55 protein-coding genes and 1 tRNA gene (1 of these 56 cut by a window edge) are annotated in these 57,671 nt (G+C 42.5%); 25 read left to right on the plus strand and 31 right to left on the minus strand.

The features are described from left to right. Positions 1 to 414: 414 nt before the first annotated feature. Positions 415 to 2,202 (plus strand): ABC transporter ATP-binding protein, encoded by a 1,788-nt coding sequence (locus tag ACFGVS_RS29110; RefSeq protein ID WP_439696632.1) that lies wholly within the window; start codon positions 415 to 417, stop codon positions 2,200 to 2,202. 166 nt (positions 2,203 to 2,368) lie between these two features. Then, positions 2,369 to 2,701: a DUF3276 family protein gene (locus ACFGVS_RS29115; RefSeq protein ID WP_274213831.1), complete on the plus strand. Its 333-nt coding sequence runs from the start codon at positions 2,369 to 2,371 to the stop codon at positions 2,699 to 2,701. 78 nt (positions 2,702 to 2,779) lie between these two features. Here ACFGVS_RS29115 and ACFGVS_RS29120 read toward each other — a convergent pair whose 3' ends face one another. Next, positions 2,780 to 3,277, minus strand: a complete 498-nt coding sequence (locus ACFGVS_RS29120; RefSeq protein ID WP_439696633.1) for a DUF5362 family protein — start codon at positions 3,275 to 3,277, stop codon at positions 2,780 to 2,782. Between the two features lie 82 nt (positions 3,278 to 3,359). Continuing rightward, positions 3,360 to 4,730 (minus strand): magnesium transporter, encoded by a 1,371-nt coding sequence (gene mgtE / locus ACFGVS_RS29125; protein WP_090646157.1) that lies wholly within the window; start codon positions 4,728 to 4,730, stop codon positions 3,360 to 3,362. 234 nt (positions 4,731 to 4,964) lie between these two features. Between mgtE and ychF the strand changes: the two genes are divergently transcribed. Then, positions 4,965 to 6,068 carry a redox-regulated ATPase YchF gene (gene ychF, locus ACFGVS_RS29130; protein ID WP_090644633.1) on the plus strand — a complete coding sequence of 368 codons (1,104 nt, stop codon included), beginning with the start codon at positions 4,965 to 4,967 and terminating at the stop codon, positions 6,066 to 6,068. 166 nt (positions 6,069 to 6,234) lie between these two features. On the opposite strand, the gene ACFGVS_RS29135 is transcribed toward ychF, so the two are convergent. The 3 genes from ACFGVS_RS29135 to ACFGVS_RS29145 all read right to left on the minus strand — a co-directional run bounded on the left by ACFGVS_RS29135 (position 6,235) and on the right by ACFGVS_RS29145 (position 9,043). Next, positions 6,235 to 6,993, minus strand: a complete 759-nt coding sequence (locus ACFGVS_RS29135; RefSeq protein WP_439696634.1) for a hypothetical protein — start codon at positions 6,991 to 6,993, stop codon at positions 6,235 to 6,237. A 122-nt stretch (positions 6,994 to 7,115) separates the two neighbouring features. Continuing rightward, positions 7,116 to 8,369, minus strand: coding sequence for a sensor histidine kinase (locus ACFGVS_RS29140; RefSeq protein ID WP_439696635.1), 1,254 nt, complete (start codon positions 8,367 to 8,369; stop codon positions 7,116 to 7,118). Further along, entirely contained in the window at positions 8,366 to 9,043 is a 678-nt protein-coding gene (locus ACFGVS_RS29145; protein WP_439696636.1) for a response regulator transcription factor, read from the minus strand. Before ACFGVS_RS29145 ends, ACFGVS_RS29140 begins: the two co-directional genes overlap by 4 nt. Before the next feature lie 270 nt (positions 9,044 to 9,313). Here ACFGVS_RS29145 and ACFGVS_RS29150 point away from each other — a divergent pair, with 270 nt between their 5' ends. After that, positions 9,314 to 9,988, plus strand: coding sequence for a cytochrome b/b6 domain-containing protein (locus ACFGVS_RS29150; RefSeq protein ID WP_439696637.1), 675 nt, complete (start codon positions 9,314 to 9,316; stop codon positions 9,986 to 9,988). Positions 9,989 to 10,083: 95 nt separating this feature from the next. Here the strand turns inward: ACFGVS_RS29150 and ACFGVS_RS29155 are convergent, their stop codons facing one another. The 4 genes from ACFGVS_RS29155 to ACFGVS_RS29170 form a co-directional block, all read right to left on the minus strand. Further along, on the minus strand, positions 10,084 to 10,773 hold the full coding sequence (locus ACFGVS_RS29155) for a VIT1/CCC1 transporter family protein (protein ID WP_439696638.1): 690 nt from the start codon (positions 10,771 to 10,773) through the stop codon (positions 10,084 to 10,086). Positions 10,774 to 11,005: 232 nt separating this feature from the next. Further along, a tRNA-Arg gene (locus ACFGVS_RS29160) sits at positions 11,006 to 11,077 on the minus strand. A 127-nt stretch (positions 11,078 to 11,204) separates the two neighbouring features. Further along, on the minus strand, positions 11,205 to 11,906 hold the full coding sequence (locus ACFGVS_RS29165; protein WP_439696639.1) for a LytR/AlgR family response regulator transcription factor: 702 nt from the start codon (positions 11,904 to 11,906) through the stop codon (positions 11,205 to 11,207). 2 nt (positions 11,907 to 11,908) lie between these two features. Then, on the minus strand, positions 11,909 to 13,051 hold the full coding sequence (locus ACFGVS_RS29170) for a sensor histidine kinase (RefSeq protein WP_439696640.1): 1,143 nt from the start codon (positions 13,049 to 13,051) through the stop codon (positions 11,909 to 11,911). Between the two features lie 284 nt (positions 13,052 to 13,335). Between ACFGVS_RS29170 and ACFGVS_RS29175 the strand changes: the two genes are divergently transcribed. Genes ACFGVS_RS29175 through ACFGVS_RS29185 form a run of 3 tightly spaced genes read left to right on the plus strand, consistent with a single transcriptional unit; the run spans position 13,336 to position 18,383 of the window. Continuing rightward, positions 13,336 to 14,751: a DUF3500 domain-containing protein gene (locus tag ACFGVS_RS29175; protein WP_090644662.1), complete on the plus strand. Its 1,416-nt coding sequence runs from the start codon at positions 13,336 to 13,338 to the stop codon at positions 14,749 to 14,751. 14 nt (positions 14,752 to 14,765) lie between these two features. After that, positions 14,766 to 16,103, plus strand: coding sequence for a HupE/UreJ family protein (locus tag ACFGVS_RS29180; RefSeq protein ID WP_439696641.1), 1,338 nt, complete (start codon positions 14,766 to 14,768; stop codon positions 16,101 to 16,103). Between the two features lie 15 nt (positions 16,104 to 16,118). Further along, complete coding sequence (locus ACFGVS_RS29185) at positions 16,119 to 18,383, plus strand: TonB-dependent receptor (protein WP_439696642.1); 2,265 nt, start codon at positions 16,119 to 16,121, stop codon at positions 18,381 to 18,383. 86 nt (positions 18,384 to 18,469) lie between these two features. Here the strand turns inward: ACFGVS_RS29185 and ACFGVS_RS29190 are convergent, their stop codons facing one another. The 8 genes from ACFGVS_RS29190 to ACFGVS_RS29225 all read right to left on the minus strand — a co-directional run bounded on the left by ACFGVS_RS29190 (position 18,470) and on the right by ACFGVS_RS29225 (position 23,430). Further along, positions 18,470 to 19,198 carry an esterase family protein gene (locus tag ACFGVS_RS29190; protein WP_439696643.1) on the minus strand — a complete coding sequence of 243 codons (729 nt, stop codon included), beginning with the start codon at positions 19,196 to 19,198 and terminating at the stop codon, positions 18,470 to 18,472. 69 nt (positions 19,199 to 19,267) lie between these two features. Continuing rightward, positions 19,268 to 19,858 (minus strand): GDSL-type esterase/lipase family protein, encoded by a 591-nt coding sequence (locus tag ACFGVS_RS29195; protein WP_274209075.1) that lies wholly within the window; start codon positions 19,856 to 19,858, stop codon positions 19,268 to 19,270. Between the two features lie 98 nt (positions 19,859 to 19,956). Continuing rightward, positions 19,957 to 20,457: a DUF3859 domain-containing protein gene (locus ACFGVS_RS29200; RefSeq protein ID WP_090644683.1), complete on the minus strand. Its 501-nt coding sequence runs from the start codon at positions 20,455 to 20,457 to the stop codon at positions 19,957 to 19,959. 178 nt (positions 20,458 to 20,635) lie between these two features. Beyond that, complete coding sequence (locus ACFGVS_RS29205; protein ID WP_274209074.1) at positions 20,636 to 21,376, minus strand: hypothetical protein; 741 nt, start codon at positions 21,374 to 21,376, stop codon at positions 20,636 to 20,638. A 26-nt stretch (positions 21,377 to 21,402) separates the two neighbouring features. Further along, entirely contained in the window at positions 21,403 to 21,771 is a 369-nt protein-coding gene (locus ACFGVS_RS29210) for a DUF1801 domain-containing protein (protein ID WP_439696644.1), read from the minus strand. A 3-nt stretch (positions 21,772 to 21,774) separates the two neighbouring features. Next, positions 21,775 to 22,335: an NADAR family protein gene (locus ACFGVS_RS29215; protein ID WP_439696645.1), complete on the minus strand. Its 561-nt coding sequence runs from the start codon at positions 22,333 to 22,335 to the stop codon at positions 21,775 to 21,777. A gap of 1 nt (position 22,336) precedes the next feature. Further along, a complete protein-coding gene (locus tag ACFGVS_RS29220; RefSeq protein ID WP_439696646.1) occupies positions 22,337 to 22,693 on the minus strand; it encodes a DUF1801 domain-containing protein in 357 nt (118 codons plus the stop codon). Between the two features lie 80 nt (positions 22,694 to 22,773). Further along, on the minus strand, positions 22,774 to 23,430 hold the full coding sequence (locus ACFGVS_RS29225; protein WP_439696647.1) for a hypothetical protein: 657 nt from the start codon (positions 23,428 to 23,430) through the stop codon (positions 22,774 to 22,776). Between the two features lie 131 nt (positions 23,431 to 23,561). Between ACFGVS_RS29225 and ACFGVS_RS29230 the strand changes: the two genes are divergently transcribed. From ACFGVS_RS29230 to ACFGVS_RS29240, 3 genes are read left to right on the plus strand one after another with little or no spacing between them, the layout of a single operon-like run. Continuing rightward, positions 23,562 to 24,863, plus strand: coding sequence for a DEAD/DEAH box helicase (locus ACFGVS_RS29230; RefSeq protein WP_439696648.1), 1,302 nt, complete (start codon positions 23,562 to 23,564; stop codon positions 24,861 to 24,863). A 15-nt stretch (positions 24,864 to 24,878) separates the two neighbouring features. Further along, positions 24,879 to 25,145: a DUF1456 family protein gene (locus ACFGVS_RS29235; RefSeq protein WP_439696649.1), complete on the plus strand. Its 267-nt coding sequence runs from the start codon at positions 24,879 to 24,881 to the stop codon at positions 25,143 to 25,145. After that, positions 25,145 to 25,705, plus strand: coding sequence for an AAA family ATPase (locus tag ACFGVS_RS29240; protein WP_439699272.1), 561 nt, complete (start codon positions 25,145 to 25,147; stop codon positions 25,703 to 25,705). The genes ACFGVS_RS29235 and ACFGVS_RS29240 overlap by 1 nt, the downstream gene beginning before the upstream one ends. Before the next feature lie 309 nt (positions 25,706 to 26,014). Here ACFGVS_RS29240 and ACFGVS_RS29245 read toward each other — a convergent pair whose 3' ends face one another. Both ACFGVS_RS29245 and ACFGVS_RS29250 read right to left on the minus strand, forming a co-directional pair. Continuing rightward, on the minus strand, positions 26,015 to 26,692 hold the full coding sequence (locus ACFGVS_RS29245; RefSeq protein ID WP_439696650.1) for a LolA family protein: 678 nt from the start codon (positions 26,690 to 26,692) through the stop codon (positions 26,015 to 26,017). A gap of 69 nt (positions 26,693 to 26,761) precedes the next feature. Beyond that, a complete protein-coding gene (locus ACFGVS_RS29250) occupies positions 26,762 to 29,332 on the minus strand; it encodes a DNA translocase FtsK 4TM domain-containing protein (protein ID WP_439696651.1) in 2,571 nt (856 codons plus the stop codon). Positions 29,333 to 29,684: 352 nt separating this feature from the next. Here ACFGVS_RS29250 and ACFGVS_RS29255 point away from each other — a divergent pair, with 352 nt between their 5' ends. Continuing rightward, entirely contained in the window at positions 29,685 to 30,332 is a 648-nt protein-coding gene (locus ACFGVS_RS29255) for an ankyrin repeat domain-containing protein (protein WP_439696652.1), read from the plus strand. A gap of 333 nt (positions 30,333 to 30,665) precedes the next feature. Here ACFGVS_RS29255 and ACFGVS_RS29260 read toward each other — a convergent pair whose 3' ends face one another. Together ACFGVS_RS29260 and ACFGVS_RS29265 are read right to left on the minus strand one after the other, a co-directional pair. Next, on the minus strand, positions 30,666 to 31,709 hold the full coding sequence (locus ACFGVS_RS29260) for a sterol desaturase family protein (RefSeq protein ID WP_439696653.1): 1,044 nt from the start codon (positions 31,707 to 31,709) through the stop codon (positions 30,666 to 30,668). A gap of 126 nt (positions 31,710 to 31,835) precedes the next feature. Then, the gene (locus tag ACFGVS_RS29265) at positions 31,836 to 32,147 is read right to left on the minus strand and encodes a hypothetical protein (RefSeq protein ID WP_439696654.1); all 312 of its coding nucleotides are present in this window, start codon (positions 32,145 to 32,147) and stop codon (positions 31,836 to 31,838) included. A gap of 147 nt (positions 32,148 to 32,294) precedes the next feature. Between ACFGVS_RS29265 and ACFGVS_RS29270 the strand changes: the two genes are divergently transcribed. Then, positions 32,295 to 32,555 carry a hypothetical protein gene (locus ACFGVS_RS29270; protein ID WP_439696655.1) on the plus strand — a complete coding sequence of 87 codons (261 nt, stop codon included), beginning with the start codon at positions 32,295 to 32,297 and terminating at the stop codon, positions 32,553 to 32,555. A 506-nt stretch (positions 32,556 to 33,061) separates the two neighbouring features. Here ACFGVS_RS29270 and ACFGVS_RS29275 read toward each other — a convergent pair. The 4 genes from ACFGVS_RS29275 to ACFGVS_RS29290 form a co-directional block, all read right to left on the minus strand. Beyond that, positions 33,062 to 36,736 (minus strand): ABC transporter permease, encoded by a 3,675-nt coding sequence (locus ACFGVS_RS29275; protein ID WP_439696656.1) that lies wholly within the window; start codon positions 36,734 to 36,736, stop codon positions 33,062 to 33,064. A 247-nt stretch (positions 36,737 to 36,983) separates the two neighbouring features. Then, entirely contained in the window at positions 36,984 to 38,141 is a 1,158-nt protein-coding gene (locus ACFGVS_RS29280) for an MFS transporter (RefSeq protein WP_274209054.1), read from the minus strand. Between the two features lie 179 nt (positions 38,142 to 38,320). After that, positions 38,321 to 38,881: a hypothetical protein gene (locus tag ACFGVS_RS29285; protein WP_439696657.1), complete on the minus strand. Its 561-nt coding sequence runs from the start codon at positions 38,879 to 38,881 to the stop codon at positions 38,321 to 38,323. Positions 38,882 to 39,111: 230 nt separating this feature from the next. Continuing rightward, positions 39,112 to 39,822: a DsbA family oxidoreductase gene (locus ACFGVS_RS29290; RefSeq protein WP_439696658.1), complete on the minus strand. Its 711-nt coding sequence runs from the start codon at positions 39,820 to 39,822 to the stop codon at positions 39,112 to 39,114. A 303-nt stretch (positions 39,823 to 40,125) separates the two neighbouring features. On the opposite strand from ACFGVS_RS29290, the gene budA reads away from it, so the two are divergent. The 3 genes from budA to ACFGVS_RS29305 all read left to right on the plus strand — a co-directional run bounded on the left by budA (position 40,126) and on the right by ACFGVS_RS29305 (position 42,971). After that, complete coding sequence (gene budA, locus ACFGVS_RS29295; protein WP_439696659.1) at positions 40,126 to 40,935, plus strand: acetolactate decarboxylase; 810 nt, start codon at positions 40,126 to 40,128, stop codon at positions 40,933 to 40,935. 230 nt (positions 40,936 to 41,165) lie between these two features. Next, entirely contained in the window at positions 41,166 to 41,729 is a 564-nt protein-coding gene (locus ACFGVS_RS29300) for a carboxymuconolactone decarboxylase family protein (protein ID WP_090644767.1), read from the plus strand. Beyond that, entirely contained in the window at positions 41,730 to 42,971 is a 1,242-nt protein-coding gene (locus ACFGVS_RS29305) for a DUF3179 domain-containing (seleno)protein (RefSeq protein ID WP_439696660.1), read from the plus strand. Positions 42,972 to 42,981: 10 nt separating this feature from the next. Here ACFGVS_RS29305 and ACFGVS_RS29310 read toward each other — a convergent pair whose 3' ends face one another. Then, positions 42,982 to 43,275 (minus strand): hypothetical protein, encoded by a 294-nt coding sequence (locus ACFGVS_RS29310; protein ID WP_439696661.1) that lies wholly within the window; start codon positions 43,273 to 43,275, stop codon positions 42,982 to 42,984. Between the two features lie 175 nt (positions 43,276 to 43,450). On the opposite strand from ACFGVS_RS29310, the gene ACFGVS_RS29315 reads away from it, so the two are divergent. From ACFGVS_RS29315 to ACFGVS_RS29325, 3 genes are all read left to right on the plus strand, one after another. Beyond that, complete coding sequence (locus ACFGVS_RS29315; RefSeq protein WP_439696662.1) at positions 43,451 to 44,263, plus strand: helix-turn-helix domain-containing protein; 813 nt, start codon at positions 43,451 to 43,453, stop codon at positions 44,261 to 44,263. 57 nt (positions 44,264 to 44,320) lie between these two features. Continuing rightward, entirely contained in the window at positions 44,321 to 46,057 is a 1,737-nt protein-coding gene (locus ACFGVS_RS29320; protein ID WP_439696663.1) for a serine hydrolase domain-containing protein, read from the plus strand. 90 nt (positions 46,058 to 46,147) lie between these two features. Further along, positions 46,148 to 46,510 (plus strand): hypothetical protein, encoded by a 363-nt coding sequence (locus ACFGVS_RS29325; RefSeq protein WP_090644786.1) that lies wholly within the window; start codon positions 46,148 to 46,150, stop codon positions 46,508 to 46,510. Positions 46,511 to 46,593: 83 nt separating this feature from the next. On the opposite strand, the gene ACFGVS_RS29330 is transcribed toward ACFGVS_RS29325, so the two are convergent. Next, positions 46,594 to 47,556, minus strand: coding sequence for a hypothetical protein (locus ACFGVS_RS29330; protein WP_439696664.1), 963 nt, complete (start codon positions 47,554 to 47,556; stop codon positions 46,594 to 46,596). Between the two features lie 85 nt (positions 47,557 to 47,641). Here ACFGVS_RS29330 and ACFGVS_RS29335 point away from each other — a divergent pair, with 85 nt between their 5' ends. Further along, positions 47,642 to 48,934: a DUF885 domain-containing protein gene (locus ACFGVS_RS29335; RefSeq protein WP_439696665.1), complete on the plus strand. Its 1,293-nt coding sequence runs from the start codon at positions 47,642 to 47,644 to the stop codon at positions 48,932 to 48,934. 49 nt (positions 48,935 to 48,983) lie between these two features. On the opposite strand, the gene ACFGVS_RS29340 is transcribed toward ACFGVS_RS29335, so the two are convergent. Continuing rightward, entirely contained in the window at positions 48,984 to 49,931 is a 948-nt protein-coding gene (locus ACFGVS_RS29340; RefSeq protein WP_439696666.1) for a Smr/MutS family protein, read from the minus strand. Positions 49,932 to 50,025: 94 nt separating this feature from the next. Here ACFGVS_RS29340 and ACFGVS_RS29345 point away from each other — a divergent pair, with 94 nt between their 5' ends. Together ACFGVS_RS29345 and ACFGVS_RS29350 are read left to right on the plus strand one after the other, a co-directional pair. Further along, positions 50,026 to 50,532 (plus strand): DUF892 family protein, encoded by a 507-nt coding sequence (locus ACFGVS_RS29345; protein WP_274209044.1) that lies wholly within the window; start codon positions 50,026 to 50,028, stop codon positions 50,530 to 50,532. A gap of 274 nt (positions 50,533 to 50,806) precedes the next feature. Beyond that, positions 50,807 to 52,687: a M1 family metallopeptidase gene (locus tag ACFGVS_RS29350; RefSeq protein ID WP_274209043.1), complete on the plus strand. Its 1,881-nt coding sequence runs from the start codon at positions 50,807 to 50,809 to the stop codon at positions 52,685 to 52,687. An 82-nt stretch (positions 52,688 to 52,769) separates the two neighbouring features. Here the strand turns inward: ACFGVS_RS29350 and ACFGVS_RS29355 are convergent, their stop codons facing one another. Then, positions 52,770 to 53,168: a YtxH domain-containing protein gene (locus ACFGVS_RS29355; RefSeq protein WP_274209042.1), complete on the minus strand. Its 399-nt coding sequence runs from the start codon at positions 53,166 to 53,168 to the stop codon at positions 52,770 to 52,772. A 270-nt stretch (positions 53,169 to 53,438) separates the two neighbouring features. Then, complete coding sequence (locus tag ACFGVS_RS29360; RefSeq protein WP_090644815.1) at positions 53,439 to 53,633, minus strand: cold-shock protein; 195 nt, start codon at positions 53,631 to 53,633, stop codon at positions 53,439 to 53,441. A 390-nt stretch (positions 53,634 to 54,023) separates the two neighbouring features. On the opposite strand from ACFGVS_RS29360, the gene ACFGVS_RS29365 reads away from it, so the two are divergent. The 4 genes from ACFGVS_RS29365 (at position 54,024) to ACFGVS_RS29380 (ending at position 57,303) form a co-directional block, all read left to right on the plus strand. Next, positions 54,024 to 54,452, plus strand: coding sequence for a hypothetical protein (locus tag ACFGVS_RS29365; protein ID WP_090644818.1), 429 nt, complete (start codon positions 54,024 to 54,026; stop codon positions 54,450 to 54,452). A 191-nt stretch (positions 54,453 to 54,643) separates the two neighbouring features. Further along, a complete protein-coding gene (locus tag ACFGVS_RS29370; RefSeq protein WP_439696667.1) occupies positions 54,644 to 55,531 on the plus strand; it encodes a hypothetical protein in 888 nt (295 codons plus the stop codon). 253 nt (positions 55,532 to 55,784) lie between these two features. Continuing rightward, positions 55,785 to 56,438: an HAD family hydrolase gene (locus tag ACFGVS_RS29375; RefSeq protein ID WP_274209040.1), complete on the plus strand. Its 654-nt coding sequence runs from the start codon at positions 55,785 to 55,787 to the stop codon at positions 56,436 to 56,438. Between the two features lie 100 nt (positions 56,439 to 56,538). Beyond that, positions 56,539 to 57,303, plus strand: coding sequence for a hypothetical protein (locus ACFGVS_RS29380; RefSeq protein ID WP_090644830.1), 765 nt, complete (start codon positions 56,539 to 56,541; stop codon positions 57,301 to 57,303). A gap of 79 nt (positions 57,304 to 57,382) precedes the next feature. On the opposite strand, the gene lysA is transcribed toward ACFGVS_RS29380, so the two are convergent. Beyond that, positions 57,383 to 57,671, minus strand: partial view of a diaminopimelate decarboxylase gene (lysA, locus tag ACFGVS_RS29385; protein ID WP_439696668.1) — the 3' portion only. The gene runs 911 nt beyond the window's last position; only the last 289 of its 1,200 coding nucleotides appear in the window; its start codon lies beyond the right edge, outside the window; its stop codon occupies positions 57,383 to 57,385.

The raw sequence follows: 57,671 nt of genomic DNA on the forward strand, positions 1-57,671 counted from the left end.
TTTTTACTTTTCGCCCAGGGCAAATCATCAAAATAGCTAATGGAATGAGCTTATGTCGTCGGGACGATATAAACATCAAACGACATCTTTTTTTACTGGCTGATTGTGGTTAAATGATCAAGCTGCCGAAGGGACTTATATTGGCCAACAACAGGCACAAGTATCTGGATGCGCCTAAATTGTGCTATCAGTTTAGTGTTAACTATGTTAAAATATAAAATATTGATTATAAAATACTTATAAATGTTTTACCTGAAATGTGTTAAGTTATGTTAACCCAATAAGATGCGTCTGACCCGACCTTTCGCCTTTTACTTTTTACCTTTCGCCTTTACGCTTGTTGTTTTCTTACATCAATGTTACTTTTCGGCCGACAACAATCCCCTCAAATTTTAATACTTTTGGTCAGCATAAATGAAAGACCTCGCATACCTCAATAAGTTTTTTTACAAATACCGCTGGCGGCTAATCCCGGGAGTGCTGTTTGTAATTATATCCAATATTTTTGGTGTATTGCCTGCACAGGTTATCCGCGTAGCCTTCGACCTGGTTACCGAGAATATTGGCGCCTACCACCTTTTTGCCGGCTTTAACCGGCAGAGTATGATCTATGATATTTTTGGCAGCAGCCTGATGCTGTTCGGCGTGCTGGTACTGGTGCTGGCCTTGCTGAGGGGCCTGTTCCTTTTTTTTATGCGCCAAACCATTATCCTGATGTCCAGGCATATAGAGTATGATTTAAAGAACGAAATTTATAGCCATTACCAGCGCCTGTCGCTGGCATTCTACCGGCGCCACAACACCGGCGACCTGATGAACCGCGTTACCGAAGATGTAAGCCGGGTGCGCATGTACCTTGGGCCGGGCATTATGTATACCATCAATACCGTGGTGCTGTTTGTAATGGTAATTTATGCCATGCTTACCGTAAATGTGCGGCTGGCAGTATGGTCGGTATTGCCGCTGCCTGTATTAGCGGGCATCATTTACTATGTGAATAATGTAATTAACTACCGGAGCGAACAGATCCAGGAACGGCTGTCGGGATTGTCGAGTTTTGTGCAGGAAAATTTTTCTGGCATCAGGGTAATCAAATCCTATGTCAGGGAAGCCTTTGTACGGGAGAAATTTGCAGCCGAAAGTGAAAATTATAAAATGCATTCGATGGCCCTTGCCAAAGTGCAGGCAATGTTTTACCCCATTATGTTGTTGCTGGTTGGCCTGAGTAACGTAATTACCATGTATGTGGGTGGGGTAGAGGTAATGAAGGGCAATATTACATCGGGCAATATTGCCGAGTTTATTGTATACCTGAATATGCTCAATTTTCCGGTGATTGCCCTGGGTTGGGTAACTTCGCTGGTGCAGCGGGCGGCTGCCTCGCAAAAACGGATCAATGAGTTTTTGCATCAGCAGCCCGAGATCATTTCGTCAAAGGCGCCAGTACATGCTATTAAAGGGGCGCTTGAATTTGATAACGTATCGTTCACTTATCCTGATACCGGCATCCGGGCTTTAAAAAACGTTTCATTTAAGGTTGATCCGGGGCAAATGGTTGCCATTATTGGGCGCACAGGCTCGGGCAAATCAACCATTGCCAACCTGGTTATGCGCATGTATGATACTACCGGCGGACAGGTTTTGGCAGATAATATTCCCCTGCAACAACTTAACCTGGAAGGGTATCGGTCGCAAATTGGCTTTGTGCCGCAGGAGGTTTTCCTGTTTAGCGATACGATTGCCAACAATATCGCTTTCAGCGCCGATGTGCTTGATTTGCCGGTGGTAGAACAGGCCGCCCGGGATGCAGCTGTTTACAATAACATTATGGAGCTGGAGCACGGCTTTACCACCTTAATTGGCGAGCGCGGCGTAACCCTGTCGGGCGGGCAAAAACAACGAGTATCTATTGCCAGGGCCATTTTTAAGCACCCCCAGGTGTTGATATTTGATGATTGCCTTTCGGCTGTTGATACCCGTACCGAAGAGGAAATATTGAATAACCTTGGCCGTGTTATGCAGGGTAAAACCAGCATCATTATAGCGCACCGCATATCAACCATAAAAAATGCCGATAAGATACTGGTGATGGATAATGGCGAAATTGTTGAACATGGTAACCACGAATACCTGATGCAGCTTAAAGGAACCTATTTTGAACTGTATGAAAAGCAGCTGTTAGAAGAAGAGCAGAACGCCTAACTCCTCTGGTTGACTAACATCTAAGTTTCGCAGCAATAATAAATTTAACTTGCGCACAAAAAAATCATTGTTTTGTTTTAAAAGTTGCAATAAAAACGAATAAAATACTTGCACTTTGAATTTTTATTTATATTTATGCCAACCAAAACTAATTTCAGGGATATTTATGGGAGATTTTGACAATAGAGAACGTGAAGAGGTATTTTCTAAAAAGGTGAGAGCCGGGAAAAGAACGTATTTTTTTGATGTAAAAGCAACCCGCTCAAACGACTATTATGTTACAATTACAGAGAGCAAAAAGCGTTTGGAAGACGGCGTTTTTATTAAACACAAGATTTTTTTATACAAAGAAGATTTTGAAAAATTTGCCGAAGGTTTGAAAGATACTGTTGACTACATCAGGGCTAACCAGGATGTAGTGGAAAAGCGCTATGAATATAATGAAAATCCTGAAGTTGCCAAAGCTTCTGCCGATGAGGATTTTTCGTTTGAGATTTAACAACAAAAAGAATTAACGCTAAACTAATATAATTGAACCCTGCCCATAAGGCAGGGTTTTTATTTTAATGAAGCACTATTACATTCCGGCAGACATATCTTTTGCCATAGTTGCAGCAAATACTACAAAACATACTATTGCTAATACGTAAACGCAAATGAAAACTATGGTTACAATTCCCCATAGCTTAAAAAACGATTTTAGCTTGCCCAGCCCGGCTGTTATGTGGGCTGTATCCTTAAAGTTTACCCCTGCCTTTATTTTCACCGCAAACTGGTAAATATAAAGCGCGAAGAAAAAGTATAGCAGATCAATTAACAGGTAAAAAATAGTAACGCCGCCGCCAAAACCTGCCATCATTTTCAGGCCGGGATTGTATGGCATCGTTTCGGCCATTTTTGAAAAAATGGTACCTATTGATAAGGCTAATAAAGCAAATAAGCCACAAAAAATAAAGCCCAGGATACCTAAAAAGGTAGCCCATTTACCTGCCGATAGTAAATAGCTTTGCGCTTCGGCTGTCAGAATGATTTCGGTTGAACCAGGAGGGGTGATGTAGCTTTCGTCAGTTTCCATTATTAGTGTTTTAAGTTTAAGTATTTATTGTACTAAAGGTATATAAATATTTAAGCAAACAATAATTTTGACAGCAACGAAACTACAGCATTGTCCCCTTCATGAAAATTATGGCAACTGTAAAATAGATGATCAGGCCGGTAACATCTACCAATGTGGCCACAAACGGGGCAGAAGAGGTTGCAGGGTCGGCGCCGCATTTTTTGAGTATTAGTGGCAGCATTGAGCCAGCTAATGATCCCCATAAAACTACCCCTACAAGGGCGCTGCCAACGGTAAAACCTACCAGGATCCAATGAGGGCCATAGACAGGCGAAAACAGGTGCCAGATGTAGATTCGGGCAAAACCAATAACGCCTAAGGTTGCGCCCAGCATCAGGCCCGACATGATTTCGCGGCGCATCACCAACCACCAGTCGGCAACGGTAACTTCGCCCAGGGCCATGGCCTGTATAATAAGCGTTGATGCCTGCGAGCCGCCGTTCCCACCGCTTGATATGATGAGGGGAATAAACAGGGCCAGTACCACCGCTTTTTCAATCGAGCCCTCAAAATAGCCCATAGCTGTAGCGGTAAGCATTTCGCCAAGAAACAGGATGATAAGCCAGCCAACGCGTTTTTTTACCAGCCGGAATAAGTTGATATCAAGGTACGGCTCATCAAGAGCTTCGGTACCACCTATTTTTTGAATATCTTCTGTGTATTCTTCATTAGCTATCCATAAAATATCATCTACAGTTACTATGCCCAACAAAATATTCTCTTTATCAACAACCGGCAAAGCTGTGCGGTTATTCATTCTAAAAATATTGATAGCTTCTTCTTGCGGGTCGCTGGCGCTTAGGGCTATCAGGCGGCCGTCCATCAGGTCAGATACCTTGGTTTCGGGTTTTACCAATAGTATTTCGCGGATACGAATATCATCCAGTAAAATTCCATTTTCGTCAATAACATAAATTACATCGATGGTTTCGGAGTTTTTACCGTACCGGCGGATGTGCGACAATACCCTTGTAACATCCCAGTTTTTTTTTACGGCGATATAATCGGGCGTCATCAAACGGCCAACGCTATCTTCTTCGTAACCTAAAAGCGACAATGCCTCTTTACGGTTTTCTGGTGATAAGTGAAGGATCAGTTTTTTAACAGCGTCGCCATGCAATTCGGCAAAAAGGGCGGTACGGTCATCCGGGGGGAGCTCGTTAACTAATTCGGCAACCCTTGGGCCCGATAGCTTTTTAATGATGCGCTCCTGCGTAGGGAAATCCAGGATACGGAATACATTAACGGCGCGGTTAAGCGAAAGTATTTCGATAAATAAAGGGCCGTGTTCAGGAAGTTCATCAATCAGTTCTTCAACATCCGATATATTAAGGCTGTTCAAATATTCCTGTAATTGGGTATTGTCTTCCTGTTCCAGTAACAATTCTATTTGCTCAACCATCTCTTCCATATAATTGCCCTCGTTTTTACATCGTATTATTAATGTGATCCTGTTTTTTAACGATGGCAAAAGTCGTTTATTTTTTCAAATAATCGGGCAAAAAATTCTGTTATCTTTGCAGCCTTTTGGTTCATGGTTGATAGTTCATGGTTCATAGTCTTTGATGCTGTTTCAGACTGTTTATTTGGCCATGATCTATGAACCATCAACCATGAACAATTTTAGAAATTAGAATTTAAAACAATGGGTTTACAATGTGGGATAGTAGGTTTGCCAAATGTGGGGAAATCAACACTTTTTAATTGCTTATCAAATGCCAAGGCGCAGGCGGCTAACTTTCCGTTTTGCACCATCGAGCCAAACGTGGGCGTAATTACGGTGCCGGATGAGCGCTTAACAAAGCTTACCGAAATAGTTCAGCCCAAAAACATAGTGCCAAACGTTATCGAGATTGTAGATATTGCCGGCCTGGTAAAAGGTGCCAGCAAAGGCGAGGGCTTGGGTAACCAGTTTTTGGCCAACATTCGTGCTACTAATGCTATTATCCACGTATTGCGCTGCTTTGATAACGATAACGTGATTCATGTTGACGGCTCGGTTGACCCAATACGCGATAAAGAGATTATCGATACCGAATTGCAGCTAAAGGATTTAGACTCAATAGAGAAAAAGATTCAGAAAGTTGAAAAAATGGCCAAAACAGGTGGCGACAAAGAGGCTAAAAAAACCTTTGATGTTTTAACCGTTTATAAAAACCATTTGCTTCAAGGCAAGTCGGCCCGTACAGCACCGGTTGCCGAAGAAGACAAAGAATATATTGCCGACATATGGCTTCTTACCGCCAAACCGGTAATGTACGTTTGTAATGTTGACGAGGGATCTGTAAGTACAGGTAATGCTTATGTTGAACAGGTAAAAGCCGCCGTAGCTGAGGAAAAAGCCGAAGTGTTGATCATATCGGCACAAATTGAAGCCGAAATTGCTGAATTGGAATCATACGAAGAACGCCAGATGTTTTTAAACGATTTGGGTTTAACAGAATCGGGCGTTAACAAACTGATAAAAGCTGCTTACCGTTTGCTAAACCTGGCCACCTATTTTACAGCCGGTGTACAGGAAGTACGTGCCTGGACAATTACCCAGGGCTTTACAGCACCGCAGGCAGCCGGCGTTATCCATACCGATTTTGAAAAAGGCTTTATCCGCGCCGAAGTTATTAAATACGACGACTTTGTGAAATTTAACGGTGTTGAAGCTACGATAAAAGAGAACGGTAAATTGGGCATCGAGGGTAAAACCTACATTGTGCAGGATGGCGATATTATGCACTTCAGGTTTAATGTTTAACTAAACCGGTAGCTATTGAACACCATAGAGCAGGAAATTAAAGGCGTTATCAAAAATAATTAATTCGTCTTTACGGCCGTGCTACAACAAAAAAGGGAAATGTGTCGAAAAGCATTTCCCTTTTTTTGTGCTGAATTACGCATACAATAACCTCACCGCTGTGCTGTCAAAACCTCCTGCCGATAATGATTTTAACAATTGCTTTATCCGTATTTGAAGTAAATCCATAGCCTATGCCACCGTTAACCTCCCATTTGGGGTCGAAGTTGAGGTCGGTTGCTACAAATAGCTGGTGGTCCTGTTGTTTAAATGCATCATAATGAAAAAATGGCCCGGTACTTCCATAATATTCTAATCCAAGCGCCACAATTTTGGTTACATCGTAACTACCTTTTACATTGGGCGAGAAGGTAAACCCACGGTTAACATCGGGGCCGGCGAAGCTTTTCTCTAATGTAGGGTTTACAGAAATATATAATTTGTTCCATTTTTTATCCACAATAGGCCTTATTTCCAGTGTGCTTGTATTGGCAGAGAACGCGCTTTTTTGAAACCCAAATTCGGTTGAGATACTGACGCCCACCGGCCAGTTCCAGCTTTGTGGGGCTGCTACCCTTGGCCTGATGTGCGAGCCTACGTACGCAGTCCGCCCCCCATCACCTATTGAGTTAAAAAAATAAAAGCCGGTTTCAAACCATGGGGTCCAGCCGTGGGTTATCTCGATAGTTTCATGTACAACATGGTTGGTTGGTAATTCGCCATTGGTAGCTGTGTTACTTCCGTTAATGGTATAATTACTATGAAGCTCTACCATGGTATTTCCTTTTTCTACCGTTTCTGAACCATATACCTGGATTTCGTAATTGTCCTGCGCTTTAAGTTGCAGGGTGATAAAGGCAAAGGCCAGTAAGCATAAATATTTCATTGATTTTGTACTTTTATAATGTACGCCAACGGCATACACGATAAAACTATAATGACAATCTGAAGCAAAACTGTAGTTAGCTGCTAAATGCTTATTGTATCACTAAGGTGACAAAACACCATCTAAAACGTAATTACAAAAGCGTGTAAACCCATTTCGTGATAATAATGGATGGTGTAGCCGTAATGCTGGCAAATGTTTTTTACCAACGTTAACCCCAGGCCGGTGCCTTGCGATTCTTTACCTTTTTGAAATCGCTCAAAAATCAGGTCGGTGTTTAAAGGATTAGCACCCCCGCTGTTTTTTATCGATAACAAATGCGCTGTTAATTGGATAATAACTATCCCCCCGGTAATGTTATGCCTGATAGCGTTGCTGAACAGGTTGTTTAACAAAATATCAACCAGGTATTTGCTGGCCAATATCTGCTTAGGTTCAAGTTGGTGCCGAAACAAAAGATTTTTGCTTTGCATCAATTCCTGAAATTGCTGCATCTTTTCGGCCAGCATAATGTCAAGCTCAATGGGTTCTTCCTCGGTTATGAGTTTGTTTTCCAACTTGGCAAGCAGCAACAATGAATTGTTAAGCCGGCTTGATTTATTAATTGAGCTATAAATATCTGTTATTTGTGCCAGCTGATCGGCACCCAAAGTTTCGTCCTGGATCAGTGTATCCAGTTTGGTTGTTACAACGGCCAGCGGTGTCATCATTTCATGCGATGCATTCTCTGTAAACTGTTTCAGTTTCAGGTAATCGTGCGTTACCCTTAACGACATTTCCCTGATCGCTTCATTTAGTTCGGTAAATTCATCCACCAGGCTTGGTTTTCCGGTAAATTGGTCAACATCAGCAATATTAAATTGCTTTATTTCCTTTAAAGTTAGCCGGAAAGGTTTCCAAAGGTCGTTAAGCAGGTATTTATTTGTTATAAAGAGCACAGCCAGCAGGCCGGCAAGCAGGGTAAGGGTAATAATAGTTATAACCTCAATAAGATACTTTTGGCCGGCCCTGGAAATGGTGATAACCACCTTGTAGTAGTTGTTATTGTTTACTTTAACCAGGTCTTCCACCGCGCGGCCGGGCTCTGCCCGTTGTTCCTTAGGGTTAAAATAAGTGGTATCAAAAAAACGCTTTTGCAATTGCTGCCGGTTTGTTTTTACAAATATGGCATGATCCCTGTCCAGGTCATACAATTGCGGGTTCTGGTCATTACTCCTGGCGTATTCTTCCGCTTCAGTTAATTGTTGCTGGAGGCCCCGGTCAAGCTGTTGCTGCGCTATATAGTTAATTGCAAAATAATAAATAACCGCCCCAAACAGTAAAACCGTTAGGGTGATATATACACTTGTCCGGGTGTAATGCTCAGATAGTTTCATGTACTCACAAATTTGTAACCAAGGCCGTATATCGATGTCAGATAATCTTTACCACCGGCATCCAACAATTTCCTGCGCAGGTTTTTGATATGGGTGTAAATGAAATCGAAGTTATCGTGCATGTCCATCTCATCTCCCCAAAGGTGCTCGGCAATGGCATTTTTGGATATTACTTTGCCCTTATTAGCAATAAAATAAAGCAGCATTTCATACTCCTTACGTGTAAGTATGATGGCGTTATCGTTAACTTCAACCGTTCTGCCCGGTATGTCAATTGATATTTCATTAAATACCACTTTGTTATTGGTATTTAATGCTTTCCGGCGGTATACAGCTATTAAGCGCGCTTTTAACTCGGCAAGATGAAATGGTTTGGTCAGGTAGTCATCGGCACCCAGGTTTAGCCCCTTCAGTTTATCATCTAATGAGTTTCGGGCCGAAATGATCAGCACAGCCTCGTTTTTGTGGTGGGCTCTTAAAAATTCAAGCACATCTAAACCTTGCCCGTCGGGTAAGCCTATATCCAAAAGCACGCAATCATAGTCATAGTCTGCTAATCTTTGCAGTGCCGTAGTCAGTCCGCCACAGCTTTCGCATATATTGCCGTCAACATTCAGGTAGCTGGTGATGTTTTCACGTAAGCTTTGCTCGTCTTCTATTACCAGGATTTTCAATTCGGTTTTTGTTCAAAGATAAAATGCGAAATTGAAGATAAACTGAAGTACGCATACCCATTTGCGGATAAAGATGTAGTAACTACAGATTTGCTTCATATTCTTGTGGTAATTTACAAAAAAAACAGCCTCAAAACGTCACTATACTGTTATCATCCAAAAAGATAAATCCTCCTTTATAACAATGCAGAAGGTACGGGCAGATCAAATTGGTTTGATAAATGGAATTGATTATCTTTTGGGCAAAACAGGCAGCTAAATAAAATTAACATGGCAATTATCGAACCTATCCGTGAAGATGTTACCCATCCGGGACATATCAAAAAATATTCGGCACCCCTTCGCCTCTGGCATTGGGTTAATGCCATTGTCATCAGTGGTTCGCTGCTTACCGTACTAATCAATGCGACTATTACCGACAGAAGGCCGGTAACAGCCTTGGTTAAAGATGAACTGAAGCAGGTGGGTGCCGTAGTAACCAACGACCAGGCCGGCTCTGTTGCCCATGCACTTGGCGATAGCGTATGGAGTATTCATACCTATTTTGGATATGGCTTGGCTGTTTTATTATTATTTAGGCTGGTGCTGGAGTTTTTTCAGTTGGCCGATCAAAAATTCATTGGCAAAATAAAAGGCGCTTACCGGCAATTTCAAACTATCAAAAAGGAAAGAGAGTTGACGAGGCACGAGCTTGCCGTGAAAAGTATTTACGCTGTGTTTTATTTGCTGCTTATTATTATGGCAGTAACAGGTTTATTCCTGGCTTTTGAAGACCTGCTGGCGCCATATAAATCTATCAGGCACAGCGTTAAAGAGGTTCACAGTTTTTGTATGTACCTTATTATTGCATTTATTGTAGTTCATATTGCAGGCGTTTTCCTGGCCGAACGAAAGCATGATGGCAAAGGCATTGTTTCGGATATGATCAACGGAGGTAAATCATAGTGTCGTGACGGATAGTCTTTAGCCCAAAGTCTTGAGTTCTAAGTCAAAAATGAAAATTCAGACTTAGGACTTCAGACTTAACAATAGTACGTTTGTTATTTCCCGGTAATCAATTTGGCCATCAGGAAAGCGGCCCCGGCGGCAAGCGCGCCAATTATTACTACTTTAAAAGCGCCGCTTAATGCCGGCTGGCCTGTCATTTTACTTTTAAAATAACCAAATATGAACAGGCATATCAGCGTGACACCGCAAGAGTAATATAAAGCCTCCTGGGCATGGTCGATAATGATATAGGGAGATAGAGGAATAATGCCGCCAACAATGTAGGATAAGCCAATGGTAATGGCGCTTTTGGCCGCGCGGTTTGCATTGGGTTCTTCAAGGCCAAGTTCATAACGCATCATGAATTCCACCCATTGCTTTTTGTCTTTGGCAAGTTCATCGGCAATTTGCCGTTGCAATGGTTCAGATAGACCGAACCCCGCGAATACTTCCATTACTTCGGCTTTTTCCTGCTCGGGTAGTTTCTCTACTTCCTCATACTCCCGTTTTAATTCAGATTGGTAATGGTCTACTTCCGTGCGCCCGGCAAGGTAACCGCCTAAGCCCATGGCAATTGATCCGGCAACAATCTCGGCAATACCCGCAGTTACTACAAGGGTTGACGAACTGATGGCTCCGCTTAAACCTGCCGCCAAAGCGAAAGGAACCGTTAAACCATCGGACATACCGATAACAATGTCCCTGATGGTTTCCGAACTGGTTACATGGTGTTCATGATGCATTTGCGCTGGTTTTTTAATAACGAATATACTATTGTTAAATAATAGTAGTAAGGCTGAATTATAAGTTAGAATTATTCTTGATTTAGAACCTAAAGGTTTCGACCAATTCTGTTCATGTTTTGAGGGTGGCAAACTAAACCGTGTTAGCTTGTCATTTTGCTGTTACTATGGAAATAACAAAGGACTAGTCTTTTTTGAATAGTCCTTTGTTTAAATATCAAACGATAATTAGTGCTCCCGACGAGATTCGAACTCATATCGATGGTACCGGAAACCATAATTCTATCCGTTGAACTACGGGAGCAGCGGCGCAAATATATAAAATTGATTTAATCCTTTTATCGTATTCCGTTTTCTTTTAACAACAGGGAAGAGCCAAATGAATTATGAAGCGGGAATTACGATTCTTTAAGGTTGGTGCATACGAAAAGCTAATTAACCAAACCGCGGATACTTTCATAATACGCATCGCTCACCGGCAATTCAATATCCGTTAGTTGCGCCTTACGATTTTGGATGGATTTTATTTTACTTACAGGTACAATGTAGCTGCGATGAATACGCTGAAATTTATCAGCGGGCAGCTTTTTCAACACTTCCTTTAATGTCATTAAAGTAAATACCGGTTTGTCGTTAGTTAAGTGAATCCGGATGTAGTTTTCCATACTTTCAATGTACTCAATGGCACTCAGGTCAATCTTCACAATCCGGTATTCAGAATGGACGTACAGGCTTTCGTCTGTAGTATTCAATTTTTCATTTGCCCGGTTTTTATATTGATAAAACGCCAGGGCTTTTTCTATAGCCCTGGTAAAACGTTCAAATTCTATTGGTTTTTCAACAAAATCTACCGCCTCCAGTTGAAAGCCTTCATAGGCATAGTTGCGGTAGGAGGTGGTGAAAATAACCATGGGTTTTACAGGCAGCGACCTTAAGAGGTCGATACCCGAGATATCGGGCATGTTGATATCCAAAAAAAGGAGGTCGACCGCCGTGTTTTTTAAGAATTCGGCCGCCGAAATTGCGTCTTCGAATGTTTTGATGAGTTGCAGTTTGGGAAACCGCGATACATATTCGCCAATAAGCCGTAACGCTAAAGGTTCATCATCAATGGCTATGCATTTAAGGATCATGGTTAAGTTGGTAAAGTTAGCTGAACAATGTACTCCTGGTTATCGTTGCTGATATTTAATAAATACCTGCCGGTATATAAATGTTCTAAACGTTTTCGGGTGTTTCTGATGCCTATGCCGGTGCTGTGGTTATCGCCGTTACTTAAACCGAATATCCGGTTTTTACAATAAAAGTACAGGGTAGTTTCGCTGATAACCAATTTGATTTGGATAGTTGTGCTTTCATGTTTGCTAACACCGTATTTGAAAACATTTTCAATAAAAGTCATTAGCAGCAGGGGGGCTATTTGTTTTCCATCTATGTCGCCGTCTACCTCAAAATTAACAGCCGTAAGGCTACCTGTGCGTAAACGCTGTAGTTCAATATAGCTGCCTATACAATCAACCTCGCGCTGCAGGGGTGCAAAATTCCCGGTTACATCTTCGGTAACGTAACGCATGATTTTTGAAAGTCGCAAAACGCTGTCGGCTGCATGATCGTCCTTTGTTAAAACCAGCGTATAAATATTGTTCATGGTATTGAACAAAAAATGCGGATTGATTTGTGCTTTCAAAAAAGAGAGCTCGGCGGTCGCTTTATCCGCTTCGGCGCGGGCGGCCCTTTGCTCGGTAAGCAGCCATTCCCGGATAGTTTTAATGGCCGTACTAAAGGCTATTACCGTAAAAAAAATAAAGAAACTGGTAATATCCAACGGCTGCCCAAACGGCGACCGGCTTAAAGGTCTATCGCGATAGGATGGCAAGTTGGGGTTTCGTCCCGGAGGCTCCACGGGCTGATAATTCACGTTGCCGGGCCCATTGAAAGGCGGCCGGTTATTAGGCCGCCGGCTGTCGTCCTCTTTTTCCCTGATATGCAGCAAGCGGTCAAATGGCCTGATGCAGTAAACACCGAAGAACAGGGAAAAAACAGCAATTCCAAAGAAAATATGTTTTTTACGGAGCAGCAGCCGCGGAACAAAAAAGTAGGCGTTGCTGTAAAAAACCACCATAAAAGTAAGTCCGAATAACCAATAGTCGGGGCTTTGCAAAAGGACGATGTCACCGTCAAAGCTGCCGCCTCTATGCAGAAATATGAGCGGGATGGCCATGAGCATAACCCAGCCGGCAAAATGCAGGATGATGGAAATAGCTTTAATTTTTGACATAGAGGTAAAGTAACACAATCAGTCCGGCATGAAAATAAAAACATCGGTGATTGACTTGAATGTATAGATGAAATGGCAAATATACAGTTTAACAGTTGTTTCCCCCCTTATTGACCCCGGCAACATGACTTGAAATTATACAGGGTTTGAGCAACAATAGCCCACTCACCACTAAAAAAAGGCCATTCATCTATACACCCTGTTTTAAATTATGGTTTGCCGCTACGTTTACGCTGGGTTTAAAAAACACCTGTGTATTTATCAATTTAACAAATAGTTAACTCATGAAAACTAAATTATTTATCTTATTACCGGCCATCAGCCTAAGCGTATTGCTGGTGATCCAGGCCTGCAAAAAAAGCAGCAGCGATTCCGGCACCACTACAACTACGGCATCTGTAAGTGCTTTAACTTGTGCCAGCGCAACAATTTCAGGAACGGCTTATGCCTCAACTGCATTTACCGGAACAGCAACGGTTCCGTATACGGGCGGAAACGGGAAAACTTATGCCGCGGGTACCGCTATCTCATCAACAGGGGTTACCGGGCTAACAGCAACTTTAGCCGCGGGTACATTAGCCAGCGGGGCGGGCAACATTACGTATGCTATTGCAGGTACACCAGCGTCGAGCGGTACTGCTTCTTTTGCTATTACCTTCGGCGGGCAAACGTGCAGTTTTGCAGTTACTGTAAATGCCGCAAGTACAACAACCACAGGGTGCTCTACGTCGGCCACCACCGCATCAAAAGTAGTATGTTTAGCCAATGCTTTTTTAGCAACGCTTACCACTGCGCAGCAGTCAACTGTTGTACTTACGCTGAACCTTACCAATGCCAAAAGATGGTCGAATCTGCCATGTGGGGTTTCGTGCAGAAACGGATTAGCATTTAGCAGCTTAACCGCCACACAATTGGCGGCTGCAAAAGCAGTTGCAGCGGCAGCCTTCGGTACAAGTAGCGGTGAAGGTTATGACGAGTTTTCACAAATTATGGCTGCCGATGATTACCTGGGGCAAACTGCTTCCGGCTATTCTTCAGGTAACTATATTATCGCATTTTTGGGAACCCCAAGTACAACCGGAAAGTGGATGCTACAGATTGGTGGCCACCATTACGCGCAAAATATTACTTATGACGCAGGCAGTGTTACCAGTATTACACCTTTGCACCAGGGAGTAGAACCAAAAGGATCATTTACTTTAAGCGGAACTACTTATAGCGGCCCGCTGGAATCAGAGCATACGGCAATGCAGGAAATGCTGGGCTCTTTCACAAGTACAGAGCTGGCTTCGGCAAAAATATCCAGTACTTTTTCCGACTGTTTGATGGTACCCGGTTCAACCACCAATACATTCCCAACCACTAAACAGGGAATTAAAGTAAGTGCGTTGAGCAGTGCGGCACAGGCAAAAGTGCTGGCAGCCATGATGCCATGGATCAACGATGTGGACGCTACTGCCGCCGCCGCCTTTACTACAATTTATCAAAATGAGCTTGCAGATACATATGTTACATATGCCAGCAATACCTCTGCCGTTGCCGGTACGGCCAGCTCATTTTTAACAACCAATACCGATTACGTCAGGATAGATGGGCCAAGTGTTTGGATAGAGTTTATTTGCCAAACAGGTGTGGTGCTTTCGGGAATTCACTACCATACTGTTATGAGGGACCATACCCGTGATTACATAGGTTTATAAAAAAAATAGAAATTATGTGTAACATTTTTTCAATAAACAGTCGCCATAAAAACAGTTGGCGGCTGTTTATTTTTGCAACTATTTTTGCCGTTACAGCATTAAGGCCAACAATTGCTGCTGCGCATCAAACGCCAAATACGCTTGTTTTTTTAGATGCAAGTCCTCATAGGGTTGCACTTGAGCTGCAAATGCCGCTATCAGAACTGGAACTTGCTTTTGGCAACAATATATCTAAAAATCCGGAAACGCTTATCGAAAAATTCGGGCCTCAATTAACAGAATACCTCAAAGCCCACATTCATGCCTACACAAAAAAAGCTACTCCATGGAATGTTGAAGTAGAAGCTTTGAGGATGGACAAAGGAAAATACATCGAGAACGGCATCGATTATTGGGAAGTAGTTGCCAGGGTAGTTATCATACCGCTGCCGGGCGAGAGTACCCGGAAGTTTATGCTCGATTATGATGTGATTATGCACCAGGTTGTTAACCATGCAGCCCTTGTTTCTATCCGCAGCGATTGGGAGACAGGAAATTTAAATACATCGTCGGCAGATGCAATGGTAATCAGCTGGAATACCAAAGATAACGTGATATATCCTTTGGAAATAAATTTACAGCAGGGAAGCTGGTTTAAAGGTTTCAATAGCATGCTTGCTTTAGGCATGCAGCACATCAAGGAGGGAACCGATCACCTGTTGTTCCTGATTGTGCTATTGCTGCCATCTATGCTTTTACCTGTTAAAAAGCATTGGGGTGGTTTTGGCGGCGTTAAATGCAGCCTCAGGAACTTGCTGAAAATTGTAACGGCGTTTACCATCGGTCATTCTGTTACCTTGCTATTGGGAGCTTTAGGTTGGCTCAGCCTCCCCGCGCAACTGGTAGAAGTATTGATCGCCGTTTCTATCCTGGTTTCGGCGGTACATGCCATCTATCCTATATTTCCTGGCAGGGAGGCCCTGGTAGCAGCAGGTTTCGGGCTTATACACGGATTGGCATTTGCTTCGGTTTTGTCTAATCTTAATTTGACTGCCCTCACATTGACGCTAAGCATCCTTGGCTTTAATATTGGTATCGAAGTGATGCAGTTGTTTGTAATCGCCATTATCGTTCCATGGCTGATGCTGATGAGCAGGACGTTGGTTTATCCTTTTTTCAGAACCGGCGCCGCCATACTGGCTGGTGTAGCGGCTTTGGCCTGGATGGCCGAAAGGGTTTTCAATCAGCCTAACCTGATTACCCAGGTGATACTAAAATTTACCAGCTACGAATTGTGGTTAGTATTTGCTGTCGCAATATTTTCTGTTACCGCATTTCTATCGGCCCGATTTAAAAAAGCGCTGTTTGTTTAATAACCCTTTCATTTTATGCGTAGTTGCCTGCTTATCGCTGTTCTGTTAATTTGTAGCCGTCACTCGTTTTCGCAAACAAGTCATTTAACAGGCAGGGTAATTGACAGTGCCACACAAGTTCCGTTAAAAGGTGTAACTATTATGCTGCAACCGGGGAACAAAACCGGTATTACTGATGAAACAGGCCGATTCTTTTATCAAAGCATACCTGTATCAGTTAAAACTATTTCTATAACTGCAATTGGCTATCAAAAAGAAACCTTGCCGCTAAGTGATTTCAGGAACGGACAGGTAATTGTTATTAGCCAGCAGCAAACACAGCTGAGCGATGTGATTATAACGGCCAATGCGGCCAACCCTTATAAAGTAATCAGCGAGACGGACATTAAAATGAGGGGAGTAGCTAATTCGCAGGAGATGCTGCGTATAGTGCCAGGCCTGTTCATAGGCCAGCACCAGGGCGGCGGTAAAGCCGAACAGATTTTTCTGCGCGGTTTTGATAATGACCATGGTACCGATATCAATTTGAGCGTTGATTATATGCCGGTAAATATGGTTTCGCAGGCACATGGCCAGGGTTATGCCGACAGTCATTTTATTATCCCCGAAACGATAGAAAGCACCAACTATCAAAAAGGGATGTATAATGTGGATAAAGGCGACCTGGCCCTGACCGGCTTTGTGAACTTTAACACTGCCAACGCGATTGACGCTAACCAGGTTAAAATAGAAGGCGGACAGTTTAATACCTACAGGGTGTTCGGCATGGTTAACCTACTTGGCCAAAAAGCTAAAGCCAATAACCAGTCCTGGTACGCCGCTTCGGAATACCGGTACAGCGACAGTTATTTTGATAACCCGCAGCATTTTAAACGCTTTAACTTTTTTACCAAATATCATGGCCGGCTAAACGCCAACAACTGGCTAACCGTTAGTGCTTCCACTTTCTACAGCGCATGGAAAGCATCCGGGCAGATCCCGGAAAGCGCGGTAAGCGATGGCGCCATCGGGTTTTACGGCGCACTTGACCCCAACGAGGGCGGAGTAACCTCGCGTACCAACTTGAACGCACAGCTTTTAACCCGGCTGTCGAATCATGACATCGTCAAAAACCAACTCTACTATTCGCGCTATAAATTTGACCTGCATACCAATTTTACATTTTACCTGGTAGATACAGTTAACGGTGACGAGATCCGTCAGCGGGAAACACGCAATTTGTATGGCTATAACGGCAGCTACCAGCATGAAGGCTATATTGGGAATACTAAACTGACAACGGAAGCGGGAATTAATACCCGGCTGGATATGACCAAAGGTTCGGAATTATCGCATACCGTCAACAACTTCACAGTTATCGATCCGGTTAAATTGGGTGATATTACCGAACTGGGTGCCGGAGCCTACCTGGCTGAAACATTTCAATTCAGTTCAAAATTCTCGATGAACGCAGGGGTAAGGTTTGATCAGTTTTATTACAGGTATAACAATAAACTGGCCACTGATAGTACGCTTAATGGTATCGGTGTGTATACCGCCAATAATAATATAGTTAGTCCCAAGCTGAATTTTTACTACCGTGTTAACGATAAAACCGAATTGTATTTATTAACCGGCAAAGGCTTTCATTCTAATGATACCCGGGTGGTAGTGGCGCAGGGAGGTTTGCAAACCCTGCCCGCAGCATATGGTGCCGATTTGGGTACGGTATTTAAACCGGCCAAAAACCTGTTGTTCAACGCTGCGTTGTGGTATAGTTACCTGCAAAAAGAATATGTATACGCAGGCGATGGAGGTTCGGTAGAATTTAGCGGCCGCACCCGCCGCATTGGTTTAGACCTGTCTGGCCGTTACCAGCCGCTTAAATCCCTGTATTTTGACGCAGATGTAAATTACGCCCATGGAAGGTCGCTGGATGAGCCGGCCGGAGCAAATTATATTCCTTTAGCACCGGTTTGGAGCAGTACCGGCGGCATAACCTACACTTTTAAAAACGGCTTCAATGGCAGTTTGCGCTACCGGTATCTGGCTGACCGCGCGGCGAATGCCGACTATAGCCTGGTTGCCAAAGGTTATTTTATCAACGACCTGGTATTAAATTATACCAGGCCCAAATACGAAATTGGCTTAACCATAAATAACCTGTTTAATGTGCAGTGGAAAGAAACCCAGTTTGAAACGGTTACCCGGTTAAAAAACCAGGCACCGGTTGATGGGATTGCTTTTACTGCCGGAACCAAATTTGCAGCTTTGCTGCATCTCAGTTACTTTTTTAAATAAATTGCTTCAAACGTAATTTTGATTTTTGCCGAAAAGAAAAAAGCCCCGTGAGTGACGATGGTTAAACCTGAAGATGGTATATTCTTTTATAAATACAAATTCACCATTTGCTTCCAATATCGTGGCCGGTGCGCATAATTATCCCAAATGTATAATTGATGCGGAATGCTTTTGCCTGTAAGCAAGTCGCTAAAGTCGCGGTTGCTGTGTACAAATGGGTCTGTTTCGCCCACTGCCATAATGATCTCGATTTTACGAATGGCATCTAAAATGGCTCCATCATGCAGGTTGGCCATAAATTGCTGGGGCATATTAAAATAAATATCCTCATCGCGATAGCCATCAAACAGATCTTTAAAGTCGTCTATTTGCAGGGTAAGATCAAAACGCCCGCTCATACATATTACTTTCTTGAAAACAGATGGATGTTTCATAGCTATATTGATGGCATGGAATGATCCCATACTACACCCGGCAACTTCAAAGTAATCGCCGCCATTTTGGTTTTGTATGAAGGGTAAAACCTCGGTAAGAATATACTGTTCGTATTGCAAATGCCGCGCTATACGTGTGGCCGGATGCACCCAGTGGTTATAAAAACTTTCGGTATCAATACTATCTACACAAAAAAGCTGCAGCTCGCCATTTTCAATTTTGGTTTGCAGCGCTTCAACTATCCCCCAGTTTTCGTAGTCATAAAACCGCGCCATCCGGGTAGGGAAAAATAGCACAGCCCTGCCTGCATGACCAAATACCAATAGCTCCATAGTACGATGTAAATTGGCGCTAAACCATTTGTGGTATCCTCTGTTCATTTGTGGCCCGGCCTTTTGCTGCGAAATTTCCAAAACAAATGTTAATCAAAATTAAATAAATGGTAATGCTTACCTGTTAATATTAGCTGTAATAACCTGTTTCCATAACTGGTAACCAAGCGGGCTTAAATGCAGCCCGTCGCCTACAAAATATTCTTTTTTAGGGTAGCCTTTGGCGTCAATCATCTCTTTATAAATATTAATAAATCGCCAGTTATTGGTATTTTTAACTATTTCTGTCTCGATAAGATTATTGGCATATTTAAATTTATCAATGATGTTCCACCGGCTAAGGCTTGGTTTTAATGAAACATAATAGCAGGGCAAATCACCAAAACGGTGATGCACTTTGGCAACCAGTTGCTGAAAAAATATAAAAACTTCTTCGGGATGGCGGCCATCGCCCAAATCGTTGTCGCCGGCGTATATTACCAGTCTTTTGGGGCTGTAGCTTTCCATTACCCGCTCAAAAAACCAAACGCAGGCAGCCAGTGTCGAGCCGCCAAAACCCAGGTTTGTGGGTTTTAATTCCTTAAAATCGTCCTTAAGGCTTGTCCACATCCTTACCGACGAACTGCCATAAAAAATAGTTTCGGGCTCGTATTCCTTGTTCCTGCTAACTTTTTCAAGCTGCTTTATATCTTCTTCGTACCAGTACATTAAACTATTTTAGGGTGTGCAATTAATTAATGGTTGTAAATTACTCAATTAATTTAATTACAGGCACAGCGCTTGCTTCAAAATGAAAATTGCAGTGCTTAGTAAAGCTCAAATTTGCGGGTATAAATCAATTTATCGGCATAATAGATATTCAATTGCCAGGTGCCTTTTATTACTTCAAAGTCATTATCGAGTGCGTAGGTGCTTGCATCGGTTGCATTTACCGCTATATCAATTGGGTACCTTACACTTTTAAATGATTCTTTTTTCGCAGTGTCTACAATCTCTGCGGGGAAAACCCATTCAATATCTAACCTTGCAATATTGCCATGCTTTCCGGTTATTTTATATTCAACACCAAATTGGGTTCCTTTTTTAGCCTCAATTCTGTTTGTCTTTTTACCGAATACCTGATTTGCAATAATGGAATGATCACCCGATGGTGAACCAGGCATCTCTTCTTTAAAAACTGTTGTTGATGTTGCCGGGCCAAAAGTGATTTCAGTGAACTTTACCCGCGGGGCTGTCTGTTGAGCGCCAACATTTAAGCAACCCAAAAATGAAAGAAGCAAAAATGCAAACAATGTGATTTTGGTCATGATATAAGGTTAAATATTTCGGGGCAATATAGTACTTTCATATATCTTGTATATTAACCAAGTAGGTAGTTACCACGACCGCGCGCCGGCGTGGCCTGATATACTTTAACCAGGAAGCCGATGAACCGACCCTTAGGAATAGTACTTAAGCCCATGATTTGGGCATCAGGAGGGCAGGTTACTTCAAATTAGGAAAAGGTATCCGGTACGAAACCGAAAGCTTTTGTCCGTTAACTAAAACAGCCTGGTTTTCTTTTAAGGACGAGTTTAGTTTGATGAAAGCCGGAAAGTATTTTTTATCCAGGTAAACGCTATATAAATCGTCGCCCCTTTTTATGGTTGTTTTGTTTTTGAGATCGGGCCACGCAACTGGCCAGGCCAATGGTTTTTCGGGAGAATGGCTGTAGTTTGTCAGCATCACCTCAATACTATCCGGCAACCATTCTTTAGCCCCGCCATGTTGATATTTGATAAGGTTATTAAAAACATTAATAAAACAGGCTGGCGCTTTATCGCGGTCGGGCGCCCAACGCAACTGTCCGTAGACGCTAATGATTTTCACAGAATCGAGATTAAGGAACAATTTAGCAGTGGGCTGATCCGTTGCTATAGAAACGTCGATGTGTTTAGGTAGTTTTTTTAAACAGTCATTGATACCCAGGTTATTAATCGTTTGCAGCAGATCCTCATGGCTTAGATTAACCTCGTAGTATTCGGCTTTATCATCTGTCATTTTTTTGTAAATCACCTGCCCGTTTTCGTAAATAGCTATAGTAGGTGAATCGGACCCCACAACCATTAGCCAGGGATTGGTTTCCGTTAATACCACCAACGGTGATCCGTATCCTGTTTTGTGTTGTGATTTGCAAGAGATGGCTACAATACAGATCGATAACAGGAGTAGTAAAATTTTCTTCATGATGTTTAAGTAACACTATAACTTATTTACCTGATCTTTATTACGCCCGTTTTATACAAGTCAATAGCCAGCTTCAAAATTGCCTCAATAGTTTCAACCGGCAAATCCTCATCGGCATCAAAAAGCATAATTTTCATGCGTGCCCGTTTTTCGATGATCAGCCCGGGATGATCAAAATGTTTGCCTTCAACAATGCCGATATAAGGCTGCAGCAATTTTTTATGCACCCACAGGTAGCAAAACATTTTGCCTTTATAGCAAAAAAATGGCATCCCATATTTCCAGGCCGCGGTTATAGCGGCATCCTGTTTCAGTATAATCCGGCGCAGGGCCAACAGGCAGCTTTTTACCGGTTCGGTTTGTTGAAGGTAGAAATTATCAAGTGGGGTAGGCATACACTACTGCTTAACGCCTTTTAAAAAATCCCTCACTTCCATTAATGCAAAACCCAATAAGTTTGGTCCACGCCAGCTGTAAATATCATTTATTCGTTCATCATCCTGCGCCAGGCCAATACCCCAAATGGTATCAACCGGGCTGGCTTCTACCAATACCCTGTCGCCTGTATTTATCAAATATTCGGCGAATTTTGGGTGCTGGTTAAACTTATGGATATTGCCGGTAACAACTATCCCGAACCGTTTTTGTGCCCATATAATTTCGTCGAACCCCAAAACCTGCCGCCCCAGCTCCTTTACCTCGCCGGGGCTGTTGACGGCAATTATTTTTTCGCAGATTTTTGGATTACCAAACAACATGGCTTTGTTGGCCATCATCCAGTGTTCGGCAGTTTTGTAGGTAATGCCATCAACCACAAAGGGCAATTCAAACCATTGGCTAAAACACGATTTATCAATTCCGGCCCGTTTGCTCCGGTGTCCCCAAAAGAACAGGTATTTAATATTGTCGCCGTTTTCAAATTTATCGGTCAGCCATTGCAGGCTATAGTTTTGTTCCATCTTATAAATCCCGTTTTACCAATTCAATTGCCATATCCAAAACCTGTTTAATGGTATTTACAGGCAGCTCTTTCCCTGCATCCAATATCATTATTTTTATCCGCGACCGGTTTTCGAAAGTAAGGCCGGGGTGTTCCATCCGTTTGCCTTCACTGAAACCGATAAAGGGCTGTTGTAGTTTTTTATGCGTCCAGATATAGCAAAACATTTTTCCCTTGTATAAAAAGAAAGGCATATTAAATTTCCAGGCGTTGGTAATATTCTTATCGTGTTGCAGGATGATATCCCTTAAGGCAAGCAAGCTGCTTTTTAGTGGCTCGTCCTCCTCAAGATAAAATTGATCTAATGGCAATAACATATCCTATCTTTTTTAAGAGCCCTTTGTCGCGGTTTAGCTTAAGTAATTTACAGGCGATTGAGTAAATATAATTCTGTTCTTTATCTTACGCCAGGCATCAATAACGATACAAGGAACATTATACTGCAAATTGCTAAAATAAAGTATATGAATTTTCCAATATCGTTAAAAGTACGTTCTTCCTTCAGCACCAGGTTTTGGAACGGTGCGGATAAAATAAGCGTTAAACAAATTAATACCATAAAGCCCGTTGCCAATCGCATGCCTATGAACATATCCTGAGGGCTGTTTTGAACGACTACGCGGTATAACTCCGGGGTTGCGAGCGCATTCCAGATAACTACGATAATAATTACTGCGGGCACTTTCATAGCAAAACCACCTTGCGATTGCAGGCAGTTTATTGTTGTATCAAGGTCAATTGGTAAAGGTTTTTTATTATCTGTAAAGCCTGTCTGCGCTATCTGGCCTATAGTTTCGCGTACGTTGCCTGAAGGTCTAAAAACAACCGGCGTTTTATAATGAGGGACGGTATGATTAATAACCAGGCTGTTTGTAGTAAAGCCACGATTATACGGCTCAATTGATAATACATCAGCGGGCCTGAAATACAGGGTACATAATGGCAGGTTTAAACTGAGTTGGTTTTCGGTAACAGTTAAGGTAGCTAAAGGCCAGGTTGCACTCAGCAGTGCATATCTTGCGCCGCCTGTTTGTTTAAATTGGTAAGTATTCATATGATAAGGCAATGATTGACGCGTACCATAAAGCTAAGTTTTTAATTTGGATTTCGAAATTTTGAACTATTTATCCCGCTTTTGCCTTTCAAGACCGGGGGACGGGGCTTTTACCTTATCTTTGCCCCACAATGATAAAGCAAGCGCTCGAAAACCTTAAGATAACAGCCCTGAACCAGATGCAGGAGGCAGCCATCAACGCGGCCAAAAAAAGCGATGTGATCCTGCTATCGCCAACCGGCTCTGGTAAAACGCTCGGGTTTTTATTGCCTTTGCTGGGTTTGCTGGATGCCAATATCCCCACAGTGCAGGCATTGATTATGGTACCATCGCGTGAACTGGCCTTGCAGATTGAACAGGTTTTCCGGACAATCGGCAGCGGCTTTAAAGTTAACTGCTGCTATGGCGGCCACCCGGTTAAAATTGAGCGCAATAATCTTTCGCAGCCGCCAGCCGTGCTTATAGGTACGCCGGGCCGCATAGCGCATCATTTACGTCGCCACAGTTTTAGTACCGATACGATACATACCCTGATATTGGATGAGTTTGATAAGGCGCTGGAATTTGGTTTCCAGGAGGATATGGCTTTTATTATTAAGCAGATGCCCAATATCAAAAAGCGGATGCTGACATCGGCCACCAAAATGGACGAAATTCCGTCATTTACCGGCATGGTGAGGCCAATTGAATTGGACTACCTGACCAATGCCACCAACAAACCCGACATTAAACAAAAAGCTGTAATAGCCGAAGCCGCCGATAAACTGGATGCCTTATTTGCCTTGATTTGCAAAATAGGCGACCAGGCCACACTGGTTTTCTGCAACCATCGCGAAGCTGTTGAACGTATCAGCGATCTGTTATATGACAGGGGATTACCCCACGATATTTTTCACGGTGGTATGGAGCAGGACGACCGGGAGCGCGCCCTGCTAAAATTCAGAAATGGCAGCCACCGCTTGCTTATCACTACCGACCTGGCGTCGCGCGGGCTGGATATTCCCGAAATTGAGCATGTGGTACATTACCAGCTGCCCCATAACGAAGAAGCTTACCTGCACCGCAACGGCCGCACGGCCCGTATGCACGCCAAAGGCACATCGTACCTGCTATTGGCGCCGGATGAAAAGCCCTCATATTTAAAAGAGATGCCGGAGGTTGAGGAACTGCCCGAACATCCTGTGGTACCCAAGCCATCACCCTGGGCAACGCTTTATGTGGCTGCCGGTAAAAAAGACAAGGTTAATAAAATAGACATTGTTGGTTTGCTGCTAAAAAAAGGCGGGTTGGATAAAGATGATGTAGGCCTGATAGAGGTACTGGATTACACCTCATATGCCGCCGTGAAGCGCAACAAAATTGAAAAAGTTGTACAGCAGATTAAGGGCGAAAAGATTAAAAATAAAAAAGTTAAAATAGACATTTCGATATAATTTAATACCAATAGTATGAGCAATAATGATATCATGAAAAAGCTGCGGGTAGCTATGAAGTTTACCGACGATGATATTGTAAAAGTATTGGAACTTGCCAACTTCCGGATTACCAAAACTGAACTGGGCGCCATTTTCCGTGCCGATGATCACCCCAACTTTAAACCCTGCGGCGACCAGATCCTGCGCAATTTCCTAAATGGCCTTATCATCTACAAACGTGGCCCTATGCCTGATAAGCGCGCACCTAAAACTGAAGAAAAAAAAGAAGAAAAAAAATAATATCGACCTGTTGGCAGTATTGTAATGCAGATCAATATTTTGGAGCATCCGGCTCCGGTTCAACCACTTTGGGGAAAGCCCTGGGTAAGGCGCTTGGTTACCCAGCTTTTGATGGCGATGAATACTTTTGGATGCCATCAGAAACCCCGTTCACCATTAGGCGAAAGCCGGAAGAACGAAATGCCATGCTTAACCTTGATACAGCCCCCCACAAAAACTGGATACTAAGCGGTTCGATAGTCAACTGGAATAATAACTGGGATTTCGACCTCTCGGTATTTTTATATATCCCAAACGCAGTAAGAATGGAAAGGCTCAAAAAACGTGAGTTTGAACGTTATGGCGATAAGATATACACCAACCCGGAACGCGCCGCCTTTTATCATGAATTTTTAGATTGGGCCAACGGCTACGACGATAATACCACCGATGGCCGCACCCTGCAAGTACACCAAAACTGGATGAAAAACCTTAAAAAGCCCTTGTTGCTTATTGAAGGGGATACTACGGTTGATGAACGGGTGGCGGCTGTATTGCGGAGGCTGGAAGAATTGAAATAACTTTCTATGGCATTATGAATTTGATCATGTGCCGGGGAGACTCAAAAAAGGCGGGGAATGTGCGATTCCTTCCTTGGGGAAGGAGGAGGTAGGGGTTAAATCAGGCGTTCAAGTCACTTTACAACTCATCGCGCGTACAAACCCCTCCCTGCCTTTGCGCTCGTGACCATCACACCCCTCCCCGAGGAGGAAATTTTTAAGACCTCATTTCTTCTTCGAACATATCAATAAACAAAAAGAGCGATGATCCTAATCACCGCTCTTTATAAGTCTCATATCTCAAATCTAATATCTCACATCTAAAAAGATTTACCTCAAGTCCACCACTTCAACGCCGGGGTGTGCTTTTGCGTCCCAGCCAAAGGTGCTGTCGGCAACGGGAGCGTTGGGGGTAAAGCTCTTCACAACATAGTTGTATTTGTTGCCGTTTTTATCGAATAAAAGAGCGCTGTAGATCTGTTTTTTGGCTTTATCAACCAATAGGCGCACTTTAAAAATGCTCGCTTTTTCGTTTTCAGGCGTCAGGTCGATAGCCTGGTATGCTTTGCCGGCAATTTTTTGTTCGCCTGTGTAAAGGTATTTGTAGCCCTTTTCATAGATGGTGAAAATTTGTGAAGGATTGCTTAAACCATCACCGCCTTTACCGGCATCGCCCACCTGCACTTCTTTATCTTTTTTAAGGTAAGTCCACTGGCTTTTGCCATCGCTGATGATCTCTTTATCTACATCCTTTGCTGTCGCCGAGCTATATAAGGTAACCTTGTACTTGCCGGCTTTGGCTTTGGATATCAAGGTACCTGTCTGGGTTTCTTTTACCCCGGCCTGCTGGTTATCAAGTGTGAAAGAAAAATCGGCTTTAATAAGATCGTATGATTTGTATTTGGCGCTTACCTGGTTTAATATCACTTTAGCCTGGGCATCTTTCTGGGCAAAAGCATTGGTGCAGATAGTTAGCGCTAATAGGGTATATAAAATTGTTTTTTTCATGTTTGTTTTATCATCAACAACTATTCATGTTAATAGTTATTGGTTTAGAGCATATTTATTGTATTTGGTTTAATCTTTGGCTTTTTGAAGGGTTTCCAGGTAGCGTTCAAGGCTATATTCGTCGGGGTAAAGTACATCACGGGCTTTGCTGCCTTCAAAGGCGCCAACAATACCGGCGGCTTCCAACTGGTCGATAATCCGGCCGGCGCGGTTGTAACCCAGTTTCATTTTACGCTGAATGAGCGATGTTGATCCTTGCTGGTGCAATACAATCAAACGTGCGGCTTCTTCAAACATCGGGTCGCGGTCATCCGGGTCATATTCTTTAGGGCTGCTGGTTTCGCCTTCGCCAAGGTATTCTGGCAGTAACATGGCGGTAGGGTAGCCCTTTTGGTTACCTATAAAATCAGATATGGCCTCAACTTCGGGTGTATCCACAAACGCGCACTGCAGGCGGATAAGGTCGCTACCGGTCGAAAATAACATATCCCCGCGGCCAATCAGCTGGTCGGCGCCGCCTGCATCCAAAATAGTGCGCGAATCTATTTTAGATAGCACCCGGAATGCCAGCCTTGATGGGAAATTGGCCTTAATAGTACCCGTAATAATATTTACCGACGGCCTTTGCGTTGCAATAACCAGGTGTATCCCCACTGCGCGGGCCAGCTGGGCAATACGGGCTATAGGCACTTCTACCTCTTTACCGGCGGTCATCATCAGGTCGGCAAACTCATCAATTACCAGTACGATGAATGGCAGGTAACGGTGCTTTTCGGGATCGCTTATTTTGCGGTTAACGTATTTGGCATTGTACTCTTTCAGGTTACGTACCTGCGCATCCTTCAGCAAGTCATAACGCTGATCCATCTCGATACAAAGCGAGTTGAGGGTGTTTACCACCTTTTTGGTATCGGTAATAATGGCGTCGGCTTCATCGGGCAGCTTGGCCAAAAAGTGCCTTTCTATCTTACGGAAAAGGGTAAGTTCCACCTTCTTGGGGTCAACCAAAACAAATTTAAGCTCGGCGGGGTGTTTTTTGAACAGCAAAGAAACCAATATGGCATTGATACCAACCGATTTACCCTGTCCGGTAGCACCTGCAACCAGCAAGTGGGGCATCTTGGCCAAATCGGCTATAAAAACCTCGTTTGATATGGTTTTACCCAAAGCAATAGGCAAATCCATCGTGGTATTCTGAAACTTCTCGGTCATCAGGATCGACCGCATCGATACCATTTCGGGGTGTTGATTAGGCACCTCGATACCAATAGTTCCCTTACCAGGCATAGGCGCGATGATACGGATACCTAAAGCGGCTAAGCTCAGAGCGATATCATCTTCCAGGTTTTTAATTTTGGAAATGCGGACGCCCGGGGCAGGTATAATTTCGTACAGGGTAACCGTTGGGCCAATGGTGGCTTTTATTTTATCAATCTCGATATTATAATGGTTCAGCGTTTCAACAATTTTGTTTTTGTTGGCTTCCAGCTCTTCGGCATTAACCGAAATTTTGTTTGAACCATGGTTTTCCAGCAAATCGAGGTGCGGAAATTTATAGGTGGCCAGGTCAAGGCGGTGGTCATAAATGCCAAACTGGTTTACAAGTTCCTGCGCTTTTAAATCGTCGGCCTTTTCAACACTTAACTCTGGTAAAGGGCGGTTAACATCAATGGTAAGAGGTAGGCTGTCATCCTCGGTCCCCATCTTGTCGGCGCTGGTAGGTGTTAAAACAATGGGCTCATGATAAAGCGGGGTTTGTTCCAACGGCTGCTGTTTTATAGGTTCGGGCTTAACAACATTAACCGGGCTCAGGGGAATGTCTTTTACACGGTTGCCGCGGGGCCATTCAACAGGCAGGTCAATTTCGTCGTCAATCAGCTCGACAGGCTCGGGTGATACTTCGTCAACAGTTATCGGGGCTACCTTTTTTTCCTTGCGGGATGGTATTTTAAAATCGATGTTATAGGCTATAACCAATACCGTAAGTGCCGCGAATACCAGCAGGCCGCCGGTACCTGCCGGGCCTATCTGGGCGTCAAGTAACCGGTTGCTCCAGTAACCGAATCCACCTTCTAAAAAATGAGGGTAATCTATAATAAACGCGTGAAAATAGCCTATGGCTGTTGAGATGAATACGATACTGAAAATGGAGTAAGCAATTGTTTTAGAGAGCGAAAAAAGCCTTACCTTAAACAACAGGCGATAACCCAAAACAAAAAATATAAACACAAACAGAAACGATGCTACGCCAAACCACTCATAAATAAATTGGTTGCTTAGCAGTGCGCCAAATTTACCCAGCCAGTTTTGCGCAATATGCGGCGTACCGGTATCGGCAATTTCCTGTACGGTTTTGCCGGTGGCCAGGTTATGCCAGCCGCCATTGGTTGTTGAAATATAACTTTGATCTTCCTGCCAGGTAAACAGGTAAGAGGTAAAGGCGATAAGGAAATAAATAGCCAATAGAAGCGAAAATAAGCCCGCTATTTTTACGCCACGCCCATTTTCCATATCAAAGCGGGGCATTTTAGGGAGCAGTTTTTTTGCTTCCTTCTCTTTATCGGCCCTGCCGCCTGGTTGGCGTGGCTGATTATCGTCCTTAAAACTATTTGATTTAAACTGATTTGCTTTTACCGGCATCCTGATGTAACATCCTTTAACTGCAAACTTACATAAAATTTCACCTATGTAAACTTTGCAAAAACAACATATAAATTTTTATCTACTGCCAAGTCAAAAGCATTTAATCGCGGGTCTTTAGCCGAAAGTCATAGGTTCAAAGTCAAAAATGACAATCAAACTTATGGCTTGCGATTAAGTACTTATGACTTAACATTACCCTCATCAATCACCCAAAAAATACTAAGTGTTGAAATATAAAGTTAGCAGATTAAACAAATATTTAGGCGTATTTTTATTTTTTTAGTATAATTGAAACAATGGTGCGCTTTACGTTCAACGCGTAGGTTTTGCCTTTATTTATGTGCAGATAATGAGTATAGAACAGGTTGAAGAGTACATTGCTACTGCCGATTTAACCGGACTGGCACAACTGCTTGCCCAAAATCCGAAGCTGGCCACAACATTAACCAGCCAGCGGGTTTCGCCGCTGATGTTGTCATGCTATTACAAAAAGCCCGGTGTAACCGAGTTGTTGTTAAAATACGCCGGCGAACTTACCATGTTTGAGGCCGCCGCTGCCGGTAAACTGGATTTGATAGCCAACCTTGTTTATGATAGCCCCAACTCGCTTGATGATTATGCCGACGATGGCTTTACGGCCCTTGGGCTGGCCTGCTACTTTGGCCACTATGATGTGGCCCGCTACCTGGTACTAAAAGGGGCCGATGTAAACCGGCCGTCAAACAATGGGTTTCATGTGTATCCCTTACATTCTGCTTGTGCGGGCAACTATACCCAAACAGCCAGGATGCTGATTGAAAACGGGGCCCTTATCAACATAAAACAACAGGCTGGTGCCACCCCGCTGCACTCGGCTGCTCAAAACGGCAACCTGGAACTGTTGATACTATTACTGGAAAACGGCGCCGAAATTAATACCCGCATGGAAGGTGGCAAACTCCCCGCAGATTTGGCCAGGGAAAAAGGTTTTGATGAGATAGCGGAGATATTGGAATAGGGGGGGGGACGTAGAGTCAAGAATCAAGAGTCAAGAATCAAGATGGAAGGGGCTGGATGAGATAATATTAAACATATTTCATTGCCACGCTATCGCTGGCAATGAAATAATTATTGTGAGGGTCTGAAGCCTAAAAAAATCCCAGCCTCACGAGATTTTTAAAACGTCGTAAATCTTTCTCAGACAAATATTCTGTTCATTTTTAAATTCTGAAAATTCTGATTCAGACAAATGCGTAAGGGCTTGGCGCGGATACCGGCCAATGTGGTTAAGGCCTGTGCAGTATGAGCAAAAAGCCCGACCCCAACTTCTACCAGTTGGGGTTACGCCCTGTTACATTAATACACTTTCTTCTTTTTGTTTCACCTGGTTTTTCTGCTTCTCCATTTCCTCAAAATATTTTTTCTTTACAACGGTGGTCATTTTATGGTCGCCGGTGTGGCTCCAGCCGGGTGGCATTACGATGTACAGGAATTTATTTTTGATACCGGGGGCCTTGTACACATCTTTGACTAAAGCAACTATTTCGCCAAAATAGGCATCCAGGAAGCTATTTTTAATCATGGGGCGGCTGATGCCATATTCTATGGGGATGTTGCGGTCTTCGTTTTGGTAGGTGCCAAAAACACGGTCCCATATGGGGAGCAGGTTGCAAAAATTGGTATCCATATAGGTTACGTTGCGGGCGTGGTGCACCCGGTGGTGCGATGGCGTAAGGATAATGTTATTCAGGAAACCCAGGCGGGCATCTTTCATCGCATTTTCGCCAATGTGGATAAAGGTGCCCCAGAAACCATCAATAAACATGATAACGCCCAGCATAACCGGGCTAACGCCTAACAAAATACAAACCGTAGTACGGATAAAATCGGCATACGGAGCCTCTAAAAAGAAATGAGCATTGCTGATGGCGATATTCATGCTTTCGGGCGCGTGGTGAGTGGAGTGCAGGCACCAGAACAACCTTACCTTATGGCCAAAATAGTGGTACAAAAAGTGGGCAAACTCCCAAACAATATAGCCATATATAAACCAATACCAGGTGAACGAGGTTTTGAAAAAGGCATACTTTTCAAACAGCCCTATACAAAGCATCACCATGGCAATTTTAATATACGTGCCGATAAAGGAGTTTAAAACGAACGAAAAAAACGACAGCTTATAATGGATAACATTAAAACGTTTATAAAACGCCCCGCGAATAATCTCAAGCAGCAACAAAAAAGGCATGATGGGGAATAGCATAGCCTGGAAACCTTCGTAGGTAAGCAGCCTGCTATAATTGCCCGATTTAATGATGTCGGTTAAGCTGCCCCAGCTGCCCCAGCCAAAAAAGCCTTTGAAAAGATCAAGTATGGAATTGAAAAAAGTACTCATCTGAATTTTTATAATTGGTATAACCGGCAGGTTAATGTATATACATTACAATATTATAAAAATAGATTTGTAAAATGAAAAGATTTGAGTGTTCTGTAATGTAACAATTGGCGTGTGGTGCGGAGTTTAATAAACAAAGGCTTCCATGTGCTGTACGTATTCTTCAAACTCCAGCAGGAAATTGGCATCCTGCTCAAAGTACCTGGCCTTTTCGTAATCTTTGCCGGCAAACAGTTTAATGGAGTCATAGGAATCCCACTTGGTAACCGTCCAGAAATGGCAAACGTCGCCGTCTGTTTTTCGCCATATTTCGGCAGATAGGTTGCCTTTTATGTTTTTGTATTCGGCGATGCCGGTATCTTCAACATATTTAAGGTATATGTCGGCATCGGTGGCTTTTGTACGGCCGTGCCAGATACGTGTTATCACTTTTTTCATAATCTATTAACGCCGGCTTTAAAAGTTTGTTTAAGCGGCCAATTTGATTTGACGTGTTCATTTAAAACAGAATGGATATGTGGATGTTATTTGCTCAGTGATATAAATTAAAAAACGCCCCCAAAGGCGTGGCGTAAAAACACAATTATGAATGTTTATCAACAAAAATGGCTAACGGTATTGCACCACACCAACTTACCCGGATGGAAAATTGAGGCACAGGGAGATGATATTTTTATTGAAATGCCCCACGTTACCGATCTGAAACTAATAAGGGATAATCTGCCCGAAACACTGGCTTTAATGTCGTTAGACATCTCCGGGCCTAAAGAAAGGTTGAAATTTATTATTCACAATGGTTATGAGCAGTTTGATTACCTGCTAAACCCCGGGAAAGCCGATTTATAAGGAACCTATTAACTAATTTCACATTAGGTGAACGTATTTAATTAACAATCAGTCATTAGCTTTTAGTTTCTGTATAAAGAGTGAACATGCGGTAACGGCCTTTTATGATTGAAAATGGGGGAGGCCGTTTCAGGTACTTTGTATAACCAACAAAGTGTGTGTACCACCTGGCAATGAAACACCCTGGCACACCCTGGTACGGGGTGGTACGGGCTGAAACACCCTGGTACGGGGTGGTACACTTTTAATGATGTGAAACTAACTGATATAGAACATATAATTAAAACTTTGCTTGCTGTAGTGAAATAGCTGCCAAATGGGTTTTCCTGCACTTTGAAGATGGCAAATATGTGAAAACTTTAGTGCGAGATAACACAACCTGGCCGGCGCCGGTAAAAAAAATGCGTTCCGTATCTCACCCCGGAACGCACCACATAAATGTGTCAACTAAACCTCGGATCTCAGCTTATGATCCCCAAGCTCTTTACTGCGAAACCGGTTTTATATCACTCATTTCTCAGGGTCTTCACCGGGTTTGCTTTTGCCGCTTTTATTGCCTGGAAACTTATTGTTACAAGTGCAATAATTATGGCAGCTAAGCCGCCTGCGGCAAGTAACCACCAACTAATGCTAATGCGGTAAGCATAAGCTTGTAACCATTGGTGCATGTAATACCATGCTATGGGGGCCGCAACAGCAAAAGCAATTGTAATGAGTATGACAAATTCTTTCGAAAACAAATAAACTATACTGCCCGAGGTAGCACCAAGTATTTTACGGATGCCAACTTCTTTTATGCGCTGCACCGTCATAAATGAGGCTAAACCATATAATCCCAAACAGCTAAGGAATATGGCAATGGCAGCAAAAATTTTGTACAAAGCGGCCAACTGGTTTTCCTGTTTATAAAAACCTGCAATTTTATCATCCAAAAACTTGTATTCATAAACAAAATCGGGAATTGACTTCTCAAATATTTGTTTAACAGATTGCATCGTCGAAAAAATATTTGTCGTTTTAAGTTTTATGCCTACCTGGTTATACATGGTGCCGTTTGTAGCAACAAGTAATGGCGCAAGGCCATGCCGAAAAGACCTGTCGTTAAAATCTTTTAACACACCAACAACCGGACACTTGATAACACCATCCCAAATGCTGATTTCTTTATTCAATATATCTTCGGGGTTTTTAAGCCCCAAGCTTTTCACAAGCGATTCATTCACCAGGAATTCTCGGGTAGTCATGGAAGGCTGCAAATTTCTTCCCGCTATTAATTGTAACTTATACACCGGAATATACCCTTCGTCTGCAAATTTGGTGATAGCCTTAAAGTCCGATTCTTTAATTGAATGGTTAAACTTTATAGTACTCCAGGTATCGTTATTATTTTCAATGGGCGTATTTGAACTGTAACTCACGGCCTGCACGCCGTTTATCGCTAATAACTGGTTCCTCAGGTAATCATACCTGCTCATGCGAAGACTATCTATGCGGAACGGAATATTTACAACGGCATCTTTATCAAAACCTAAGGGTTGATCCATAAAATAGTTCATTTGCCTTACAATGATGATTGTGCCAATGATGAGTGCCTGTGCAATAATGAATTGAAATACCACCAATCCTCTGCGTAGCGAAATTCCGTTTGCGCTATTGGTTGAAAGTTTACTCTTTAAAGCATTAACCGGACTAAAACGCGATAAAATAACAGCCGGGTAAAAACCTGCCAGCGCGGTTACAACAATGGTTATTGCGAAAAGAAATAAAATGATTGCAGGATTGCTAAATATATTGAACGAAAGCGAAAGCTCTAAAAGCCGGCTTACAGCAGAAACTGCAAAAAATGTAATAACTGCTGCAAGTATTACAGCGCCAGCAACTATCAAAAATGTTTCTACGATGAACTGAATTTGTAGTTGGGGTTTACTGCTTCCCAAAACTTTTCGTACGCCAATCTCCTTTGCCCGGTTAACAGCTTGCGCGGTAGAAAGGTTGATGAAATTTACGCAGGCAATTGACAAAATGAACGCCGCAATAAGCCACAATACATTAAGTAGCTGACGACTGATTGACTTATTGCTGTAATTAGCTACCTGGGTATCATAATGTACAGCGTTTAAAGGCTGTATTATTTGAATATCCTTGTTAACGGTTGATTTAACCTTTTTTGAATATGCGCTCAGCTGCTGATTGAAATTACCGGCAGCAACATTCGGCGGTAATAAAATATAGCAACCAAAATCGGCTACCGTTCTGTCCCAGTCGGTTGATTTGGCCAAATAATCTCCGGTAAACCCTGTTCCAAAACTAACCACAAGTTTTAGCTGAAAGTCGGAATTTGCAGGAATTGTTGCCAGGATGCCCGAAACTTTTAATACATCGGTGCCGTGCTCAAACATAAACCCCCCCATTTGCAGTTTAATAGATTTGCCTATTGCCGTTTTCCAGTCGCCAAAATATTTTTCGGCGGTCTCTTTTGTGAGCAATACGTTGTTCGGATCTTTTAACGATTCATAAGAACCTGCAAGCAGCGGAAAATCAAATATTTTAAAGAAAGAAGGCTGTGTATAAAATAGCCCCCGTTCCTCTTTAAATACTTTTACCGTAGTTCCGTTATTATCAGGTATCAATAACTGATCATTTTGGCTTGCAAAAATTGGCGCTACCTGTTCTACCTGGGTAAAAGCAGTCTTCAATCCCAGTGGTAGTGGAAACGGGAGGTCTTTTCCATATGATATATTTCCTGCGTCCTGGTGATGATATTCGGTTAGCACACGGTAGATGCGATCTTTTTTGGAGTGAAAAGCATCGAAGCTTGTATGGTATTGTATAATGATAAAAATCATCATACAAACGGCAATGCCAACAGCCATGCCAATAATATTAATAGCCGCGTAGCTTTTATTGCGCGTAAGATTGCGCCAGGCTATTTTAAAATAATTTTTGAACATATAATTGCGATTTAATTTGTGAGTAGACCACGTAGGTGTGGTTTCCTGGAACGAAATTACCTTCGCAAAGCGGGGCGAACGCCCCAAACTATAAGATGGGCCTTCTTTTTTTTGATGATTTTTATATTCAGCCGGGCTTTTCCCGGTTATTTGTTTAAAGGTGCGGTTAAAAGTAGTTTTAGAATTGAAGCCCGATTCAAAAGCAATACCCAGCAGCGTAATATGATCATAAGCCGGGTTTTGCATTTTTTGAACAACAGCTGCAACGCGATACTCACCAATGAAATCGTTGAAGCTTTTCTTGAGTGCAGTATTGATGATGCGCGATAACTCATGAGGGCTCAGCTCAAGCTTTTCGGCCAGCGAAGTTAGGCTTAGATCAGGGTCCTGGTAATACAGGCCTGCTTGCACGGCTTTTTTTAGCCAGGTACCCCTTTGCTTCATTTCGGCAGGAAGCGGTGCGCTGAACAACGCGGGCGACTCGGCCGGTACACTTGTTTCCTGCCTGAAAAAAGCGACTGCCGACAGCCAGATGGTCATTACCGCTAATAAGAAATACAGAGGATAATAGGCATGTATACCTAACTGATGATGATAATAAAAATAATCTATGGCGATATAAGGCACCCACAATAGCCATAACAGGCCAAAAATGGTTAGCAAGCGATACAGCCACCGCAGCTGGTACCGGTAACGATCGTTCACCGTATTAAATTCCAGCTGTTGGTAAAAACGTTCAATCAGCCTGAAAGAGAGGTATAAGTATACGGTGACAGATATAAACGCGGACAGGTCCAATACCGGGCTCAGTTGCCGAAAGATCAGTGTATCATAAGTGGCGCCTCCCGTCGTGATGCTCTCCATAATCTCCAATACCCAAACGGCCAGTTGCAACAACCATGGGCTAAAATGCAGCAGATTCTTCCAGCGGAATTGATATTCCGGCCGGGTTACTTTAAGCACATAAAAATAGATGAAGGGGCCAAGCGTGATGGAAAATTGCAGCGGTAACCAGCTCCACCGGGGGAAATAGCTATCCAGCCTGATGTCAATGCCCAATACCCAGGCCATCCACAAAACGATAGTTGCCAGGGCCAGGCCAATAAACCGGTTTGCAGCCCGGTTCACTCCTTTGGCAAACCATAACTGCAGGCTAAAAGTTAGCCCAATAAAAATGGCTCCCAGGAAAACCAGGTCGAACAAGCTGATATGGAATGTGTATGGATTCAAATGAAGTATTTAAACTCAATCGTTGTTCCAAACTTATAACTTATTGATAATATAAAGATTATATAAAATGCAATATATGTGCTGTAGCAAAACCGGACATTAAGTCGTTCGTTTTTAGATTGTGGTGACCCAACCTGAAATAGCTATAAGATTTGCAGACTTTTTTGGAAATAGGGATGAAAATAATGAAGGCGCTTGATGCGTTTTGTTACGTACTAACCTTTGGACGGTAACTTAGTGCCCGGCATCACGAATCGAGTTTAGCCTTGGTTGATACCAAAACTACCGAAAGCCCCATGAGCGCGATGAGCACAAACGATGCCCGCAATGTGGCAATACCTGCAATAAAGCCGATAACCGGAGGACCTACAAAAAAGCCCAGGAAGCCTATGGTTGACACGGCAGCCAAGGCAACGCCCGGCAGCATAGTTTTTGATTTGCCGGCAGCGCTGTACACCATCGGAACAACAGACGATACGCCTGCGCCAACTAACAGGAACCCGAATATGGCGGTGTAAAAATCAGGAAAAATTACTGCGATAGTAAGGCCGGTAGCTGTTAAGGCGCCACTTACCTGCAAAGTGCGTTTTAAGCCGTACCTATGAGCAAATCCATCGGCCACAAAACGGCCTATAAACATGGTACACATAAAGGCGGTGAAACCAATACCCACCCACTCGGCAGGGGCAAGCACAATTTTTTTGAAGTAGATAACGCTCCAGTCAAACATGGCACCTTCACATATCATCGAACAAAATGCGATGATACCTAATTTAATGAGCGATTTATCGGGCATGACAAATGCTGGCCCTGCGCTGGCTACCTTATCATCTTTTAAATAACGGGCAGATATAGCCAGCCCCGTTACAATAACCAACAGCATAAACAAAAAGTGGTATACAGGCGCTATTTTAAATGCAATCATTAGCGTACCAAAGCCGCCGCCAACAAAACCTGCCAGGCTCCATAAACCATGGAAAGAGGCCAATATGGGCCGTTGGTATATTTCCTCGGCGGCCACGGCTTGTGTGTTAACAGCTATATTAACGGCATTACTGCTAAACCCAAAACAAACCAGGCAAATGATAAGCTGAAAAGTATTTTGAGCCAGGCCCAAAGTAACCAATGCGCAGGCATAAACCAGCAATGCGCCGATGAGTAACCTGCGGCTGCCAATTTTGGTAATAATCCAGCCCGAAAATGGCAGGGATGCCATTAGCCCAACGGGTAGCGAGAATAACACGGCGCCAAGTGCCGCATCAGACAGGCCCATGGTTTGTTGTACTGTAGCGATACGCGATGCCCAGCTTGAAAAGCTTAACCCGGCCATAAAAAACATAGCTCCCACGGCAATGCGCAATGTTTTTTTGTTATTTAAAACCGGTAGGGCGGGTGCATCTATCATTCTTATTTTATTATACTAAGTGTATTTTTTACACTTAGTTGTGTTGATGCAAATATAGGTGTTTTGTTGACACAATGAAAATGCTAAATCGTTTTTTACTTTGACCTGTTTTTTTGAAAATAAAAAAGCAGTTGCTTTTAAACAACTGCTTTGCAAATATGACTTTGGTTTGGGTAAGGTTATTGCTTTAAGTTAAACGACCCTTTAACATGATGGGTATTAAATGATCCGTCCAATTCGTCTCCGCTGAAAGTGCCTTGTACTGTTCCCTTTGTATTTGACGAATGCGTTAAAATTGTTGCTTTTACCGTACCGGTTGCCTGGGCGGTAAGCTGCAAGGTTGGTGTGTTAATACTTGCCGCGAAAATATCATAGGTACCTGGTGTTATACCTGTAAAAATCAAAGTAAAAGAAGTATTAAGGTCGTTTGGGTTAAGCATTGCAATTTGTGTAGCCCCGTTTGGATAAAGCAGGCTCACGCCCGGGTCGCCCGGCAAAAAAACGACAAACGCTGTGTTTGAATTATAGGTTACTACAGCGCTGCTATCTACCTGGTACGAAATTGTGCCGACTGCTCCAATAGGTACTTCTCCGTTACTGCCAGTGCCAGGATCAGTTCCGGTTAGGGCTCCGGTAGTGTCTTTAGACTTGGTTGGCATAACATCACCGCTAAGCTTACAACTGCTAATCGTAACAATTAAAAATAAGCCGGTAAATAAATTATAGTATATTTTTTGCATACCCACATCATTGATTTTCACTCCGTTTTACTGCATTAAATATAATATTGTTTCGTGTTATTTAAAAATGTTTAAAACTATTTTTTGAGTTGATTGTATAGCTGAGCGTTTAAAAAAAGGTATAGGTTAAATAGCGAAATTTATTTAACCTATACCCTCTGGAATTTACATCAAATGAAATATTGTCCCGAAAAAAACAGGATGTCGGATTTGCAGCTATTAATCAGTAATTAAGCGCAGTCGCCATCCGGCCCGCATGATTCGCCTTCTATGATAGTTAGCGCCGGTTTGCTGTTCTCCTGCTGCCATTCGGCAAACGATTTTTCGATAGTCTCCTGGAAAACGGGAACCGCCTGCGCGCCCGATACGCCATATTTGTTATTCATCACAAAAAACGGAACGCCCCTGATGCCTAATTGCTGTGCTTCGGCAATATCACGTTTTACATCATCGGCATAAGTGTCGCTTTCCAGTACCTGCTTTATTTCGGCAGCATCAAGACCAATGCCGGTGCCCAGGTTTACCAGGGTATCAGTATCATCAATATTTAGACCATCAGTAAAGTAAGCTTTAAACAGCGCTTCTTCCGCTTTGTCGCCCAGGCCATGCTTTTTAGCCAGGTGACTAAAACGATGTGCCTTAAAACTATTGGCAACAACAGATCTGTCAAAATCATAGGTCAGGCCAACTTCGGCCGCCATCTGGGTTACGTGGTTGTTCATTTGCCGGGCGTATTCAAGTGTCCAGCCTTTTGCATCGGCCAGGTATTGGCTAATGTTAATATTGGGGTTGGTTTTCATATCCGGGTTAAGCTGAAAGCTTTTCCATTCAATTTCAACCTGGTCTTTATGCTCAAATTGTTCCAAAGCTTCTTCAAACCGGCGTTTGCCTATATAACAAAACGGGCACATTACATCGCTCCAGATCTCTACTTTCATCATGGTGTTTTAAAATTATTTGCCATACAAATTTAAACTAAGGGTTTAGCATCACCGTAAGGGCAAAGTAAAATTTAAGTGGGCTGGCGGCGTTGGCCTGAACCGGGATTCGTCAGATTTATCGGATTTTTTGGATTTGATTTGCAGGTGGTAACACAAAATCCAAAAAATCTGATAAATCTGTTTAATCCTGGTTCAGACAAAAATCTGGTTGCATAAAAATCAATCAAACTTAATTATGTTCAATTAGTTGGATAAATACCGGTAAAACAATTGCTTTGTATACCCGAAATAATTACGCCTACAATGCAAAAACGACACATTACTTTTTGTTTATTATCGTTGTTTATTTTATGCTGCGGTACTGCCATCGCCCAGCATAAAATTAAGCCTGTCGATACCGGCGACAACCTGTTTAGCGCCGGCTTTGCTTCTGGCTTTATAGGCGGCCTATATGATAACTGGTATCCTTATAAGCAACTGGAAAAACATGGTAATTTTGGCCTCGGCGCCCCCGGCCAGCTGGATGGCGAACTGTTGATGATGGATGGAAAGATATACCAGACCAGGTCAACAGGTAAAACAACCCTGGTTTCCGATACAGGTAAACTGCCTTATGCGGTAGTTTGCTTTTTTAAAGCTAAAAAAACGTTTACGCATGCCGGCGCCTTAACTAAAACGGGGCTTTATGCGCTGTTGGATAGCCTGCTTACCAATCAGAACGGTATTTATGCCATCCATATCAAGGGTAAATTTAAACTGGTTAAAACCCGCGCTTTCCCGCCGGTTGAAAAACCTTACCTGCCGCTTGCCGCCATGCTGAACAGGCAGCATTTTTTTGAACATGCCAACGTACAGGGCGACCTTGTAGGCTTCCGCATTCCGGCATTTATGGAGGGGGCGCATATCAGCGGTTATCATTTTCATTTTCTATCGACGGATAAAACTGCCGGCGGCCACCTGATTGACCTGGATGCGACGGATATTACAGTAGAAGTTGATACCCTTACCAGCTATACCATGGATTTGCCCCAAACTGCCGACTTCAATAACTTCGACTTTAAAAAAGACCGTAAAGAAGAGATAAAAAGCGTGGAAAACGGTAAGAAGCAGTAAATTAAGCGTTGGTGGCGAGGTTCGGGGATTATGGTTCGGGTCGAAGGTTCGAAATTCAATTTGTTCTTTTCAACTTACCCCCGAACCACGCTACACTAACCCCGCCCCTCAATAATAATTTGCAATAGATTGTTGTTTATTTAATTTTTTAGATAAATTAGGGTCGATTATAAAACCTTGTATTTAAATTTATTGGCTGGCTGCAACGCCCGAAACACATTAAAGCTGGTATGCCTTATATCCCGTTAGACGAAAACCTGCCCGGAATTACCGGTTTGCTTAATTATAGGCAGGATACGGCTTTGCCTATAAGGCAGCTTACCCAAATCCTGTTGCGGGGAGAATCGACCCTGACGGAAGGCGAGCGCGAATTAATTGCTACAGTGGTAAGCAATGGCAACCAATGTCGCTTTTGCACCAATGCCCATACCGCAGCTGCTAACGTTTTGTTGGGTGAAACCGAAACTGCCGAAAAGGTAAAAAATGATCCGGACAATGCCCCGGTAACTGAAAAAATGAAATATTTGCTTGAAATTGCGCGCCAAACACAGGTAAACGGCAAAAATGTAACACCCGAATTGGTTGCTAATGCCAAACAGGCCGGCGCTACCGACCTGGAGCTACACGATACTGTTTTAATTGCCGCCCTTTTTAGTTTATATAACCGTTATGTAGATGGACTGGCCAGCGTTACCCCAACCGAACCTGCTTTTTATAATCGCCTTGCAGGTATCTTAAAAACAAATGGCTATTTGCCATCGGCAAATAGGTATGCCGCCTTAAATGCAGATTAAATGAAGAAATATATACACAGACCTGGAATATTTTGGATTGGGATTATTTTGTTGGTTGTACCGGGCCTGGTACATGCCTACCTGCTGATGCCTTTCCCTGGCAGCCAGGATTTAAATGCTATCACCGTATGCTATTACCTTGAAAAAATTGTAAACCCGCTACGTTTAATAGGCGCTATTTTTATTGTTTGGTACCTGTTTAAATTCTACTCAAAAAATACACAAAGGGGTAAAATAGTTAAAGCTGCGGTATTGCTGCTTTGCCTGGCCAGCTTTTACATTACCGATTACATGTACAAAGCCGAAACCATGTTTAAAGAAACCGAGGCTGCTAAATTTGCCAACGGCTTATCAAACAAGGTGCCTTTAAATTATTTGGTTGTGGGTGTGGTAAACAATGGCGTTGCCAAGGCTTACCCGGTTATTTATTTGGGCTATCATCATAAAGTACAGGATAATGTGGGCCAGCAGCCCGTTTTGGTTACCTATTGTACCATGTGCCGCACGGGCAGGGTTTATAACCCTATTGTAAATGGAAAACGTCAAAATTTCAGGCTGGTAGGGGCCAGGCACTATAATGCCATTATTGAGGATGAAAGCACCAAAACGTGGTGGTACCAGGCTACCGGCAACGCCGCGGTTGGTAAACTGAAGGGGCAGCATTTACAGGAGTTGCCTTATGAGCAATTAACCCTGGGTGCCTGGTTGCAAAAGCATCCAACATCGCTCATTATGCAGGCCGATAAGTTGTATGCACCTGATTATGCCGACCTTAAAAATTACGACCGTGTACAGTATATAGATAAAGATAGCACCTTGAAAAATAAAGATTCGCTTATCCGTAAAAGCTGGGTTATCGGGGTAATCATTAACGGCCAGGCCAAAGCCTATGACTGGCGGCATATGTTCCACAAGCGGATACTGAACGACGAACTTAATAATAATTCGCTACTGATAGGCATCGAGAAGGACAGCCTGAGCTATCATGTATGGAACGCTGTGCTTAATGGTAAAACACTCCATTTCGACCTGGATAAGAATGATAAGCTTACCGATAAGGAAACAGCCTCTGTTTGGGATTGGGATGGTTTGTGTACTTCAGGAGCACAAAAAGGACAACGGCTTACCAAAGTACAGGCTTACCAGGAATACTGGCATTCATGGAAGCATTTTCACCCCAAAACCATATTTTGGAAGGAAGGCGAGCGGGAGGAACCTTTAGCAGTTATTTGGGGTTTGTAGGTTGGCTAAACTAAATAACTGCCGTAATCTTTGCTATGTCACTGTCGTTTAGCAGGTCGCCATTATCAATGTTCGGGTAATATTTGTCCAGGATTTTTTGAATAAGCAGGTAGCTTTCCATCGACTGGATAGGAGGGTTGGCCAGTTCATTGATGATAGAGCCAATCATTTTTAATTTTTTTGCCTCATACTGGTTCAGCACAAAGTCAGAAGTCTTCGTTTTGCGGCTTTGGGTAATCAATTCGTCCAGTTTCTTAATCTCCTCAATCAGGTCAATCAGCTTTAATACTTCCACTTTTTTCATCGGCGGTAAAATTAAGCAAATAATGTAGATGTGCAGATTTTAGATTTCAAATGTGCAGATGAGAGTCATTTAAAAATTTGAGAATTTGAAGATTTGAAAATGAGGCTGCAATAGATTATAATTCAATAATTCTTCCCCTCGTAACAATTTCCCCTGCCAGCCGTCTATAAAGCGTATGCTTCAGCTTGAAAAGGGAAAATATTTCGGAATCCAGAATAAGGCTATTCATTTGGATAACCTTATCGTTACTGATACCGAGTATACATATGATAAGGTTGACTGGCATACCCATGAAAACCCGTACTTTACTTTTTTGCTTACCGGTAACATGCAGGAAACCAACAAAAAAGAAAGTTATGAATGCAACGCCGGAACTTTGTTATTCCATAACTGGCAAGATGCGCATTGTAATGTCAAACATCCCGGCTATACCCGTGGATTTCATATTGAGTTAGAGCAGGATTTTTTTGAAAGGTACCAATTGCCTTTAAGCCGGATAGAAGGAAGCCTGAAACTGGATAACCCGGTTTTGAAACTGCTGTTCCGCAATATGTATATGGAAACCAAATACACGGCCGATATTGAGTTACTTATAATCCGCGAATCGCTTTTTAAGGTTTTCGGTTTCCTTACCGGCGAAAAATGCCGGGAAACCGCGAGGCAGCCGGCCTGGGTTAAAAAAATAAAAGAGGTTTTAAACGATGCCGATGCCGCCACTTTATCGTGGGATGTACTGGCTGCTATAGCGCAGGTGCACCCTGTACATTTATCGCGCAGTTTCCCCACGTATTTTAACACCACGGTTGGCGACTATCTAAAAAAACAAAGGATAAACCAGGCTGCCGTGCTGTTGGCAAAAGCTGATGTTTCACTTACCCAAATTGGCTATGAATGTGGCTTTGCAGACCAGAGTCATTTTATCCGCAGCTTCAAGCAGGCGTTTGGTGTTACGCCTTTGCAGTACCGCAAAATAATTACCGCACGTTAACAATGTGCTATTTTGCCGGCATTATTGCCATTACTATTGTGGTATAAAATATATATCATGTTATTAAGCACGTATTTAAAAAATAGGCTACCCGCGTTGCTGTTTCTGTTGCTCATCAGTTATGGCTGCATGGCGCAGGCAGGGATGAAACCATACGAAGGCCATTGGGAGGGCTTACTAAATCATCCGGAGAATTTCAGTATTAATGTATCTGTAAAAAAGTTGGGCGCTAATGCATATACGTTTCAATTGTCATCTGCCGGGAAATCAATTCAAAAGAGATTTGGCTTATCGGCCAATAAGTTTGATATCAAAATAGATAGCAACCTTGCTGTTAAAGGCATTATCGGGGAGGGGCAAATCCGGCTTTTTATCCGTTCCGTTCAGTGGAGCTATCACCTGGTATTGAAACAGCAGCCGGGCAATACTTATACTGGCCGGTGGAATATACTTTTTGTGCCCAACCTGAAACCTCAATTTTATATTGATGTTGAGAACACCGATTCTACCAAATATGAGGCCTATATTTTCCTGGGTGATCCTCGCTTTTCGGGCTTCGCCAGTGGCGGGCTAACGCTTACAAGTGATAATATTCACTTCAGAGATTATCGCACCGGGTTAAAGTTTAGTGGCAGAATTTTAAAGGATGCAATAAACTTACAGGCGTCAATAGCCGGCTTGCCTATTGCTGCGGTTTCATTGCGCCGCTCGGTTAATGATTGGGAGTTAACAGGCGGAAACCTCAAAATACCATTTGATGGCAAAACGCCGGTTGATATGCACGATGCCCTGCCGGTAAATAGTTTAAAAGCTGCCGGCTTAGATGAACGCTATTTAAAACTGATGGTAGATAGCATCAACGCCAATAAAATTACAAATACGCACAGCGTGCTCATTAGCCGCAATGGTAAGTTGGTTTATGAGCAATATTTTAATGGCTATGATGAGGCAACGGTGCACGACCTTCGCTCGGCTTCAAAAAGTATCTCGTCGGCAATTGTGGGTATTGCTATGGACAAAGGCCTGCTGAAAGATACAGCCCAGAAACTGTTTGGATTTTTACCGGCAAAGTACAAACACGCCGCCGATGGCGATGCCAGGAAACAAGCTATCAGCATTGGCAGCCTGCTTACCATGAGCTCGGGCCTGGATGCGATAGATTTCGGCATTGATCGTAAATCCGCGGCATCCGAAGACGAATACCAAAACTCGGCCGATTGGCTTAAAACGGTGGTGGAAGCGCCAATGATTAACTATCCCGGAACACATGCCAATTACAGCTCGGCCAATCCGTATTTATTGGGTGTAATTGTAGATACGGTTGTAAAATACCCGCTCGATTTGTTTATCGATCAAAATCTTTTTGAACCCTTAGGCATCTCCAACTATATCGTTTTTGACGATCCCTTGAACCGCCCCTATTTTGGAGGCGGCATGCTCCTGCGCCCACGCGACTTATTGAAATTCGGTTTGCTTTATGCCAATGGTGGTAAATGGCAAAACAGGCAGATCATCAGTAAAAACTGGGTTGATGCATCATTTAAAAAATACCTTGTGCTCGAAAATCATAATGAGAAAAACGAATATGGCTTTTTGTGGTGGCATTACCACTATAACGTAAACGGCCAAACCATCAACACTATTGAAGCCCGTGGCGCTGGCGGTCAGTACATTTTTATTGTGCCGCAATACCATATGGTAGTAGTTATTACATCAGGTAATTTCAGGAACCGAAGGGTATGGCAGCCGGAAAAGATCATGGAAAATTATATTCTGAAGACGGCGGGTAAATAATATAAAACGCTGATCATTATTTTTTTATAATATTCTGGTAACCTAAGTAACTAAAAAACGTCTTATCTTAGATATCAACAAAATTAAATTATGAAAAGAAAGTTTTTTACTACAGCATTATTGGTTGGTTGCTTTATGGCGTGCCTTGCAGCCATTGCCGACCTTAACGGAAAATGGGCCGGAAAAATTGACATTGGCGGCACCGAATACCCCTTACTTTACAATTTTAAAATTGAAGGGGATAAATTAACAGGAACGGCTTTAACACCCGAAGGCGACGTGCCTTTAACTAATGGTAAAACAGATGGCACTACGTTTTCATTTAGCATAGCTACCAGCGGAATGGATATTGCGCACACTGGCAAATTTTACGGCGATTCAACTGCTATCGACCTGGAAATTAACGGCTCAAAAAATCACGCCGTTTTGAAAAGAGCAGAAGAAAAGAAATAGTTTTATACTTACCAGGTGAAACTATCCCAGGCTTACGAAGCTTTAGAAAGCTTCGTAAGCCTTTGGTTTTCTTGTATCAATCGCTACCAGTCGGGGTTGAATTTTACCCAGTAGATATCATCCCAGCCATTTCCTGCACCGCTTAACAATGCTTTTAATTGTAGATACGATTTTGGTTTATCGTTTGTTAAATCTTTATTTAACCTGCTGCTGGTAAATATCAGGTATTTTTTATCCCAGCTTACAAATGGACAATAATCTATCGCGCCGGAATTGATTGGTGCCGGCAAATGTTTTACGGGCAGCCAGTTGCCTGTTTTATCTTTGCGGCTTATATATAAATCGCCGCGCCCCAGGTTATCCGGCCTGCCATCCGAGCTAAAGAGGATGAATTGCTCGTCGGGATCAACAAAAGCGTTAAACTCATCGTATTTGGTATTTACGTCTTCGGGCAGGCTTTCGGGTTTGTTAAATCCACTGTTTACATTGGGCTTGCAAATTACAATATCTTCGCTGCCTTTACCATAATCGGCCTCTACTGTAAAATACAGGTTGCCGCTGCGGGTTATGCCGGGGTAAAATTCGTTTTTATCTGTATTAACTATCGGGCCTAAATTCTCCGCTTCTGTCCATGTACCGTTAGGTTTATGCTTAACCCGCCAAATGTCGAAGTCTTTTTTTGTGGGGTTGTTTGCTGTAGGCCTGTTCGACGAGAAATAAACTGTTTGCCCATCGGGTGAGAATGCTGCCTCCAAATCTTTATATCTGCCCGAAAACTGGGCTACCTGCGGCTTACCCCATTTACCATTCTTTTTAATCAGGTGTAAAATGGTGCTGGTTACAAAACGGGGTTGTTGTAAAGTATAAAATATCTCGTCGCCATTTGGCGATATGGCAAAATCGCGGTTGCTTAGTCCATCTGTTAATAATCCTTTGGCAAAAAAAACCGGGGTATCGGTTGGTAATATCGCATCGGGATAATTTACCTGGGCAACGGTTTTATTACCCATAATTAACAGGATAACAAGAAAGGTTAGTTTATGCATGGTGGCTACAATTTAAGTTAATAAGTGCATGTTTTGTAACATCAGCGCCAATTTATCATCGAAGATAACAACTGCCCAAATTCATATGATGAAGATACGTTTATGTTGCTTTTGCTTTTTTACATTGTGCTTATTTAATGTCGGTGCGCAAGAAAAGTTTGATGTTTTTTCGGACAGGTTTGTAAGCGGGCACAAGACCCTTAACCTGCCACAACTTGAGCTGAGCTATGTAAGCGGCCTGGAACATATTGGTACTACTGAAAACATCCAAAAACAAGTTGCTTTTTTTACGTGGGCAAAGCAGGGCCTTTTAAATTATGAAGCCAATATTCTGACACCATCGCAAAAGCTGGACTATAACCTGATTACTTATGAAACCGGCCTAAACCTGGAGCGCCTGGCATTGGAACAGGAGTGGATAAAGCATCGCCCGGAGAAAATATCGGCAGGGGGCATCATAACTATCCCCAACGGTAAGGCATGGTATGCTTATTTATTAAAACGATGGGTAGGCGCCGATGTGACGCCCGACGGGGTTTACAAATTTGGCCTTACCGAAGTTGCCCGTGTACAACGGCATATTGAAATAGTGAGGCAACAAACCGGACTATCAGAGGAAGCTTTTTACAAACATCTGAACGATGCTGTTTTTTTTGAAAGCGACCCCAAAGTAGTGCAACAAAGCTTTGAGCACACCAAAGCAATTATCTATACCAACCTGCCCGGGCTGTTTAACGATGCCGAACCAAACCCTTTAAAAATTAAGGCAGGCGAAAGCAGGCAACTGGCGCAAACGCCGGGTTACTATGATAACAACACTTTTTATTACAACCTTTTTGATAAGCCCTACAACAAGCGTCAGTACGATTGGCTTTTTATACATGAAGCCGTGCCGGGGCACCACTACCAGGCAAGTGTTGAAAGTAAAACCAAAACATCGGCGGTGCAGCAGCTTTTTTATTACATAGGCTTTGCCGAAGGCTGGGCTGCTTATACCGAAGAATTAGGTAAGCAACTGGGTGTATATCAAACCCCTTATGATGAGCTGGGTAAGTGGGAGTGGGATATAGTACGCTCGGTACGCGTACCGCTTGATGTTGGCCTAAACTATTATGGCTGGACGGATGAGCAGGCCCTTGCCTTCTGGAAAAAGAACATACGTAACCAGGATGATATTGCCCTGCGCGAAATAGCCCGCATGCGCCGCTGGCCAGCCCAGGTAGTTACCTATAAATACGGCGCGCTGCAAATACTGCAGTGGAAAGAGGAATTGCAAAAAAAGCAGGGTAAAGAATTTAATATCAGGGATTTTCACTCGCGCGTGCTGGATCATGGCTCGCTGCCCTTGTTTTTGGTAAAAGAAAACGTATTCAGGTAAATAAAACCTGCGCCGTTATTTATACTACCGCAGGTTTTATTACCATGTCTTATTTCAGGATCACCTTTGTGGCACCATAGCCAAATTTTTCTTTACGGGCATCCATAAAAGTTTGTACTTTGGGGTGTTTGCCCAATAGCTTATGTAGTTCGTGCCGTAAAATACCATTGCCGGCTCCATGAATAAAAGTAATATCGGGCAGTTGGTGAACTATAGCTGCATCCAGCGCTTTATGAAAATGGGCAAGCTGGATCTGAATCATTTCGCCGGCTTGTAAAAACTGGTGATCGTCGCGCAGTTTCTCTATATGCAGGTCAACCTCGCTCACCGGCTTTTCAAATACAACCTTTTCCTCGGCGGGTTTAAAAAAGCTTTCTTTTAGTTTTTGGGCGTCTATTACCAAATCCGGCTCATCAAGCCTTATAAGCCACCCGGCCTGGTTTAATAGCGGCACCTGCTTTTTGGTTGATGAAAAATCTTTTGCCTTAAATTTTTCTTTTACAGCCAGCGGTAAAGGTGGCTCGATATTCTGTTTGGTGTTATAAATAATATGGAAGGTAAACAATGGCCACAATTGCAAATCGGCTAATTGAGCCGAGTAAATTTTTTCTGTGGATGATGGCGGTATTACCCCGGCAAACTCTCCTTTAAAAACCTGTTGCTTTTCGGTGCTAAAAGCGGCCAATAGCTGAAATGATGTGGTATTAACCAAATGGAAATGAACTACCGAAGGTGCTTTGGCGTCGGCCACAACGCCAACATAAATGCCTTTCTTTTCAAATGTGCCCAAATCAGCTGGCTTTTCATCAGCAATGGCTGCCTTTTTTGTTCCGGCGGGTTCATAGCCATGTACGGTGGTTACCTTGCTGGCCAGCACAGGTATTTCAAATTCGTCGTCGCCGGTAACTCCTATCATCTGATCGTCAATAATGCGGGTTACAAAACCTTCCATTTTTTCGTCAACAAACCGAACAAAATCGCCTAATTTATATTTCATAGTTATGCTTATCAGCGGGCAAAGTTAGTATTACTTTTTGGCTATGCTGCCGGCAAGTTAATGCAATCATCACAACATCTTAATTGAAAAAAACATGAGCAATAACACCCCGAACCATCTGAACCCTTATTCGTTAAAACAGGTATTTTTACATAGCCTTAACCGCATTTATTTTGGCAAGTGTTATCTAAATAATAACCTGGAACACATCATCGCGCGGGCTTCTTTTAGTAATTTACAACTGGCCATCCACGAGTTTTGGGGCGACATTAGAAAACAGATTGCCCGTATGGACGAAGTTTATGCCTATATGGGCGAAACGCCATCAGATAAAAATTGTAACCCCATAAAATCAATCGTCAAAGATCAGTTTTGCCTGGATGAAAAACAGCAAATAACTATTTTGAGCGATATGGACATCATTATGTACCTGCAATTACTTGAGCACGTTAATATTACATCCTGCCGCATGCTGATGATGGTTGCCAAATTATTGAAATACGATAAGGTTAACCAATTGCTAACAGAATGTTTTGACGAATCGATAGACAACGACCGCCTGTTTGTGATAATCTCGAAAGAGTATCTTACCGAGGAATAAGACAGATTTGATGCCTCTTTGAAACAATAAAGCCACCCGAACAAGTTCGGATGGCTTAAATATTAGTTATTTAATACCCCTATTAAAATAACTTGTACAAATAAAAAAAATATTTCCCGCAATAGCAAACTATTTAATCTCAATTAAAAAGATGTTACAATTTTGTTACGAAAAACTGACGATTAAGTAGGTGTATTAAATTTCATTTATTTTGTAACTATTTGGTGTTAACAGCATCTTTACAAAAGTTGACACACTGAATTTATTTACATTTATGAAACACACCAAACTAATAGCGTTTTACGCATTGTCGTGTTTCGCGCTCACGCAAGTGAAGGCCCAAACCTTATACATGCCGCGCGATATTCAAAAAGCTTTTACAAAAGAAACGCGACAAGCCGACGGAAAGCCTGGTAAAAAATACTGGCAAAATCACGGAACTTACAACATCACTATTACTGCCTTGCCGCCGGATAGGAACGTTAAAGGGTCGGAAACGATAAATTACGTAAATAATAGCCCGGATACATTGAAAAGGCTTAATATGAAGCTAATCCTGAACATTCATAAACCCGGTGTTGCCCGGTTTGGAGATGCAGGAGATGACTACCTGACCAGCGGCATTCAGTTTGATAAGTTTTTGATTAATGGCGAGGCTAAAAAAGTTAATAGTAAAGCGGCCTCAACCAATATGGCGGTAACTTTAACAAAACCTTTAATGCCGCATGATTCATTAAAACTGGATATCGATTGGCATTTCCAGATCTCGCTGGAAAGCGGCCGCGAGGGTATGATTGATTCCACCTCCTACTACCTGGCTTATTTTTACCCGCGTGTAGCCGTTTATGACGATTACAATGGTTGGGACAGGTTGCCTTTTTTAGATGCGCAGGAGTTTTATAACGATTTTAACGATTACACCCTCACGGTAAATGTTCCGAAAAACTATATAGTTTGGGCAACAGGCACATTGCAAAACCCCAACCAGGTTTTACAGCCTGAATATGCCAAACGCCTGGCAGCATCAATGACCAGCGATTCGACAATACATGTGGCAACTGCTGCCGACCTTGCCAAAAAGGATATTACAGTGCAAAAAGACCAGAATAGTTGGATCTGGAAAGCAAATGATATCAGCGATATGGCTGTTGGCATCAGCGATCATTATGTATGGGATGCCGCAAGCGCCATAGTTGATGATGCCACGCACCGCAGGGCAAGTATGCAGGCTGCGTTTTTAGATAAATCAGAAGATTTTCATCATGCGGTGCAAGCTGGGCGCCATTCGTTAAGCTGGTTGTCACATAACTGGCCGGGGGTACCTTATCCTTTCCCTAAAATGACTGCTTTTCAGGGTTTTGCTGACATGGAATACCCTATGATGGTTAATGACAGTCATACAGACGATATCCAGTTTGCCGCTTTTGTTCAGGATCATGAAATAGCCCATACCTATTTCCCATTCTATATGGGCATTAACGAAAGTCGTTACGCTTTTATGGACGAAGGCTGGGCCACAACTTTTGAACGTTTAATAGGTACCGACGAAGTAGGTGCCGAAAAGGCCGACGCACTTTACAAGAGTTTCAGGATAAACGGATGGATTCATGACGCATCAACCGCCGAAGATCAGCCCATTATTACTATGTCAAGCGAATTAAGGGCGGGTTATGGTAACAACTCATATGGTAAACCGTCGTTAAGCTATTTTGCTTTGAAAGATATGCTTGGCGACGATTTATTTAAAAAAGCGCTGCATGGCTACATGGACCGCTGGCACGGTAAACACCCTATCCCATGGGATTACTTTAACTCTATGAGCAATATATCTGGCAGTAACCTTAACTGGTTTTTTAATAACTGGTTTTTTAGCAATTACTACATCGACCTAAACCTGCAAAAGGTTGGCAAAGCTAAAGATGGTTATGTTGCCGATATTAAAAATGTAGGCGGTTTTGTTATCCCGTTTGATGTGAAGATAACTTATGCCGACGGAACAACCGAAACCAGGCACCAATCGCCTGCTGTTTGGGAAAAAAATCAAAAACAAATTTCGGTCAGCATTAAAACTCCCAAAGTAATTAAAGCCGTGACCCTTGACGGCGGTATATTTATGGATGCAACCGAAGGAAATAATACGTTTGCTTTTAAATAAACAATAAGAAAAAAATATATCAAACAAAAAACCCGGATGCATTATTGATCCGGGTTTTTTGTTTGATATATAGTACTAAAAATTATGCATTTTGTATAGTATTATTCCAATTGTTGGCTGTAGTTTTAACTTTTGCTTTAGCATCTTCAACCACATCTTCCGCTACGTGTTGTGCTTTTTCTGCGGCAGCTTTAGCAGTTGATTTTGCTGTTTCCAAAGCATCATCTTTATAATCATAAAGGTCGCTAACGGTACCGTTAAATTTTGATTTGGCCTTTTCTATGGCATCGCTGCTATATTGTTTTATGCCGCTGGCTGTTGTTTGCGCTTTATTTTTAGCAGTATCAACCAGGTCGTTTATGTAGTCGGCAATATCATCCCTAAGCTCGTTACCTTTTTCGGGAGCCAGTAATAAACCTAACGCAGCCCCTGCTGCTGCACCTACTAATAGTGCGGCTATAATTTTTGCTTGATCTTTCATGGTTAATTTTTGTTTTTGTAGATATGATTTAACTTAAATAAGTTAGAACAACAACAATGCCAGTTTTGAGGGGGGGAAGAAGAATCAAGAGCCAAGAATCAAGAGTTAAGATTTTTTGGACTTTGGTATCTTTGGACTTCGGACTTTGAAATACCAATGACCAATGACGGCGCAGCCTAATGACAAATGACAGCGCAGAGAAATGACTAAAAAAAAGAAAGGCATCCACTAAAAAGCGGATGCCTGGTATGCTTAATGGTTATATTATACTTAGATAACTTTTACATTTACCGCATTTAAACCTTTTCTGCCGTTTTCAACTTCAAATTCAACTTTGTCGTTTTCGCGGATCTCATCGATCAGGCCTGTCGAATGAACAAAAATGTCTTGGCCACCGCTTGTAGGTGTAATAAATCCAAAACCTTTTGTTTCATTAAAAAATTTTACTGTTCCTTCTTTTTGCATTATTTTATTTATTAAAGGCGGCAAGGTAGGGAAAATTCTTCGATTTGGACATTTGAGAATTTGAAGATTTGAGGATAAAAACGCCGGTTTTGGAAATTAAAACACATTGATAGAAATTAAATAACTAATAATCAGTTGCTTTTAAAGCTTCGAAACTAATTTTTTAACTTTAAAATTCTCAAATATTCAAATTAAAATTACGCCGGCATGGCAGGAGGCCAACATAGAGTGGTATATTCAACAAGTAATTGTTTAAAAAAATAGCCATCAAAAATATTATATTTGTGGCCAGTTACACTTAAACCTTTTGATAATCGTTACGTCATATGCGTGTAACCAAATAGTTGCAAAAACGTAAACAATCATAACCAATCGGAACCAAAAAAAGTCATGAAAAGTATAATCCTGTTAACGCTCAGTACGTTATTTTCAGCCGTGGCTTTCGCTCAAACGTCAAGCCCTTCGGTACCTGCAAAAGCAGAGGAAAAAGTGAACATTGTTGCTGCTAAAACCGAAGTAGCATCAGCTAAAACAGAAGTTGTAACCTCAAAATCAAACTTAGCAGCCGCCGAGTCTGAACTGGCAGCCGCCCAGGCAACGCTGGATGCGGCCATTGCTCAAAAGGCAGATAAAGTTACCATAGCGGCAGCCAAAGCCAACTTAGCAACAGCAAAAGAGGATGTAAAAGCCGCAAGGAAAAACGTTAGAGTTGCCAAAGAAGTGCGCTTAACCGCCAAGGAAGAAGTAAAAGACATAAAAAAAGAAATCAGGCAAACCAAACACGATGTGGCAAAACACCATGCCACTCATGTACGGTAACCCATGATTTTGTTAAACAAAGGCTGCTTTTAAAGAGGCAGCTTTTTTATATCATTATTTGAACCTTACGCGTTAATAGCATACGTTAAATAATTTTACCTATCCTGCCGGAGGGAGCCGGTTAATAGCTTGTATTCCCATTTAAATATGGCAAAGCCAAATGGCTGTCATTTTATCAATGCGTAAAAAGAATGAAAATTGCATGCGTATCCTTTTTGGTAACTGCCTTTTTTTTGTTTTGTGCGAATGGGATTTTTGCTCAAAGTAATCCGGCCGATAAGGTTGATGAAACAAAGAAAAGTGATAAAGAAGGCTCATTCAAATTTGGCCTTAGTTACCTGAGAAATAATGTAATTATGGGCCGGGCTGATACCATAAAAACTCCCATGTTGATAACTGATATCAAATACTCCTTTAGCAATGGGCTATATCTTTCGGGCAGTATTACTTATATACCAAACCGCATTGTGGATAAGCTTGACGAAGGAAACCTTACAGCGGGCTATGACTTTGATATCACTGATGACCTGAGCGCCGAAACATCATTTTCAAAATTATTTTATAATAAAAACAGTACTCAAATAGGTTCGTCAATAAATAGCACCATCAATGCAAGCCTTGATTATAACATTGTGGGCATTGTAACTCCAACCATAGGGACCGGTTATAATTTTGTGAGCAAAGGATTTAAAAACGATGTTTTTGTAAATGCAGGCTTATCGCACGATTTCATCACTACCGGTATTGTTAATGGTAACGATTTCCTGGTTATTTCGCCATTGGCCGAGATGAACGGAGGCACGCAAAATTTTTACGATGCCTATCTTACACAAAAAAAATACAAACTTGCATCCAATACCTCAAAAGCGCTGGCTAAGCAAGAAGCCATGTTAAGTAAGTTTAACCTGCTTGACTACGAGTTTTCGGTACCAATGGCCTATAAAACGGGCGTATTGATTCTTCATGCTTCGCCGTCGTACGCCATTTCGCAAAATAAATTGCCTGCAAACATTACCGGCAGTATGATAAACAAACCGGGTATATTTTATTTTGACATTGGCGCCACCATTAAACTTTAACGGTACTGCTACAGGATAGCCAAACTGCCATAAATAAAAAAAGCCCTTCAGCCTTTTGGGCCAATGGGCTTGCTAAAATCAATAATCACGCAAAAACAACCGCAACACAATCCTTATTATTTTAGCTACACCTTAAATGTTGTATTAACTATTTCGTTAAATAAAATTGTACTAGTGTATATATCATTGTACGTAAGGAAGCTATTTTTAGTTTTTATAAAGTGTATTTTGCGCCCAAAATTCAAAATATACTATGAAGGCCTTTATATTCGACCTTAATGGCACCATGATAAATGACATGCCCTATCATACCAAAGCCTGGCAAACGCTTTTGAACGATCAGTTAGGCGGCAATTTTACGTGGGAAGAAGTAAAAAAAGAGATGTACGGTAAAAATCCCGAAGTGCTTGTACGGATGTTTGGTACCAACCGCTTTACGGTTGACGAGATGAACGATCTTTCTTACAAAAAAGAGCAAAAATACCAGCAGGAATTTTTGCCCCATCTGGCACTTCTGCCCGGTTTAAGAGAGTTTTTAGAGGCTGCTTATCAAAAAGGTATCCCGATGGCCATAGGTTCGGCCGCCATACCGTTTAATATCGACTTTGTGCTGGATAACCTGAACATAAGGCACTATTTTAAGGCTATAGTTAGCGCCGATGATGTGGTTTTGAGTAAACCGCATCCCGAAACTTTTTTAAAGGCGGCACAGCTTTTAAATGCTGAGCCAACCAACTGCATCGTATTTGAAGATGTACCTAAAGGTGTTGAAGCCGCAGCAAATGCCGGTATGAAAGCCGTTGTGCTTACTACTACACATATTGCCCAAGAGTTTGAACACCTGGATAATGTGCTCCATTTTTCGGAAGATTTTAATGACGCGTTTATAGAAGCCCTGGCATTTTAGGCAAAAGTTATTTATTAACGCGGCTTGTTACATAACTTAGGTTTTTAGCGTATTATTGGTAAAGATTTTTAGTCCCTAAATTCTTAACCAATATACCTTTATGAAAATAAAATTCTACTTACCGGCAGCAGCATTACTTTTGGGTTTGTTAAGTTCATGCAGCGAGCATGTGTATGGCCCGGCCCTGCACAAAAGTGATATAGCCTACATGCCAAAGCCGATGTCGATGGATAGTGTTAAATCGGCTACTTATGTATCGGCCGGACTGGTGCTTGATTTTGGCAATAACCTTAGCGATCAGCTTACCAGCGGCCAGTTAAACATAAGTGAAGCCCACACGTTTAAAAACTTTAACCTGGCGTATGGTGCATTTACATCATTGGGCAATTACTCCAATTATGATTTACAGGAGGGCGACGCCCATTATTTTAAAGATAAATTCTTCGGCGCGGTAGGTGGCCGTTTATCAGGCAACTTTTATATCAATAATGATGGGCGTACCGATATCAGGATTATTGGTTTTGAAGCGGCTTATAGCCATGAGTTTGGCGATTATGCCAGGTTCAGGAAAGATGTAACCGGCGATCCTAACTTTTACACCGATACCCGCACCGAACTGTTTACCGGCGGCTTAACCAGCGAAATTGTTTTTCACGGCCGCAAGCCCAATACCCAGATGGGTTTCAGGATATTTGTTGGCGAAACATTTGGTAACGATAATATTTACAACAACAATAAAAACGATTACGTAACTTATAAAACGCCCACCTATGTTGCCTTCTCGTATTTTATACAATTAAAGCAATATTTTGCCGTGATTGAAGGCGGCACCTACGTACAGTTCAGGGTTGGCTTAAAGTTTTAAGTCGAAAGTCTTAAGTTCTAAGTCAAAATCAGACTTCGGACTTAAGACTTTCGGCTTAGAACTTTCGACTTAAAAGAACCTATTCTGAATAAATACTGCCAACCCTGTCGCGCAGGTTATAACCAGAGGCCATCACCTCGCCGTATGCGCCGGCAGTGCGTACGGCAATCAGGTCGCCACGAAATGATTCCGGCAGGTCAACATCCTTCTGAAAACAATCTGTGCTTTCGCAGATGGGGCCTACTACGTCATATTTCAAGTTGTGAGTTGTGAGTTGTGAGTTGTGAGTGGGGTTATCTTGATTCTTGATTCTTGACTCTTGATTCTTACTTATATTTTCTATCTGGTGATAAGCCTGGTAAAGCATG

Source organism: Mucilaginibacter sediminis (assembly GCF_051903035.1).
Taxonomy (GTDB): Bacteria; Bacteroidota; Bacteroidia; order Sphingobacteriales; family Sphingobacteriaceae; genus Mucilaginibacter.

Excerpts from the sequence above, each read along its gene's own strand:
- ACFGVS_RS29110 (WP_439696632.1), top strand. The coding sequence starts at position 415 with ATGAAAGACCTCGCATACCTCAATAAGTTTTTTTACAAATACCGCTGG.
- ACFGVS_RS29115 (WP_274213831.1), top strand. The coding sequence starts at position 2,369 with ATGGGAGATTTTGACAATAGAGAACGTGAAGAGGTATTTTCTAAAAAG.
- ACFGVS_RS29120 (WP_439696633.1), bottom strand. The coding sequence starts at position 3,277 with ATGGAAACTGACGAAAGCTACATCACCCCTCCTGGTTCAACCGAAATC.
- mgtE (WP_090646157.1), bottom strand. The coding sequence starts at position 4,730 with ATGGAAGAGATGGTTGAGCAAATAGAATTGTTACTGGAACAGGAAGAC.
- ychF (WP_090644633.1), top strand. The coding sequence starts at position 4,965 with ATGGGTTTACAATGTGGGATAGTAGGTTTGCCAAATGTGGGGAAATCA.
- ACFGVS_RS29135 (WP_439696634.1), bottom strand. The coding sequence starts at position 6,993 with ATGAAATATTTATGCTTACTGGCCTTTGCCTTTATCACCCTGCAACTT.
- ACFGVS_RS29140 (WP_439696635.1), bottom strand. The coding sequence starts at position 8,369 with ATGAAACTATCTGAGCATTACACCCGGACAAGTGTATATATCACCCTA.
- ACFGVS_RS29150 (WP_439696637.1), top strand. The coding sequence starts at position 9,314 with ATGGCAATTATCGAACCTATCCGTGAAGATGTTACCCATCCGGGACAT.
- ACFGVS_RS29155 (WP_439696638.1), bottom strand. The coding sequence starts at position 10,773 with ATGCATCATGAACACCATGTAACCAGTTCGGAAACCATCAGGGACATT.
- ACFGVS_RS29165 (WP_439696639.1), bottom strand. The coding sequence starts at position 11,906 with ATGATCCTTAAATGCATAGCCATTGATGATGAACCTTTAGCGTTACGG.
- ACFGVS_RS29170 (WP_439696640.1), bottom strand. The coding sequence starts at position 13,051 with ATGTCAAAAATTAAAGCTATTTCCATCATCCTGCATTTTGCCGGCTGG.
- ACFGVS_RS29175 (WP_090644662.1), top strand. The coding sequence starts at position 13,336 with ATGAAAACTAAATTATTTATCTTATTACCGGCCATCAGCCTAAGCGTA.
- ACFGVS_RS29180 (WP_439696641.1), top strand. The coding sequence starts at position 14,766 with ATGTGTAACATTTTTTCAATAAACAGTCGCCATAAAAACAGTTGGCGG.
- ACFGVS_RS29185 (WP_439696642.1), top strand. The coding sequence starts at position 16,119 with ATGCGTAGTTGCCTGCTTATCGCTGTTCTGTTAATTTGTAGCCGTCAC.
- ACFGVS_RS29190 (WP_439696643.1), bottom strand. The coding sequence starts at position 19,198 with ATGAACAGAGGATACCACAAATGGTTTAGCGCCAATTTACATCGTACT.
- ACFGVS_RS29195 (WP_274209075.1), bottom strand. The coding sequence starts at position 19,858 with ATGTACTGGTACGAAGAAGATATAAAGCAGCTTGAAAAAGTTAGCAGG.
- ACFGVS_RS29200 (WP_090644683.1), bottom strand. The coding sequence starts at position 20,457 with ATGACCAAAATCACATTGTTTGCATTTTTGCTTCTTTCATTTTTGGGT.
- ACFGVS_RS29205 (WP_274209074.1), bottom strand. The coding sequence starts at position 21,376 with ATGAAGAAAATTTTACTACTCCTGTTATCGATCTGTATTGTAGCCATC.
- ACFGVS_RS29210 (WP_439696644.1), bottom strand. The coding sequence starts at position 21,771 with ATGCCTACCCCACTTGATAATTTCTACCTTCAACAAACCGAACCGGTA.
- ACFGVS_RS29215 (WP_439696645.1), bottom strand. The coding sequence starts at position 22,335 with ATGGAACAAAACTATAGCCTGCAATGGCTGACCGATAAATTTGAAAAC.
- ACFGVS_RS29220 (WP_439696646.1), bottom strand. The coding sequence starts at position 22,693 with ATGTTATTGCCATTAGATCAATTTTATCTTGAGGAGGACGAGCCACTA.
- ACFGVS_RS29225 (WP_439696647.1), bottom strand. The coding sequence starts at position 23,430 with ATGAATACTTACCAATTTAAACAAACAGGCGGCGCAAGATATGCACTG.
- ACFGVS_RS29230 (WP_439696648.1), top strand. The coding sequence starts at position 23,562 with ATGATAAAGCAAGCGCTCGAAAACCTTAAGATAACAGCCCTGAACCAG.
- ACFGVS_RS29235 (WP_439696649.1), top strand. The coding sequence starts at position 24,879 with ATGAGCAATAATGATATCATGAAAAAGCTGCGGGTAGCTATGAAGTTT.
- ACFGVS_RS29245 (WP_439696650.1), bottom strand. The coding sequence starts at position 26,692 with ATGAAAAAAACAATTTTATATACCCTATTAGCGCTAACTATCTGCACC.
- ACFGVS_RS29250 (WP_439696651.1), bottom strand. The coding sequence starts at position 29,332 with ATGCCGGTAAAAGCAAATCAGTTTAAATCAAATAGTTTTAAGGACGAT.
- ACFGVS_RS29255 (WP_439696652.1), top strand. The coding sequence starts at position 29,685 with ATGAGTATAGAACAGGTTGAAGAGTACATTGCTACTGCCGATTTAACC.
- ACFGVS_RS29260 (WP_439696653.1), bottom strand. The coding sequence starts at position 31,709 with ATGAGTACTTTTTTCAATTCCATACTTGATCTTTTCAAAGGCTTTTTT.
- ACFGVS_RS29265 (WP_439696654.1), bottom strand. The coding sequence starts at position 32,147 with ATGAAAAAAGTGATAACACGTATCTGGCACGGCCGTACAAAAGCCACC.
- ACFGVS_RS29270 (WP_439696655.1), top strand. The coding sequence starts at position 32,295 with ATGAATGTTTATCAACAAAAATGGCTAACGGTATTGCACCACACCAAC.
- ACFGVS_RS29280 (WP_274209054.1), bottom strand. The coding sequence starts at position 38,141 with ATGATAGATGCACCCGCCCTACCGGTTTTAAATAACAAAAAAACATTG.
- ACFGVS_RS29285 (WP_439696657.1), bottom strand. The coding sequence starts at position 38,881 with ATGCAAAAAATATACTATAATTTATTTACCGGCTTATTTTTAATTGTT.
- ACFGVS_RS29290 (WP_439696658.1), bottom strand. The coding sequence starts at position 39,822 with ATGATGAAAGTAGAGATCTGGAGCGATGTAATGTGCCCGTTTTGTTAT.
- budA (WP_439696659.1), top strand. The coding sequence starts at position 40,126 with ATGCAAAAACGACACATTACTTTTTGTTTATTATCGTTGTTTATTTTA.
- ACFGVS_RS29300 (WP_090644767.1), top strand. The coding sequence starts at position 41,166 with ATGCCTTATATCCCGTTAGACGAAAACCTGCCCGGAATTACCGGTTTG.
- ACFGVS_RS29305 (WP_439696660.1), top strand. The coding sequence starts at position 41,730 with ATGAAGAAATATATACACAGACCTGGAATATTTTGGATTGGGATTATT.
- ACFGVS_RS29310 (WP_439696661.1), bottom strand. The coding sequence starts at position 43,275 with ATGAAAAAAGTGGAAGTATTAAAGCTGATTGACCTGATTGAGGAGATT.
- ACFGVS_RS29315 (WP_439696662.1), top strand. The coding sequence starts at position 43,451 with ATGCTTCAGCTTGAAAAGGGAAAATATTTCGGAATCCAGAATAAGGCT.
- ACFGVS_RS29320 (WP_439696663.1), top strand. The coding sequence starts at position 44,321 with ATGTTATTAAGCACGTATTTAAAAAATAGGCTACCCGCGTTGCTGTTT.
- ACFGVS_RS29325 (WP_090644786.1), top strand. The coding sequence starts at position 46,148 with ATGAAAAGAAAGTTTTTTACTACAGCATTATTGGTTGGTTGCTTTATG.
- ACFGVS_RS29330 (WP_439696664.1), bottom strand. The coding sequence starts at position 47,556 with ATGCATAAACTAACCTTTCTTGTTATCCTGTTAATTATGGGTAATAAA.
- ACFGVS_RS29335 (WP_439696665.1), top strand. The coding sequence starts at position 47,642 with ATGATGAAGATACGTTTATGTTGCTTTTGCTTTTTTACATTGTGCTTA.
- ACFGVS_RS29340 (WP_439696666.1), bottom strand. The coding sequence starts at position 49,931 with ATGAAATATAAATTAGGCGATTTTGTTCGGTTTGTTGACGAAAAAATG.
- ACFGVS_RS29345 (WP_274209044.1), top strand. The coding sequence starts at position 50,026 with ATGAGCAATAACACCCCGAACCATCTGAACCCTTATTCGTTAAAACAG.
- ACFGVS_RS29350 (WP_274209043.1), top strand. The coding sequence starts at position 50,807 with ATGAAACACACCAAACTAATAGCGTTTTACGCATTGTCGTGTTTCGCG.
- ACFGVS_RS29355 (WP_274209042.1), bottom strand. The coding sequence starts at position 53,168 with ATGAAAGATCAAGCAAAAATTATAGCCGCACTATTAGTAGGTGCAGCA.
- ACFGVS_RS29360 (WP_090644815.1), bottom strand. The coding sequence starts at position 53,633 with ATGCAAAAAGAAGGAACAGTAAAATTTTTTAATGAAACAAAAGGTTTT.
- ACFGVS_RS29365 (WP_090644818.1), top strand. The coding sequence starts at position 54,024 with ATGAAAAGTATAATCCTGTTAACGCTCAGTACGTTATTTTCAGCCGTG.
- ACFGVS_RS29370 (WP_439696667.1), top strand. The coding sequence starts at position 54,644 with ATGAAAATTGCATGCGTATCCTTTTTGGTAACTGCCTTTTTTTTGTTT.
- ACFGVS_RS29375 (WP_274209040.1), top strand. The coding sequence starts at position 55,785 with ATGAAGGCCTTTATATTCGACCTTAATGGCACCATGATAAATGACATG.
- ACFGVS_RS29380 (WP_090644830.1), top strand. The coding sequence starts at position 56,539 with ATGAAAATAAAATTCTACTTACCGGCAGCAGCATTACTTTTGGGTTTG.